General features: G+C 67.1%; 58 protein-coding genes, 1 tRNA gene and 1 pseudogene (2 of these 60 cut by a window edge). 21 read left to right on the top strand and 39 right to left on the bottom strand.

Annotated features, from left to right (window positions below; genetic code table 11):
- On the top strand, positions 1–932 hold the 3' portion of the coding sequence (locus tag FB547_RS02635; protein ID WP_145739399.1) for a tripartite tricarboxylate transporter substrate-binding protein. It extends 43 nt beyond the left edge of the window; 932 of the gene's 975 nt are visible here — the last part of the coding sequence; its start codon lies beyond the left edge, outside the window; its stop codon occupies positions 930–932.
- Positions 933–1,011: 79 nt separating this feature from the next.
- On the opposite strand, the gene FB547_RS02630 is transcribed toward FB547_RS02635, so the two are convergent.
- Positions 1,012–3,135 (bottom strand): carboxypeptidase-like regulatory domain-containing protein, encoded by a 2,124-nt coding sequence (locus FB547_RS02630; protein WP_145739397.1) that lies wholly within the window; start codon positions 3,133–3,135, stop codon positions 1,012–1,014.
- Positions 3,136–3,314: 179 nt separating this feature from the next.
- On the opposite strand from FB547_RS02630, the gene FB547_RS02625 reads away from it, so the two are divergent.
- Positions 3,315–4,295 (top strand): helix-turn-helix transcriptional regulator, encoded by a 981-nt coding sequence (locus FB547_RS02625; RefSeq protein ID WP_145739395.1) that lies wholly within the window; start codon positions 3,315–3,317, stop codon positions 4,293–4,295.
- A 17-nt stretch (positions 4,296–4,312) separates the two neighbouring features.
- Here the strand turns inward: FB547_RS02625 and FB547_RS02620 are convergent, their stop codons facing one another.
- Positions 4,313–6,406 (bottom strand): PQQ-dependent dehydrogenase, methanol/ethanol family, encoded by a 2,094-nt coding sequence (locus FB547_RS02620; protein ID WP_145739393.1) that lies wholly within the window; start codon positions 6,404–6,406, stop codon positions 4,313–4,315.
- Positions 6,407–6,561: 155 nt separating this feature from the next.
- Between FB547_RS02620 and FB547_RS02615 the strand changes: the two genes are divergently transcribed.
- On the top strand, positions 6,562–7,842 hold the full coding sequence (locus FB547_RS02615) for a helix-turn-helix domain-containing protein (RefSeq protein ID WP_145739391.1): 1,281 nt from the start codon (positions 6,562–6,564) through the stop codon (positions 7,840–7,842).
- Between the two features lie 4 nt (positions 7,843–7,846).
- On the opposite strand, the gene FB547_RS02610 is transcribed toward FB547_RS02615, so the two are convergent.
- From FB547_RS02610 to xylF, 5 genes are all read right to left on the bottom strand, one after another.
- On the bottom strand, positions 7,847–10,279 hold the full coding sequence (locus tag FB547_RS02610; protein WP_145739389.1) for a membrane-bound PQQ-dependent dehydrogenase, glucose/quinate/shikimate family: 2,433 nt from the start codon (positions 10,277–10,279) through the stop codon (positions 7,847–7,849).
- Positions 10,280–10,394: 115 nt separating this feature from the next.
- Positions 10,395–11,558 carry an ROK family transcriptional regulator gene (locus tag FB547_RS02605; protein WP_145739387.1) on the bottom strand — a complete coding sequence of 388 codons (1,164 nt, stop codon included), beginning with the start codon at positions 11,556–11,558 and terminating at the stop codon, positions 10,395–10,397.
- A gap of 19 nt (positions 11,559–11,577) precedes the next feature.
- Positions 11,578–12,354, bottom strand: a complete 777-nt coding sequence (locus FB547_RS02600) for an ATP-binding cassette domain-containing protein (protein ID WP_145739385.1) — start codon at positions 12,352–12,354, stop codon at positions 11,578–11,580.
- A gap of 1 nt (position 12,355) precedes the next feature.
- Complete coding sequence (locus FB547_RS02595; RefSeq protein WP_145739383.1) at positions 12,356–13,546, bottom strand: sugar ABC transporter permease; 1,191 nt, start codon at positions 13,544–13,546, stop codon at positions 12,356–12,358.
- Positions 13,547–13,666: 120 nt separating this feature from the next.
- Positions 13,667–14,689 carry a D-xylose ABC transporter substrate-binding protein gene (gene xylF, locus FB547_RS02590; RefSeq protein ID WP_145739381.1) on the bottom strand — a complete coding sequence of 341 codons (1,023 nt, stop codon included), beginning with the start codon at positions 14,687–14,689 and terminating at the stop codon, positions 13,667–13,669.
- Positions 14,690–14,941: 252 nt separating this feature from the next.
- Between xylF and FB547_RS02585 the strand changes: the two genes are divergently transcribed.
- The gene (locus FB547_RS02585; RefSeq protein ID WP_145739380.1) at positions 14,942–15,373 is read left to right on the top strand and encodes a VOC family protein; all 432 of its coding nucleotides are present in this window, start codon (positions 14,942–14,944) and stop codon (positions 15,371–15,373) included.
- 67 nt (positions 15,374–15,440) lie between these two features.
- On the top strand, positions 15,441–16,307 hold the full coding sequence (locus tag FB547_RS02580; protein ID WP_145739378.1) for a LysR family transcriptional regulator: 867 nt from the start codon (positions 15,441–15,443) through the stop codon (positions 16,305–16,307).
- Here FB547_RS02580 and FB547_RS02575 read toward each other — a convergent pair.
- Positions 16,301–18,859 (bottom strand): PepSY domain-containing protein, encoded by a 2,559-nt coding sequence (locus tag FB547_RS02575; RefSeq protein ID WP_145739376.1) that lies wholly within the window; start codon positions 18,857–18,859, stop codon positions 16,301–16,303. The genes FB547_RS02580 and FB547_RS02575 overlap by 7 nt on opposite strands.
- Before the next feature lie 53 nt (positions 18,860–18,912).
- Positions 18,913–21,027: a TonB-dependent siderophore receptor gene (locus tag FB547_RS02570; RefSeq protein ID WP_145739374.1), complete on the bottom strand. Its 2,115-nt coding sequence runs from the start codon at positions 21,025–21,027 to the stop codon at positions 18,913–18,915.
- A gap of 212 nt (positions 21,028–21,239) precedes the next feature.
- Between FB547_RS02570 and FB547_RS02565 the strand changes: the two genes are divergently transcribed.
- Genes FB547_RS02565 through FB547_RS02555 form a run of 3 tightly spaced genes read left to right on the top strand, consistent with a single transcriptional unit; the run spans position 21,240 to position 23,644 of the window.
- The gene (locus tag FB547_RS02565) at positions 21,240–22,253 is read left to right on the top strand and encodes a thiamine pyrophosphate-dependent dehydrogenase E1 component subunit alpha (protein ID WP_145739372.1); all 1,014 of its coding nucleotides are present in this window, start codon (positions 21,240–21,242) and stop codon (positions 22,251–22,253) included.
- Complete coding sequence (locus tag FB547_RS02560) at positions 22,244–23,209, top strand: alpha-ketoacid dehydrogenase subunit beta (RefSeq protein ID WP_145739370.1); 966 nt, start codon at positions 22,244–22,246, stop codon at positions 23,207–23,209. The genes FB547_RS02565 and FB547_RS02560 overlap by 10 nt, the downstream gene beginning before the upstream one ends.
- A gap of 12 nt (positions 23,210–23,221) precedes the next feature.
- Entirely contained in the window at positions 23,222–23,644 is a 423-nt protein-coding gene (locus FB547_RS02555; RefSeq protein WP_145739368.1) for a MarR family winged helix-turn-helix transcriptional regulator, read from the top strand.
- Between the two features lie 3 nt (positions 23,645–23,647).
- Here the strand turns inward: FB547_RS02555 and FB547_RS02550 are convergent, their stop codons facing one another.
- Positions 23,648–24,409, bottom strand: coding sequence for an SDR family oxidoreductase (locus FB547_RS02550; RefSeq protein ID WP_145739366.1), 762 nt, complete (start codon positions 24,407–24,409; stop codon positions 23,648–23,650).
- Positions 24,410–24,525: 116 nt separating this feature from the next.
- On the opposite strand from FB547_RS02550, the gene FB547_RS02545 reads away from it, so the two are divergent.
- Together FB547_RS02545 and FB547_RS02540 are read left to right on the top strand one after the other, a co-directional pair.
- Complete coding sequence (locus FB547_RS02545) at positions 24,526–25,452, top strand: LysR family transcriptional regulator (protein ID WP_145739364.1); 927 nt, start codon at positions 24,526–24,528, stop codon at positions 25,450–25,452.
- 63 nt (positions 25,453–25,515) lie between these two features.
- Positions 25,516–26,535: a Bug family tripartite tricarboxylate transporter substrate binding protein gene (locus tag FB547_RS02540; RefSeq protein ID WP_145739362.1), complete on the top strand. Its 1,020-nt coding sequence runs from the start codon at positions 25,516–25,518 to the stop codon at positions 26,533–26,535.
- Positions 26,536–26,558: 23 nt separating this feature from the next.
- On the opposite strand, the gene FB547_RS02535 is transcribed toward FB547_RS02540, so the two are convergent.
- Positions 26,559–26,882 carry a DUF1840 domain-containing protein gene (locus FB547_RS02535; protein WP_145739360.1) on the bottom strand — a complete coding sequence of 108 codons (324 nt, stop codon included), beginning with the start codon at positions 26,880–26,882 and terminating at the stop codon, positions 26,559–26,561.
- A gap of 12 nt (positions 26,883–26,894) precedes the next feature.
- On the bottom strand, positions 26,895–28,163 hold the full coding sequence (locus tag FB547_RS02530) for an SAM-dependent methyltransferase (RefSeq protein WP_145739358.1): 1,269 nt from the start codon (positions 28,161–28,163) through the stop codon (positions 26,895–26,897).
- A 155-nt stretch (positions 28,164–28,318) separates the two neighbouring features.
- Between FB547_RS02530 and FB547_RS02525 the strand changes: the two genes are divergently transcribed.
- From FB547_RS02525 to FB547_RS02495, 7 genes and pseudogenes are all read left to right on the top strand, one after another.
- Positions 28,319–30,655 carry a bifunctional salicylyl-CoA 5-hydroxylase/oxidoreductase gene (locus FB547_RS02525; RefSeq protein WP_410000792.1) on the top strand — a complete coding sequence of 779 codons (2,337 nt, stop codon included), beginning with the start codon at positions 28,319–28,321 and terminating at the stop codon, positions 30,653–30,655.
- An 86-nt stretch (positions 30,656–30,741) separates the two neighbouring features.
- Positions 30,742–31,218 carry a MarR family winged helix-turn-helix transcriptional regulator gene (locus FB547_RS02520; RefSeq protein WP_015867787.1) on the top strand — a complete coding sequence of 159 codons (477 nt, stop codon included), beginning with the start codon at positions 30,742–30,744 and terminating at the stop codon, positions 31,216–31,218.
- Positions 31,215–32,069 (top strand): enoyl-CoA hydratase family protein, encoded by an 855-nt coding sequence (locus FB547_RS02515; RefSeq protein WP_145739354.1) that lies wholly within the window; start codon positions 31,215–31,217, stop codon positions 32,067–32,069. The genes FB547_RS02520 and FB547_RS02515 overlap by 4 nt, the downstream gene beginning before the upstream one ends.
- 4 nt (positions 32,070–32,073) lie before the next feature.
- Positions 32,074–33,267: an acyl-CoA dehydrogenase family protein gene (locus tag FB547_RS02510; RefSeq protein WP_145739352.1), complete on the top strand. Its 1,194-nt coding sequence runs from the start codon at positions 32,074–32,076 to the stop codon at positions 33,265–33,267.
- A 5-nt stretch (positions 33,268–33,272) separates the two neighbouring features.
- Positions 33,273–34,901, top strand: a complete 1,629-nt coding sequence (locus FB547_RS02505) for an AMP-binding protein (RefSeq protein WP_145739350.1) — start codon at positions 33,273–33,275, stop codon at positions 34,899–34,901.
- Positions 34,898–35,296: a RidA family protein gene (locus FB547_RS02500; RefSeq protein ID WP_145739348.1), complete on the top strand. Its 399-nt coding sequence runs from the start codon at positions 34,898–34,900 to the stop codon at positions 35,294–35,296. The genes FB547_RS02505 and FB547_RS02500 overlap by 4 nt, the downstream gene beginning before the upstream one ends.
- Before the next feature lie 8 nt (positions 35,297–35,304).
- Positions 35,305–35,461 (top strand): annotated as a pseudogene (locus FB547_RS02495) (IS3 family transposase); the annotation flags it as partial.
- 121 nt (positions 35,462–35,582) lie between these two features.
- On the opposite strand, the gene FB547_RS02490 reads toward FB547_RS02495, so the two are convergent.
- Both FB547_RS02490 and FB547_RS02485 read right to left on the bottom strand, forming a co-directional pair.
- On the bottom strand, positions 35,583–35,867 hold the full coding sequence (locus FB547_RS02490; RefSeq protein WP_145739347.1) for a hypothetical protein: 285 nt from the start codon (positions 35,865–35,867) through the stop codon (positions 35,583–35,585).
- A 413-nt stretch (positions 35,868–36,280) separates the two neighbouring features.
- Positions 36,281–36,472, bottom strand: a complete 192-nt coding sequence (locus tag FB547_RS02485; RefSeq protein ID WP_309926384.1) for a helix-turn-helix transcriptional regulator — start codon at positions 36,470–36,472, stop codon at positions 36,281–36,283.
- 239 nt (positions 36,473–36,711) lie between these two features.
- On the opposite strand from FB547_RS02485, the gene FB547_RS02480 reads away from it, so the two are divergent.
- A complete protein-coding gene (locus FB547_RS02480) occupies positions 36,712–37,284 on the top strand; it encodes a helix-turn-helix domain-containing protein (protein WP_145739343.1) in 573 nt (190 codons plus the stop codon).
- 326 nt (positions 37,285–37,610) lie between these two features.
- Positions 37,611–37,838: a hypothetical protein gene (locus FB547_RS02475; protein ID WP_145739341.1), complete on the top strand. Its 228-nt coding sequence runs from the start codon at positions 37,611–37,613 to the stop codon at positions 37,836–37,838.
- A gap of 21 nt (positions 37,839–37,859) precedes the next feature.
- Here FB547_RS02475 and FB547_RS02470 read toward each other — a convergent pair.
- The 18 genes from FB547_RS02470 to rplN form a co-directional block, all read right to left on the bottom strand.
- Positions 37,860–37,936, bottom strand: a tRNA-Met gene (locus FB547_RS02470).
- An 18-nt stretch (positions 37,937–37,954) separates the two neighbouring features.
- Entirely contained in the window at positions 37,955–38,353 is a 399-nt protein-coding gene (gene rplQ / locus FB547_RS02465; protein WP_015867792.1) for a 50S ribosomal protein L17, read from the bottom strand.
- Positions 38,354–38,434: 81 nt separating this feature from the next.
- A complete protein-coding gene (locus FB547_RS02460) occupies positions 38,435–39,424 on the bottom strand; it encodes a DNA-directed RNA polymerase subunit alpha (protein WP_009124827.1) in 990 nt (329 codons plus the stop codon).
- 128 nt (positions 39,425–39,552) lie between these two features.
- The gene (rpsD, locus tag FB547_RS02455; protein WP_013544104.1) at positions 39,553–40,176 is read right to left on the bottom strand and encodes a 30S ribosomal protein S4; all 624 of its coding nucleotides are present in this window, start codon (positions 40,174–40,176) and stop codon (positions 39,553–39,555) included.
- Positions 40,177–40,306: 130 nt separating this feature from the next.
- The gene (rpsK, locus tag FB547_RS02450) at positions 40,307–40,711 is read right to left on the bottom strand and encodes a 30S ribosomal protein S11 (protein WP_009124825.1); all 405 of its coding nucleotides are present in this window, start codon (positions 40,709–40,711) and stop codon (positions 40,307–40,309) included.
- Positions 40,712–40,723: 12 nt separating this feature from the next.
- Positions 40,724–41,089 carry a 30S ribosomal protein S13 gene (gene rpsM / locus FB547_RS02445; RefSeq protein ID WP_013544105.1) on the bottom strand — a complete coding sequence of 122 codons (366 nt, stop codon included), beginning with the start codon at positions 41,087–41,089 and terminating at the stop codon, positions 40,724–40,726.
- 23 nt (positions 41,090–41,112) lie between these two features.
- The gene (gene rpmJ, locus FB547_RS02440) at positions 41,113–41,226 is read right to left on the bottom strand and encodes a 50S ribosomal protein L36 (protein ID WP_013544106.1); all 114 of its coding nucleotides are present in this window, start codon (positions 41,224–41,226) and stop codon (positions 41,113–41,115) included.
- A 64-nt stretch (positions 41,227–41,290) separates the two neighbouring features.
- On the bottom strand, positions 41,291–42,604 hold the full coding sequence (secY, locus tag FB547_RS02435; protein WP_145739339.1) for a preprotein translocase subunit SecY: 1,314 nt from the start codon (positions 42,602–42,604) through the stop codon (positions 41,291–41,293).
- Positions 42,605–42,630: 26 nt separating this feature from the next.
- Entirely contained in the window at positions 42,631–43,062 is a 432-nt protein-coding gene (gene rplO / locus FB547_RS02430) for a 50S ribosomal protein L15 (RefSeq protein ID WP_145739337.1), read from the bottom strand.
- Positions 43,063–43,073: 11 nt separating this feature from the next.
- Positions 43,074–43,259: a 50S ribosomal protein L30 gene (gene rpmD / locus FB547_RS02425; protein WP_009124818.1), complete on the bottom strand. Its 186-nt coding sequence runs from the start codon at positions 43,257–43,259 to the stop codon at positions 43,074–43,076.
- 35 nt (positions 43,260–43,294) lie between these two features.
- On the bottom strand, positions 43,295–43,813 hold the full coding sequence (gene rpsE, locus FB547_RS02420; protein ID WP_124959016.1) for a 30S ribosomal protein S5: 519 nt from the start codon (positions 43,811–43,813) through the stop codon (positions 43,295–43,297).
- 18 nt (positions 43,814–43,831) lie between these two features.
- Positions 43,832–44,197: a 50S ribosomal protein L18 gene (rplR, locus tag FB547_RS02415; protein WP_021012927.1), complete on the bottom strand. Its 366-nt coding sequence runs from the start codon at positions 44,195–44,197 to the stop codon at positions 43,832–43,834.
- Between the two features lie 14 nt (positions 44,198–44,211).
- Positions 44,212–44,745: a 50S ribosomal protein L6 gene (rplF, locus tag FB547_RS02410; protein ID WP_013544111.1), complete on the bottom strand. Its 534-nt coding sequence runs from the start codon at positions 44,743–44,745 to the stop codon at positions 44,212–44,214.
- Between the two features lie 24 nt (positions 44,746–44,769).
- A complete protein-coding gene (gene rpsH / locus FB547_RS02405; RefSeq protein WP_021012928.1) occupies positions 44,770–45,165 on the bottom strand; it encodes a 30S ribosomal protein S8 in 396 nt (131 codons plus the stop codon).
- A gap of 20 nt (positions 45,166–45,185) precedes the next feature.
- The gene (gene rpsN, locus FB547_RS02400) at positions 45,186–45,491 is read right to left on the bottom strand and encodes a 30S ribosomal protein S14 (protein WP_015867798.1); all 306 of its coding nucleotides are present in this window, start codon (positions 45,489–45,491) and stop codon (positions 45,186–45,188) included.
- An 8-nt stretch (positions 45,492–45,499) separates the two neighbouring features.
- Positions 45,500–46,039, bottom strand: coding sequence for a 50S ribosomal protein L5 (rplE, locus tag FB547_RS02395; protein WP_013544114.1), 540 nt, complete (start codon positions 46,037–46,039; stop codon positions 45,500–45,502).
- An 11-nt stretch (positions 46,040–46,050) separates the two neighbouring features.
- Positions 46,051–46,383 carry a 50S ribosomal protein L24 gene (rplX, locus tag FB547_RS02390; protein WP_015867799.1) on the bottom strand — a complete coding sequence of 111 codons (333 nt, stop codon included), beginning with the start codon at positions 46,381–46,383 and terminating at the stop codon, positions 46,051–46,053.
- Between the two features lie 13 nt (positions 46,384–46,396).
- Positions 46,397–46,765 carry a 50S ribosomal protein L14 gene (gene rplN / locus FB547_RS02385; RefSeq protein ID WP_009124801.1) on the bottom strand — a complete coding sequence of 123 codons (369 nt, stop codon included), beginning with the start codon at positions 46,763–46,765 and terminating at the stop codon, positions 46,397–46,399.
- Between the two features lie 248 nt (positions 46,766–47,013).
- Between rplN and FB547_RS02380 the strand changes: the two genes are divergently transcribed.
- Both FB547_RS02380 and proC read left to right on the top strand, forming a co-directional pair.
- The gene (locus FB547_RS02380) at positions 47,014–48,156 is read left to right on the top strand and encodes an esterase-like activity of phytase family protein (protein WP_145739335.1); all 1,143 of its coding nucleotides are present in this window, start codon (positions 47,014–47,016) and stop codon (positions 48,154–48,156) included.
- Positions 48,153–49,010: a pyrroline-5-carboxylate reductase gene (gene proC / locus FB547_RS02375; RefSeq protein WP_145739331.1), complete on the top strand. Its 858-nt coding sequence runs from the start codon at positions 48,153–48,155 to the stop codon at positions 49,008–49,010. The genes FB547_RS02380 and proC overlap by 4 nt, the downstream gene beginning before the upstream one ends.
- 6 nt (positions 49,011–49,016) lie before the next feature.
- Here the strand turns inward: proC and FB547_RS02370 are convergent, their stop codons facing one another.
- The 7 genes from FB547_RS02370 to FB547_RS02340 form a co-directional block, all read right to left on the bottom strand.
- Complete coding sequence (locus FB547_RS02370) at positions 49,017–49,484, bottom strand: MaoC/PaaZ C-terminal domain-containing protein (protein ID WP_145739329.1); 468 nt, start codon at positions 49,482–49,484, stop codon at positions 49,017–49,019.
- 17 nt (positions 49,485–49,501) lie between these two features.
- Positions 49,502–50,362: a 4-hydroxybenzoate octaprenyltransferase gene (gene ubiA / locus FB547_RS02365; RefSeq protein ID WP_145739328.1), complete on the bottom strand. Its 861-nt coding sequence runs from the start codon at positions 50,360–50,362 to the stop codon at positions 49,502–49,504.
- A gap of 58 nt (positions 50,363–50,420) precedes the next feature.
- A complete protein-coding gene (locus FB547_RS02360; RefSeq protein WP_145739326.1) occupies positions 50,421–50,987 on the bottom strand; it encodes a Dps family protein in 567 nt (188 codons plus the stop codon).
- A 137-nt stretch (positions 50,988–51,124) separates the two neighbouring features.
- Positions 51,125–52,090: a LysR substrate-binding domain-containing protein gene (locus FB547_RS02355; RefSeq protein ID WP_145739324.1), complete on the bottom strand. Its 966-nt coding sequence runs from the start codon at positions 52,088–52,090 to the stop codon at positions 51,125–51,127.
- Between the two features lie 74 nt (positions 52,091–52,164).
- Positions 52,165–52,665, bottom strand: a complete 501-nt coding sequence (locus tag FB547_RS02350) for a plastocyanin/azurin family copper-binding protein (RefSeq protein ID WP_145739322.1) — start codon at positions 52,663–52,665, stop codon at positions 52,165–52,167.
- Positions 52,666–52,746: 81 nt separating this feature from the next.
- On the bottom strand, positions 52,747–53,436 hold the full coding sequence (locus tag FB547_RS02345; protein WP_145739320.1) for an amino acid ABC transporter permease: 690 nt from the start codon (positions 53,434–53,436) through the stop codon (positions 52,747–52,749).
- Positions 53,436–54,157, bottom strand: the 3' portion of a protein-coding gene (locus FB547_RS02340) for an amino acid ABC transporter permease (RefSeq protein WP_145739318.1). The gene runs 16 nt beyond the window's last position; the window shows 722 of its 738 coding nt (coding positions 17–738); its start codon lies off the right edge, out of view — the gene reads right to left on this strand; it ends in the stop codon at positions 53,436–53,438. The genes FB547_RS02345 and FB547_RS02340 overlap by 1 nt, the downstream gene beginning before the upstream one ends.

Here is a 54,157-nt window from a genome sequence, read left to right as displayed (position 1 = left end):
CCGGCGCCTGGGCCCAGGATTTCCCCGCAGGCAAGACCGTCACGCTGGTGGTGCCCTTCTCCGCCGGCGGCCCGACCGACCGCGTGGCCCGCGACCTGGCCGAAGCCCTGCAAAAGACCCTGGGCACGACGATCGTGGTGGACAACACCGCGGGTGCCGGCAGCTCCATCGGCACCGCCAAGGTGGCCCGCGCCGCGCCGGACGGCTACACGCTGCTGCTCAACCACATCGGCATGTCGACGATGCCGGCGCTCTACCGCAAGCTGCCGTTCAACGTCGAGAACGACTTCGAATACCTCGGCATGGTCAATGAAGTGCCGATGACGCTCATTGGCAAGCCGACGCTGCCGGCCAACAACTACAAGGAGCTGACGGCCTGGATCGCGGCCAACAAGGGCAAGATCAACCTCGGCAACGCCGGCCTGGGCGCCGCCTCGCACCTGTGCGGCCTGCTGTTCCAGAGCGCGCTCAAGGTCGAGATGACGCCGGTTCCCTACAAGGGCACCGCACCGGCCATCGCCGACCTGCTGGGCGGCCAGATCGACCTGCTGTGCGACCAGACCACCAACACCACCTCGCAGATCGAGGCCAAGAAGGTCAAGGCCTACGCCGTGACCACGAGCAAGCGCCTGACCACGCCGGCCCTGAAGGACCTGCCGACGCTCGCCGAATCGGGCCTGAAGGACTTCGAGGTCTCGATCTGGCACGGCGTGTACGCGCCCAAGGGCACGCCGGCACCGGTGCTGAAGAAGCTCAACGAAGCCATCAAGGCCGCCATGAAGGACCCGGGCTTCATCAAGCGCGAGGAAGCGCTGGGTGCGGTGATCACCACCGACAAGCGCACCGAGCCGGCCGAGCACAAGAAGTTCGTCGCAGCCGAGATCGCCAAGTGGGGCCCGATCATCAAGGCCGCCGGCGTGTACGCCGACTGATTTCCCCCGCGCTCAAGAAAAAAGAGCCGCCGGCCCTCGGGACCGGCGGCTTTTTTCATGGCGGTGACAGCAGGAAGAATCAGGGCAGCGTGACCGTCCACACCTCGAAGTTCTTGCGCACGTCGACCTGGCGCGCGGTGCGGGCCGTGAAGCTGAAGGTGCTCAGCGAGGAGCCCTGTGCGTACTGCCAGCTGTTGTTGCCGGCCGGCACGCAGTGCGTATCGCTGGGGCTGACCGGCTGGCAATAGACCATCGCCTTGCGCGCCGTGCTGCGCACGGTGACGGTTTCGCCGAAGCGGGCGCCGCCGGGGCCGGGCGCCCTGCCGAAAACACCGAACGAGGTGGGTGCGAGCGCACCGGCCGGAACGGTCCAGGCATCGAGGCCGCCGTCGGCGCTGAAGTCGACGTTGTTGGGCTCCGACGGCGTCGGTGCCGCAAAGACGATGCCCCGCGCGGAGCCCAGGCTTTCCGCGAGCATTTCAGCGCGCAGGGCCGGCGTGAGTTCCACCATCGGCGTCTGCACGGCTTCCGCGATGGTGGGCACGCGCGAGAAGGTGCGCACGTACTGCACCACGTTCGGGGTGGCGCCGTCGGCGCGGAAGAACTCCAGCTTCCATACCGACTGGTCGGCGATCTTGCCGAGTTCCTCGTCGGTATACGCCGGCGTGGCGAAGAGATTGGCGCTGTCGAAATCGCTCGGGCTGCCGGGCTGGGCCGGGTCCAGGTAGCGCGCCGACATGCGCCACAGCGCCGAATTCAGGGCGGAGCCGGCCGTGCCGTCCGGCGTGAGCACCAGCGTGTTCAGGCCGGCCTTGGGCACCAGCACCAGCTCCTTGCCCGGCAGTGAAGCGGTCGTTGCCACCACCTTCGAAAGGATCGGATCGCCGTTGCCGTCGCGCACGTTGTCGATGGAGACGGCGTAGCCGACCGAATGGAAGACCAGGTTCTGGTGCTTCAGGTAGTCCTTCTTCTCGAGCTGCGGGCGAACGGACGCGCGGTAGGTGTGGCTGTTGCCGGTGAGCTTCAGCGCGCCATCCACGATCTTGGCGTTGAAGACGTCGTTGTCGGTGTTGCCCAGAACGTCGGTCCAGCGGTAGGTGAGCGCGACGTCGCCGTTCTTGTGGAAGTATTCGAAGTTGCCGCGGTCGTGCTTCAGGTTGGTGGGGCCAAAGCGGAACAGGCTTTCGAACGAGCGGCGCGCACCGCCGCTCACGCGGCCGATGGGCGCGCCGGCCGCCACGAAGCTGGCCGGATCGTCGTTCACGAACAGCGTGCGGCAGGCTGGCGCCACCACGTTGGCGGCGCTGCCGTAGGCATTGCCGTCGGGCTCGATGGGGCTGTCGACGCGCTGTGCGAGCGGCAGCGCATAGCAGGCGTTGATGCGGTCGAGCAGCGCCTGCACCATGGCCGGCGTGGGCGGCTGCACCAGCGTTGCGGCGTCGATGGCGGGCAGCGTCGCAATGGTGGCGTCGCCGCTGCGAAAGACGATGGACACCGGCGGGCTGTCCTCGCCGGCGGGCAGCGCCTTCACCGTGATCTCGATGTTGGCCGCCGTGCCGTCGGGGCGCACCGACACGTTGAGCGCGTCGAGCACGCGATCCTGGCCGGTGCCGTTGGCCTGGAACTCGCCGCTCATCGGGTCGATGCTCGCGTCGAGCGCGGTCAGCAGCGGCTGCAGCGCGGCGACCAGCTTGGCCACCTGGTCGCCGATCGACCCCGCCGTGACGGCGCCGGCGTCGGCCTGGATCGCCGCGGCCAGCTGCGAGGGGTCGCCGTTGGGCGACAGCTGCGCCACGATGATGGTGGTCAGCGGCGTCACGTTGGTGGTGCCGGTCGCGGTGCTGGCGGTGGTGCTGTAGAGGGTCAGGTCGTCGCGCACGGCCTGGATCACCAGCGGCGCCTTGGTGCCGGCGGGCAGCGAGCAGCTGTAGCTGCCTTCGGGCGTGGTGGTCACTTCGCAGACCTTGGCGCCGGTCTGGTCGAACACCGTGAGCACCGCACCGGCGAGCGCCGCGCCGGTGGCGACGGTGCCGCTGAGGGTGGTGGCCGCTGCTGCGGGGGGCTCGCCGCCGTTCGACGCCGCCGGAATGAAGCCGAACCCGCCGCCGCCTCCTCCTCCTCCGCCTCCCCCGCCGCATGCGCCGAGAAGCGCGAGGGTGACAACGGACAGGGCATGCGGGATCTTCCGGGTGAGAGAGGGCATCGGTGGGCTCTTCGAATAGGTTGAAAGCCCCGGACCATCCGGGGTCCGCAAACAATAGCTTTCACTTTTTCAAAGAAAATGATGCAAATGCATCATTCTTGAAAACCGCCGGCGGGCCGCGGTGGCAATCACCGGAACATGGGATGCCCGCTGCGCGGGCGCGATGGAAAACTGCGCCGATGACCAGGCCCGCCGCCCTTCATGACTTCAGCGAGTTGCTGCTGCAGCTCTACCGGCTCTCGCACGAGCTGCCCATCCACGCCTTCCAGGATGCCGCGCTCGACCTCATCAAGCCGGTCCTGGCCTTCGATTCCTCGATGTGGGGCACCGCCACCCGAACCGACAACGGCATCGACATCCACACCATCCACCTGCACAACCAGCCGGTGGAAATGCTCGCGGCCTACGAAGAGGTGAAGCACCTCGACACCGCGGCGATGGAAGTGGGCAAGCAGCCGAAGTCGACGCTCTCGTTCAATGCCAATGCCTGGTTCCACCGCAAGGACCAGGCGCAGCTGCGCGACTACGGCGAGCGCTTCGAACAGGCCAACTTCTTCATCAGCTCGGACGTGCACCCGCAGACGAACTTCGTGCACTGGCTCAGCCTGTTCCGCTCGGACCCGGAGGCGCACGGCACCGAAGACGAACGGCAGCTGCTCGCGAGCCTGGCGCCGCACGTGATGCAGGCACTGGCGCTCAACCGCATCGTGCACCTCGACCGGCTCGAGACCGGCGGCCAGGCACCCGGCGGCTCCGCCATCGGCGACCTGCGCGGCGTGCTCTATCACGCCGACGGCCCTTTCGAAGCGACGCTGAAGGCCGAGTGGCCGTCGTGGCACGGGCGCACGCTGCCCGACGCGCTGCTGAAGCATTTCCTCGGCGGCCATGCGCGCTACAGCGGGCGGGCGGTCGTGGTCACGCACCATGTGGAGCAGCGCCTGCTGTTCCTCAAGAGCCGCAGGCGCTGCCTGGCCGACAGCCTCACGCCGCGCGAGCACACCATTGCCGAGCTGCTGGCCCGCGGCGACACGCACAAGGACATCGCGGCCATGCTGAACCGCTCGCCGGCCACCGTGCGCAACCACATCCAGTCGATCTACGACAAGCTGCAGGTGGGCAACGTGGCAGGCCTGATCCAGGAGCTGCGGCTCGCGGGCTGACCGGCCCGCGCGCAGCCTCACTTCGGCCGGATCGCGTCGGCCGTGCCCTGGATGAAGGCCTTGATGCTCTCGATGTCCTCGCCCGAGAGCTTGCCGGTGAAGTCGGGCATGCCGCGCGCCATGGCCGGGCCCTTGAGGATGAACTTGTCGAGGTTCTCGATGTAGGCCGCGTCCATGTAGCCGAGGTTCGGGATGTTGCCGCCGCGGTCCACGCCCGGCACGCCATGGCAGAACACGCAGTTGCTCACATAGAGCATGGTGCCGGTCTGGACCTTGGCGGGGTCGTACTTCACGCCCTGCACCAGCTTGTCCATGCGGTACTGCACGAAGTCGGGCATCTTCGCGCTGCCGCCCACGGCAAAGGTGTAGACCGTGCCCGGGCCCTGCCGCTCGGTGGCGCGCTGCGCGAGGCCGTAGACGCCGCCCCAGCCCACGGCCACCGACACATACTGCTTGCCATCGACCATGTAGGTGGCGGGCGCGGCCACCACGCCGGTGCCGGTGGCCGTTTCCCAGAGCTTCTCGCCGGTCTTCGCGTTGTAGGCCACCAGCCGGCCGTCGGCCGTGCCCTGGAACACCAGGTTGCCGGCGGTGGTGAGCGTGCCGCCGTTCCAGGGCGAGACATAGTCCACGCCCCAGGCCTCCTTCTGCGCCACCGGGTCCCAGGCGACGAGGCGGCCGAAGGGCTTGCTCTTGGGCGGCTCGGCGTTGGCGAACATCGCGGTGTTCCAGCCCAGCGCGGCATGCGGGCGGCCCGGTGCGTTCTGGTCGAACTTCCAGTCCTTGTCGTCCATCAGGTTGATCGGAATGTTCTGCGCCGGCAGGTAGGCCAGGCCCGTCTGCGGGTTGAACGACATCGGATGCCAGTTGTGCGCGCCGAAGGGGCCGGGAATGCTGTCGCCGGGCTTGTCGTTCTGGCGCGCGGCCGCGATCTCGATGGGACGGCCGTTCTTGTCGTAGCCCGTGGCCCAGTTCACGTCGACGAAATTCTTCGCCGAGATGAACTTGCCGTTGGTGCGGTCGATGACGAAGAAGAAGCCGTTCTTCGGCGCATGCAGCAGCACCTTGCGCGCCTTGCCGCCGAGCGTGACGTTGGCCAGGATCATCGACTGGGTGGAGGTGTAGTCCCAGTTGTCGCCCGGCGTCTCCTGGTAGTGCCACACGTACTTGCCGGTGTCGGGGTTCAGGGCCACCACCGAGCCGAGGTAGAGGTTGTCGCCGCCCTTGGGGCTGCGCTTCCTGTGCGCCCAGGGCGAGCCGTTGCCGGTGCCCACGTACATCAGGTTGAGCTCGGGGTCGAAGGCGAAGCTGTCCCATGCGGTGCCGCCGCCGCCGGCTTCCCAGTACTTGCCGCTCGGGTCCCAGGTCTTGGCGGCGCGCGCCATCGATTCGTCCTCGAAGGGCTTGGCCGGGTCGCCCGGCACCACGAACCAGCGCCACTTCTGTTCGCCGGTGTTCGCGTCGTAGGCCGTGACGTAGCCCCGCACGCCGTACTCGGCGCCGCCGTTGCCGATGATGACCTTGCCCTTGAAGACGCGCGGCGCGCCGGTGATGGTGTAGGAGCCCTTCTGCCCCTCGATGGTGTTCTTCTCCCAGACCTTCTGCCCTGTGGCGGCGTCGAGCGCGATCAGGCGGCCGTCGTAGGCGCCGACGTAGACCTTGCCCTCGTGCAGCGCGACGCCGCGGTTCACCACGTCGCAGCAGCCCCTGAAGCCCTTGGACTTGTCGACCTGCGGATCGAAGCTCCAGAGCTTCTGCCCGGTGCGCGTGTCGATGGCATGCACCACGCTCCACGACGCGGTGACGTACATGACGCCGTCCACCACCAGCGGCGTGGCCTCGACGCCGCGCGTGGACTCGAGGTTGTAGGACCAGGCGAGGCCCAGCTGCTTCACGTTGCCGGCGTTCACCTGGTCGAGCTTGCTGAAGCGCGACTCGGCGTAGTCCAGGCCGTAGCTCGGCCAGTCGGGGGTCTTCTTCTGGGCCGCATTGGCGCGAATGAAGTCGCCGTTCACCTGCCTGGCGGCCGAGGCCTGCGCCGCGGCGGGCGAGCTGCCCAGGCACAGCAATGCACCGGCGAGCACAAGCAACCCGGAGTGGATCTTTTTCATCGTGAGTCTCCTTTGTGCCGCAAGGATCGTTTTTGCCGCACTCGCGTTCACCCTCGGGATTTCCCCAGTCCGGCGCTGTTCCATTGCGGAACACATTCGAGAGGGGCAGCGATCTCCCTTTCCTGGTTCCCCCATTTCGAGGAGCGGCGAACAGCATGGCTTTCGAACGGCTGGGCACGGCAACCACGCCGCGCCAACTCTTTTCCAGCACGCCGGCGCAGCGCGTGGCGCTCGCGCGGCGGCAGTTCTTCGAGGAAGGCGTGCGGCCTTCGGGCCTGGTCGGCGAGGCGGTGATCCAGTCGTGGCTGCGCTGCACCCGCAACCACAGCGACCGCCAGCGCATCGTGCCTTTCGATGCGGTCACGCCAAGCCGCCTGCACGCCACGCTGGCGCGCAACCGCGAGCTGCTCGAGGTGGCGCGGCAGGAACTCGCAAGCATGGAAAGCGCGCTCGCAGGCACCGACTGCCGCGTGATCCTGACCGACGGCGAAGGCGTGGTGGTGCATGTCACGCAGCAGCCGGCCGCCGCGCACCAGCCGGTGCTGCGCAAGACCGCGCGCGTGGGCGTGAACATTTCCGAGCGCATCGTCGGCACCACGGCGCCCGGCATCGTGGCGACCACCGGTCAGGCCTGCACCGTCGACGGCGCGGAGCACTACTTCGACGTGCTGTCGCAGATGCAGTGCGCCGCGGCCCCCATCCGCGACGTGGCAGGCCGGCTCGCAGGCGTGCTCGACATCACGATGGAAGCGCGGCGCTTCGGCTTCGACGCGGCCTCGATGGTGGGGCTCTATGCCACGACCATCGAGAACCGACTGCTGCAGGCGCAGTCGCGCGACCACCTGATCCTGCGCTTCCAGGCCAGCCCCACCCTGCTGGGCACGCCCATGGAAGCGCTGGCCGGTGTGGCGCCCGATGGCACCATCGCCTGGCTCAACGGCGCCGGCGCGCGGCTGATCGGACGCCTGCCCGAAGAGGCCGGCGAACGCGATGTCGAATCGATGCTGGGCCACGACCTCGCAAGCCTGCTGCGGCTCGAAAGGCGCGAAGCCGCGCAGCCGCTGCGCCTGGCCAGCGGCCTGGGCGTGTGGGTGCAGGCGCGCTTGAAGGCTGCGGACGGCGTGGACTTCAGGCATGCCGTGGCGGTGCCCGGCGAAAGCAGTGCCATGCTGTCCGTCGAGCCCGCAACGGCAACCGAGCCGCTGGCGGCGCACGAGCACACGCAAGCAATCGCCTCGCACCACGCACCGGCGCAACCGCTGCCGGGCGAAACCCTGCGCGAGCACAGCCGCAAGCTGATCGAGGAAGCGCTGGCGGCGCAGGGCGGCAATGTGTCGCAGGCGGCGCGGCAGCTGGGCGTGTCGCGCGGCACGCTGTACCGGCGGCTGCGCGACTGGCGCGAAGAGGACAAGGGCACGCTGCGCGCGCCGGGCTGAACGCTCAGCGCCTGGGCAGCGCGTAGGCGATCACGTGGTCGCCCGTGCGCGTGCCCAGCGAGCCGTGGCCGCCCGCTGCCACCACCACGTACTGGCGTCCGTCGCTGCCGCGGTAGCTCATCGGCGTGGCCTGCCCGCCCGCGGGCAGGCGGCTGCGCCAGAGCTCCTTGCCGTTGGCCACGTCGTAGGCGCGCAGGTAGTAGTCGAGCGTGCCCGAGAGAAAGGCCACGCCGCCGGCCGTCATGACCGGCCCGCCGAGGCTGGGCACGCCCATCGCAAAGGGCAGCGGCAGCGGCGAGCTGTCGCGCACCGTGCCGTTCCTGTGCTTCCACACCACGCGGCCGGTGCGCAGGTCGGTCCCGGCCACATGGCCCCAGGGCGGCGCCTGGCACGGCAGGCCGAACACCGAGGTGAAGGCGCGCAGCTGCACCGCGAACGGTGCACCGAAGTTCTCGTTGAGCGCGGGCAGGCTGTCGTTGGGCCGGTTCTTGCCCTGCACGTAGAGCGAGGTGTCGTCGGCGCGCGGAATGAGCTTCGACACGAAGGCCAGCGAGGCCGGCGTGGTGAAGGCCATCTGCCGCACCGGGTCGACCGCCACGCCGCCCCAGTTGAAGACGCCGAAGTTGCCGGGGTAGATCAGCGAGCCCTCGGTCGACGGCGGCGTGTAGCGGCCTTCGTAGCGCAGCCGGTGAAAGGCGATGCGGCAGGCCAGCTGGTCGAACACGGTGCCGCCCCACATGTCGGCCGGCGTGAGCGCGGGCGGATCGAAAGACAGCTCGGACACGGGCTGCGTGAGCGAGGTGTGGTCGCCCGCGGCCGGCCCCTGCGGCGCGGGCCGTTCATGGACCTTGGTCACGGGCTTGCCATCGCGCCGGTCGAGCACGAACAGCTCGCCCTGCTTGGTCGGCTGCACGAGCGCGGGCACCGTCTCGCTGCCGATGCGCAGGTCGACGAGGCTGGGCTGCGAGGGCACGTCGTAGTCCCAGAGGTCGTGGTGCACGGTCTGGAAGCTCCAGCGCACGCGGCCGGTGGCCAGGTCCAGCGCCACCACCGAGGACGAGTAGCGCTCCGCCCCTTCGCTGCGCTTGCCGCCCCACTGGTCGGGCGGCTGGTTGCCGGTGGGCACGTAGACCAGCCCGAGCGCCTCGTCCACGCTGGAGATCGACCAGCTGTTCGGCGAGTTGGCCGTATACGTGCGGTCGGCCGCGATGGGCGCGGTGTCGTCCGGGTTGCCCGAATCCCAGTTCCACACCAGCGCGCCGGTGTCGATGTCGAAGGCCCGGATCACGCCCGAGGTCTCCTTGGTCGAGACGTTGTCCAGCACCGTGCCGCCCACGATGACGAGCGAGCGCGTCACCACCACGGGAGAGGTCGAGTAGTAGGAACCTGGCTTCGCGTTGGGCATGTTCTTCCACAGGTCGATCTGGCCCGTGCCGCCGCCGAAGCGCGTGCAGGGCTTGCCGCTTTCGGGATTGAGCGCGATGACGCGGCCATCGGCCGTGGGCATGAAGAGCTTGGCGTCGCAGTCGGCGCTGGCAGCCGGGGCTGGTGAAGGCGAAGCAGGCGCGGGCCGCACCGCGCTGCCCGGGTCGTAGGACAGGCCACGGCAGGTCAGGTGCTGCAGGGCCAGCGGGCGCCGGATCTCGGGCGTGTAGCGCCAGAGCTGCTGGCCGGTGGTCGCGTTCAGTGCCACCACCGACTGGTGCGGCGTGCAAAGAAAAAGCCGCTCGCCGATCTTCAGCGGCGTGACCTCGAAGGTTGTCTCCTCGGGGTCGCCGCTCTGGCCGCGCACGTCGCCGGTGCGGAAGTGCCACGCTTCCTGCAGCTCGCCCACATTGGCCGGCGTGATCTGGTCGAGTGCCGAGTAGCGCTGGCCCATGCCGTTGCCGCCGTAGGCCGTCCAGTCGTCCTTCGGCGGGGCCGGTGCGGCGTTCGCCGGCGCCGCGGCGGCTGCCGTCGGCGCCGGCATGGCGCCCTCCACGCGCGTCGCATCGCGCGTCCACGAGAACACCGCGGCGGCCAGGAAGGCCAGCAGCACCACGCCGAGAAAGCCCCGTGCAGGCGCCACGCCCGCGGCGCTGCGGCGCCCGAGTGCACGCGCGACCCAGGGCGTGAGCAGGAACACGCCGAGCACGAAGAACACGTCGCCGCGCGCCGCCAGCGGCCACCAGTCGAACCCCACTTCCCACAGGGCCCAGACCAGCGTGAACGCCACCACGGCCGCATAGGCCCAGAGGCCGGCGCCGCTGCCGCGCGGCAGCAGCACCGCCGCGACGATCAGCCCGAACCCCGCCACGAGGTAGTACCACGAGCCGCCGAGCACGGCGAGCCAGGCGCCTGCCGCTCCCAGCCCCAGGCCCGCGAGGCCGATGGCAACGGCGGTGATGTTGAGCAGCGCGGAAGAAGGCGCACGAACGCGCGCGGCGGCATCGGGCATGGCACGGACTCCAGGTTTTTTCTCGAACCTAGGCCAAGGCCGTGGCGATGGGCGTAGGCGGTTTGCGCATGTCGCCGTGCATCACCGGACGCGCGGCCGCTTGCCGCCGATCTTCTTAAACAGAAGGTATTCGGTATTCGTTGCGCGCGGCGCGGGCCCGGCGCGTGCGCGCATCGGGCTGCAGCGGCCGGAGGTATTCGTGCAGCGCCAGTGCGGCGGCGCCCACGGCGGGTGCAAGCGCGCGATAGCGCGCGATGCGCAGATCGGGCGCGGGCATGCCGGCCGCATCGGCATGGCGCCCGACCCACTCGAAGGCCGCCTGCGCCAGGCCGAGATGGCCGGTGCAGGACTTGCCGCCGAGCACGATGGCGCGCGGATCGAAGGTGACCCACAGGTTCTGCAGCAGCACGCCGAAGAAGGCTGCCGCATGCGCGATGCCGGGCGCTTCGCGCTCGAGCGCGCGCGAGCCGAAGAAGGCCTCGGCGCAGCCGCGGCGCCCGCACGAGCACAGCGGCCCATCGAGCTGCAGGATGGTGTGGCCGATCTCGCCCGCCATGCCTTGCGCGCCCGTGAAGAGCCGGTCGTTCAGCACCACGCCGGCGCCCACGCCCACGTCGCAGCTCACGAAGATCAGCGGGTCCGCGCTCTCGCCGCCGGAGAACTCGTATTCGCCCAGCGCGGCGGCATCGGCATCGTTCTGCAGCTGCACCGTGACGCCCGGCAGCCCGGCCGCGGCAAAGGCTTCTTCCAGCGCGGGCAGCAGGCTCACGTTGCGCCAGCCGAGGTTGGGCGCGAAGCGGACCACGCCGGTGCAGTCGTCCACCGCGCCGGGCACGCAGACGCCGATGCTCGACAGGCGCAGCCCCAGTGCGTCGAGCTGCCCGTACGCGGCCGCGGCCATGCGCGCGACCTGCGCGCAGGCGCCGGCCGGTGCGCTGTCGGCCAGCGCCTGCGTGTCGGCATGCAGCACCTCGCCCTGCAGCGAGACGCACACCAGGCGCACCGTTTCGACCGCGATCTCGACACCCATCAGCGCACGCACGCCGACGTTGATCCGCAGCGGCGTCGAAGGCCGTCCCAGCCCATCGGCGACGGTGGTGCCCGCCTCGCTGAGCCAGCCCTCGTCGAGCAGCTCGCGCACCAGCAGGCTCACGGTCGACTTGGTGAGGCCGCTCTCGCTCGCGAGCCGTGCACGCGACAGGCCCGGCCGCGCGCGCAGGAGGCGCAGCAGCACGCTGCGGTTCATGCGCTTGAGCAGCTGCTGGTCGCCGATGGTCACGGGGCTCCCCTGCCTTCGCTCACCTGTGGGCCTGCTCTTTTCCTTCGGGGCGCTTGCCGGCGATGATCATGCCGAGCACTTCGTCCTCCGTGACGTCCGCGGTGCGGTAGGTGCCCACGAGCTTGCCGTTCTTCATGACCGCGACGCGGTCGCTCAGCGAGAACACGTCGGGCATGTCGTGCGTGATCAGGAAGATGCCGACGCCGTCGGCCTTGAGCTGCTTCACGAGTCCGCCGACCATCGCGGTTTCTTCGGGTCCGAGCGCGGCGCAGGGCTCGTCCATGATCAGGATGCGCGCGTTGAAGTACAGCGCGCGCGAGATCGCCACCACCTGCCGCTGCCCGCCCGAGAGCCTGCGCACCGGAATTCGGATGTTGGTGAAGTTCTTGTTCAGGCGCTGGAACACCTTGCGCGCCTGCACTTCCATGAAGTGGTCGTCGAGCGTGTTCCAGCGCGTCATCTTCTCGCGGCCGAGAAAGAGGTTCGACACGGAGTCGAGGTTGTCGGCCAGCGCGAGGGTCTGGTAGATGGTCTCGATGCCGAGCGCCTGCGCTTCGGCGGGCGTGCGGATGTGGACCTTCTCGCCCGCGATCAGGGTGTCGCCCGAATCGACCGGATAGGCGCCCGCGAGCATCTTCATGAGCGTGGACTTGCCCGCGCCGTTGTGGCCGAGCACGGCGACCACTTCGCCGGGATGGAGGTTGATGCTCACGCCGTCCACGGCCTTCACGCCGCCGAAGGCCTTGCGGATGTCGCGCAATTCGACCAGGGCTTGGGATGTGCCGATATCGCTCATCTCAGTTCTCCCCAAAGCGCTTGCGATAGAGAACATCGAACACCACCGCCACGATCAGCACCTGCCCGATGATCACCATGCGCTTGCCGATCGGCACGTCGAGCAGCAGCATGCCGCTGTCGAGCGACTGCATGATCAGCGCGCCCAGCACCGAGCCGAAGATCGAGCCGGTGCCGCCCGCGAGCGCCGTGCCGCCGATCACGGCGGCCGCGATCACGTACAGCTCCATGCCCGTGCCGAGCGAGTTGGTGCCCGCATTGAGCCGCGCGATCGACACGATGGCCGCCACCGTCACCAGCACCGCGAGCAGCGCGAACAGCATCAGCGTGACGCGCTTGACCGGAATGCCCACCAGCGCCGCCGCATCGGGGTTGCCGCCCATCGCGAACACATAGCGGCCGAAGCGCGTGCGGTGCACGATGAACGACAGCACGATCGCCACCACGGCCCAGATCAGCACCGGGATCGGCAGGCCCTGCGGCGCGTCCTTCGAGGCGATCTGGTAGTTGTTCATGACCGCCGCGAAGACGAACACCACGGCCGCCGGCACCGCGGTCAGCAGCACTTCCAGCCACAGCGGCTCGTTGGGCATCCCGTGGTGCGCGCGTGCGCGGCGCTTCTGCAGCATGCGCGCGAACAGCACCACCGCCACGAAGGCCGCGAGCAGCCAGGTCATGGTGGTGCCGATGCCGCCGTCGTAGCCGCCGCCCAGGCGCTGGAAGAACTCGTCGTTCACGGGCTGCGTCTTGCCGTCGGCCACCAGGAAGGCGGCGCCGCGGAACGACATCAGCCCGCCGAGCGTGACCACGAACGAGGGCACGCCCAGCATCGCCGTGAGCCAGCCCTGGTAGATCGACACCAGCAGCGCCACCGCCAGGCCCGCGAGGCAGGCCGTGGGCCACGACCAGCCCGAGGTGTATTGCAGATAGGCGATCAGCACGCCCACGAAGCCCATGACCGAGCCGACCGACAGGTCGATGTGGCGCGCCACGATGACCAGCACCATCACCGTCGACACGATGCCCACCACCGCCGTCTGCTGCGCCACGTTGTAGAGGTTCTCGGGCGACAGGAACACGCCGCCCGACATCACGTTGAAGACCACCCCCATGGCGATCAGCAGCACGCTCATCAGCAAGAGCCGCAGGTCGACGCCCGTGCGCCGCCACCAGCCTGGCGTTGGATTGCTCATTTTTCAGATCCTCTCGAAGGAACAACAGGTGCACGGCAGCGGCCGGGCGGGCCCATGGGCCGGCCGGACACGGCAGTGCTGCGCGGGTTGCGGCGCTTCTTCGCGCGCGCGCTCTTCTTGCTACTTGCAGGCCGCGGGCGCGCTGGCCGCCTGGACGCCCTTGCAGAGCTCGTCCTTCTTGATCCAGCCGGCCTTCACGACCACGTCGAGGTTGTCGCGCGTGATCGGCACCGGCGTGAGCAGGCGCGACGACAGCGAGATCTTCTTCGGCCCGGAATTCCAGGGCGCGGCCTTCTCGACCGGCTTGCCCTGCGACAGCGCAATGGCGGCGCTGGCGGCTTCGCGGCCGAGTTCGCGCGAGTCCTTGAAGATGGTGGCGGTCTGCGTGCCCAGCGCAATGCGGTTGAGCGCCGCGAAGTCGGCGTCCTGGCCCGACACCGGAATGCCGCGCAGGCCCTTGGCCGTGAGCGCGGCCACCGCGCCGCCGGCCGTGCCGTCGTTGGCCGCCACCACCGCGTCGACCTTGTTGGCGTTCTTGGTGAGGATCTGCTCCATGTTCTTCTGCGCCACCTCGGGCTTCCAGCCCTCGGTGTATTCGTCGCCGACGATCTTGATGTCGCCCTTCTTGATGGCGGCGTCCAGCACCTCCTGCTGGCCCGCGCGCAGGAAGTCGGCGTTGGGATCGCTCGGCGAGCCCTTGATGATCACGTAGTTGCCCTTGGGCTTGACCTTGAAGACCTCGCGCGCCTCCATGCGGCCGACCTCGACGTTGTCGAAGGTGATGTAGAAGACGCCGGGCGCCTCGATCAGCCGGTCGTACGCGACCACGGGCACCTTCTGGCGCGTGGCCTTGGTGACGGCCGGAAGGATCGCATCCTTGTCCATTGCCAGCACGATCAGCGCCTTGGCGCCCTTCGACATCAGCCCCTCGATGTCGCCCAGCTGCTTCTCGGGCGAGCCGCCCGCATCGGCGCTGATGTACTTGGCGCCGAGCTTCTCGAGCTGCGCCTTGATCGCGGCCTCGTCGGTCTTCCAGCGCTCTTCCTGGAAGTTGGACCAGCTCACGCCGACCACGGTCTGGGCCACTGCGCCCACGGCAGAAAGGCCGAAGGCCATGGCGGCCAGGGTGTGCTTGAGTTGCATGGATGTCTCTCCTTGGAAGGTGTGCCCGGCGAAAAGGCCGTGTAAGAAATTAGTTAGTTTGAAGGGCGAACTAACTATCCCATCGCGGCCGTGCGCTGGGCACCCGGGAATTCCCGGGGGAATGCACACGCCGGCGCGCCGGCTCGAGCATCGAAAAAATCGATGCTCAGCGAAAAAATATATCGCTTTCGGTTGTGAGGCGTGCTGCTTAAAGTCCGGGCCATCCTGAACTCAAGAGATGCGATCGCCGCCATGAATGCACCCGCCACGAGAATCCCTTTCCACCTCGCCTTTCCCGTCCGCGACATTGCCGAAGCCCGCGCCTTCTACGGCGGCCTGCTCGGCTGCCCCGAGGGCCGCAGCGCGCCCGAATGGGTCGACTTCGACTTCTACGGCCACCAGATCGTGGCGCACCTCGCGCCCGATGAATGCGGCCACAAGGCCAGCAGCGCGGTCGACGGCCACGACGTGCCGGTGCGCCACTTCGGCGCCATCCTCCCGATGGACCAGTGGCAGGCGCTGGCCGACAAGCTCGTGGCGCGGCAGACCCGCTTCGTGATCGAGCCCTACATCCGCTTCAAGGGCGAGCCGGGCGAACAGGCGACGATGTTCTTTCTCGATCCGTCGGGCAATGCCATCGAGATGAAGTCGTTCGCGAATCTCGATTCGCTGTTCGCCGTCTGAAGGCCCCAACCACAGCCCATCGTGATGAAACATTGAACCATGCATCGATTCTTGAGATGCTCGGTTCATGATCAACGAGCTCAGAACCTTCATCGCCGTCTGCCGCCACGGCACCTTTGCCGCCGCGGGAGAGCGGATCGGCCTGACGCAGTCGGCGGTCAGCAGCCAGGTCAAGCGGCTCGAGGAAGCCCTGGGGTTCGCGCTGTTCGAACGGACCGGGCGCTCCGCCACCTTGAATGCGGCCGGCCAGACGACGCTGGCGCGCGCGGAGGAGATCTGCGCGCTCTACGCCAGGCTCGGCGAGCTTCCCGATGACGCCGCGAGCGGCGGGCTGCTGCGCATCGGCGCCATTGCCTCGGCGCAGTCGACGCTCGTCGCGCGGGCGCTTGCAAGGCTGCGCAAGCAGCAGCCGCTGCTGCGCGTCCATGTGTCGCCCGGCGTGTCGATGCGGCTGATGGACGAGCTCGACGCGGGCACGATCGATGCGGCGGTGATCATCCGGCCGCCGTTCGGCCTTCTTCCGGAACTGGCGTGGCAGCCGCTGGTGCAGGAGCCGTACGTGCTCATCGCGCCCAGGAAACTGCCGGGCAAGGACTGGCGCGCGCTGCTCCAGGAGCAGCCCTTCCTGCGCTACGACCGCGCGTCGTTCGGTGGCCGCATGGTGGAAAGATTCCTCCGGCGCGAAGGCATCGCAGTCAACGATTCGATCGAACTGGACGAGATCGCCGGGCTCATCCACATGACGTCCAAGGGGCTGGGAGTTGCGCTCGTTCCGCTGGTCGAGGCGCACCTTCCGCTGCCCGCGGGCGTTCGCATGCTCCCGCTCGGCGAATTCACGTTCCACCGCGAGGTGGGCCTCCTGCAGCGCAAGCCGCGCGCCAGCCCGCCTGCCGCCGCGCAGTTTGCGCAGTGCCTGCGGGAAGCCGCTCAGTAGACATCGCGCCGGTAGCGGCCCTCTGCCACCAGGTCTTCGTAGGCCGCCGAACCCAGCACCTCGCGCAACGCGAGGTCGACGCCCGGCGCCATGCCTTCGAGGCTGCCGCAGACGTAGACCACCGCACCCTCGGCCACCCATTGGCGCAGCAGGCCGGCCGCCTCGCGCAGCCGGTGCTGCACATACCGGCGCTCGGCCTGGTCGCGCGAGAACACCAGGTCGACGCGCTCGAGCGCCGCGGCCGCCTGCCACTGCGCTATTTCCTCGGCGCAGAAGGCGTCGTGCGCCGCATTCCGCTCGCCGAACACCAGCCAGTTGCGGCCGTGGCCCCTCCGCACGCGCTCGCGAAGATGCGCGCGCAGGCCGGCAAAGCCGGAGCCATTGCCGATGAAGACGCAGGGCGCCTCATCGTCGACGAGCGCGAAAGCGGGATTGGGCAGCAGGCGAAGCTCGACCTGTGCATCCAGCGGCGCCCCCTCGGTCAGCCAGCCCGAGGCCACGCCCATGCCGTCCGCGTGGCGGACCTGGCGCACCAGCAGCTGCACGCAGCCATCGGCCGTGGTCGAGGCCACCGAATAGCGCCGCGGCGCCAGCGGCACCAGCATGTCGGCCAATGCCTGCGCGCTGGCCGCCGGTGCGGCGGGAAGCATGCTGCGAGACAGCGCGTCTTCGAGCGTGCGCTCGCGGCCATCGCAGTGCACGCGCGCTCGTCCGTCGAGGCCGGTGCGGCGCAGGAATTGCCCGACGGCGTGGCCGGGCTGGCGCGGCAGCAGTTCGACAAGCGCGCCCGGCGCCCAGGCGGCTGCGCCGGCATGCGCGAGCTCGATCTCGAAGAGCGGATCGCCCTGGCTGCCGGCATTGAGCAGGGTGCGCCGCACGAGGCGCCAGGGCGCGAAGGGCACCGCCTTCGCTTCGTGCGCCCTCCATTCGGCGGGCTGCAGCACGCCGAAGGCTTCGGCCAGCGCGTGCTGCCAGCGGGCCAGCGCACCGGCATCGCCGTTGTGCACTTCGATCATCGGGAACAGCGCCTGCGCGCCGTGGCCGCGCAGGTCGTGGTCGAGCGACCGGCCGAAGCCGCAGAAGTTGGCGTAGTGCCGGTCCCCCAGCGCGAGCAGGCCGTAGTGCACATGCTGCAGGCCGGAGCCGGTCTGCAGCGCGAACTGGCGCGCAAACGCGCGCAGGCTGTCCGGCGGATCGCCGTCGCCGAAGGTGCTGGCCACCAGCAGCACCTTGCGGTAGCGCCGCAGCGCATCCACGCTCAGGCGCACCAGCGGCTGCAGCACCACCGCGACGCCGGCCGATTGCAGCACCGCGGCCGTCTGCAGCGCGATGCGCTCCGCCTGGCCGGTCTGGCTCGCAAAGGTGAGCAGCACGGGCTCGGCGCCGGGCCCGTCGGACCGCAGCGCAGGACCGAGCCGCGTGCGCTCCTCGCGTACGGCCCGCTTGGTGCGCCGGCGTCCGAGGTAGAGCATCCACCCCGTGATCGCGAACAGCGCCAGGCCCAGGCTGCTGAGCAGCATCACGATGCGGCCCGGCAATCCCCAGTAGGCGCCCATGTGCATCGGATAGATGCTGTTGACCAGCCGGCCGGCCAGCGGCTTGTCGGCATAGCGCTGGTGCCGGGTGGGCTCGCCGGTGGCGGCGTCAAGGTAGAGGCGGTTGCGTGCGCGTTCGTGTTCGGGGTGGGCGCGCAGGTAGGTCACTTCGAGCTGCGATGCATTGCGCGCCGGCAGGCGCAGCGTGGCCAGGCTCCAGTCGCCGCCGGTTTCGTCGAGGAAGGATTGCCACACGCGCTGCAGGTCGGGCGCCGCCTGCGCCTTGGCGGGCGCGCTGCCGGCCTGCATGCCCTGCGCACGGACCACGCGCCCTTCGCCGGCGGCGTTGTCGACCATCGCGCGCACGGCGTCGAAGCCCCAGTAGATGCCCGTGAGGCTCGAGACCAGGTACACCAGCAGCGCGAGGGTGCCGGCCACCGCATGCAGGTTCCAGAGAAAGGCGCGGCCGGTCAGCGCGAAGTCCAGCTTCAGCCAGGCCCGCCACGCGAGCGGCCGGCGCGGCCAGCGCAGGTAGAGGCCCGACAGCGCAAGCACCAGCAGCCCCGCGGCCAGCGTGCCGGTGACGGGCTTGCCCGCATCGCGCGGCAGCAGCAGCCAGCGATGCAGGTGCTCGGCGAACTCGAAGAAGGCCTCGCCCTTGGGCACGGGCAGCAGCGCGCCGGTCCAGGGATCCACCAGCCGGACCTCGCCCTGGCGCTGGCCTTCGGGCGGCGCGAAGTTGATGCGCGCCGGCCGCCCGGCTTCGGCAAACACCGTGAGCGCCGCGATGCGCAGTGCCGGCTCGGCCGCCTGCACCTGCGCCGCGAGCGCCGCGGGCCGCAACGCCGGCGCACCAGCCAGGTTGGGAATGTGGCGCAATTCGGGATTGAGCGCGTCGACGATCTCCGCGCGAAAGGAAAGCACCGCGCCGCTCAGCCCGATCACGACGAGCACGCTGCCGGCGGTGATGCCGATGAACCAGTGGATCTGGAACCAGATCCGTCTCAGGAGAGCCATGGAAGAAACGCCGAAGGATGTGAAGGGCCGCTGCCGTCTTGTTGCGGATTCGTTCAAAGGTCGACCTTGAGCGTCGCCTTGATGCTGCGCGGCGCGCCCACGGCCAGCCGCGTGCCGGCCGCCGCCCAGTAGCGCTTGTCGGCCACGTTGTCGACGTTGACCTGCCACAGCGTGCGCTTGCCGAACAGCTGCGTCACGTAGCGCGCGCCCAGCCCGAAAATGGTGTTGCCGCCGATGAAGGCCTGGTTCAGGTCATCCACCGGCCGGCGCCCCGTGTAGTAGGCGCCCGCGTTGACCGACAGGCCCGGCACTGCGGCAATGTCGTACGAGAGGAAGGCGCTGGCCGTTTGTTTGGCGGTGTTCTCGGGCATCTTCCCGTTGTATTGCGCGTTGATGCCGCGGAACTCGGCATCCAGCGACTGGGCCGACAGCTGCCAGGCGAGCGCGCGCGTCAGGCGGCCCTGCGCCGAGACGTCGAGGCCGCGGTAGCGCTGGCGGCCGTCGGCCACGAAGGTGTTGGCGCTGTTGGTGTAGGCGCCGGGGCGTTCGATGTCGAACAGCGCGCCCGACAGCAGCATGCCGCCGTCGCTGAGCCAGCGCAGGCCGATTTCCTTCTGCTTGCTCACGCCGGGCGGCATGTGGGCGTTCTGGTTGGCAGTGCCGGCGGGCGCGATCTCGCCTTCCTCCACGCCCTCCGCATAGGAGACGTAGCCCACCAGCGCGGGCGTGAACTTGTAGCTCAGCGCGGCCAGCGGCGTGGTCTTGCGCACGTCGTAGGCGATCGGCGGGATCGTGGCGCTCGCGCCCTGCGTGCTCTCGTAGTGGGTGCGGCGCAGGCCGGCCACCAGCTGCCACTGCGGCGAGAAGCTGATGCGGTCGAGCGCATAGAGCCCGAGCTCCTCGCTTTCCTGGGCGCCGGTGGTGGGCCGGGCCGGCCGCGCCGTCAGCGGCAAATAGCCGATGGGCACCGGGTTGTACAGGTTCTGCACGGTGCTGGCGCCGCCGTAGTTGCGCTGGAAGATCGGGTCCTGCGTCTTCTTGCTGCGCGCGGCGCCGAGCGTGAGTTCGTGCTGCACGCTGCCGGTCGAGAAGGTGCCGAACAGCTCGGTGCGCAGCAGGTCCGACGTCTGCTTGAGGCTCTGGTCGTTGCCGGTGATGCGGCCGGCGCCGGTCAGCACGTTGTAGTTGCTGAAGCTTGCAAGCCGGCGGTCGCGCTCGGCTTCGGAGTGGCCGGCTTCCACGGTCAGCGCCCAGTTGTCGCCGAGCGAATAGTCGGCGCGCAATTGCGTGTTGGTGACTTCGGCATCAAACACGGCCCACGCCGGCCCGAGCAGCTTGTCGGGGTTGGGCACGGCGGGCAGGGCAATCACGCCGTTGACGGCCGCCAGCCGGGTGATGCCGGCCTGCTCGGTGATGCGCTTGCGGTAGTTCTCGACGTCGGCCTTGAGCGTGAGCCGGCTGTTGATGCGCCAGTCGAACGCGGCCGACACGAACCTGCGGTTGCCGTCCACGCCGTCGATGTTCGAGCCGATGCGCCCGCCGGCGGCGTTGATGCGCAGCCCGTACTGGTTCTGGTCGCCGAACTGGCGCCCGAGGTCGGCCAGTGCCTGTGCCGAGCCGCGGTCGTCGAGCGTGAGGCCCACGGTGCTCACGGGCGTGCTGCCGGCGCGCTTGGTCACGAGGTTGACGATGCCCGCCGGCGTGGTGAAGCCGTAGTAGAGCGCCGAGGCGCCCTTCAGCACCTCGACGCGCTCCTTGTTCTCCATGGGAATCTCGGAGACGTTGGGAATCGCGAGCGAGCCGTTGAGCCGGTAGTTCGTCCGGTTCTCCACCGCGATGCCGCGGATCACGAGCTGGTCGAAGGTGTCGCCGCCGTTCTGCTGGCGCGTCACGCCGGCCGTGTTGCGCAGCGCCTCGTAGATGCTGGCCGCGCCCTGCAGCTCCAGCACCTCGCGCGTGACGGTGTTGACCGTGGCGGGCACGTCCATGATGCCGGCGCCGCGGAAGGTGCCGGCCTCCACCGTGTTGGCGACGAAGCCGGTGGTCGCACTGGATTCCACCGTGACGGTGCCGAGCTGCCCGCGCGCCTCGGCGGCCGGCTCGGTGATTTGGGCATGGGAAAAGGCCCCCGCGAGCGCGAGAGGCGTGGCCAGAAAAAACTTGTGCATGGGAAAGGCAGGGGCCGGCGCTGCTTCGATCGACGCGGGCAGCGGCCGCAAAGGAATCGTGCGGACGGGGGCGCCATTCTACCGATGCATTTGAGAATCATTCTCAGACTTCCACTGCGGGAACACGGCAGGGGGTAAGCCCTGTGAGGCCATGTCGTCACGCTTGATACGATTTTTGCCGGAACGCCCCCGTCAAGGGCGCTGGAGACAAGATGGACCCGAGCAATTCAGGCACGGCGCTGTACCGCGCCATGGTGCGCATCCGCGCCTTCGAAAACGCCGCCGAAGCCGCGAGCCAGGGCGGCGTGAGCGCCTATGGCCAGCAGGCCGCCGGTGCCGCCAAGGTGCGCGGGCCGCTGCACCTTTCGACCGGGCAGGAGGCGGTGCCCGCGGGCGTCTGCGCGCATCTGCGCACGAGCGACTACCTCACCTCCACGCACCGCGGCCACGGCCACACGCTGGCCAAGGGCGCCGACCTCGCCCGCATGATGTGCGAGCTGTTCGGCAAGGCCACCGGCTTCAACGGCGGCAAGGGCGGCTCGATGCACATCGCGGACTTCTCGGTCGGCATGCTGGGCGCGAACGGTGTGGTGGCTGCGGGCCTGCCGATTGCGGTCGGCGCGGCGCATGCGCAGAAGCTGCTCGGAAAAAATGGCGACATCACGGTCTGCTTCTTCGGCGACGGCGCCATCAACCGCGGGCCTTTCCTCGAGGCGCTGAACTGGGCGCGCGTGTACGGCCTGCCGGTGCTCTTCGTCTGCGAGGACAACCGCTGGAGCGCCACCACCGCGAGCGGCCCGATGACGGCGGGCGAAGGCGCATCGGCGCGCGCCGCCTCGATGGACATCGCGGCCACGCAGGTCGACGGCAACGACGTGTTCGCGGTGCACGAAACCGCCGCGCGGCTGGTCGCCGAAGTGCGCGGTGGCGCCGGACCGCGGCTTTTGCATGCGCTGACCTACCGTGTGAAGGGGCATGTGTCGGTCGACCTCGCGGCCTACCGCGATCCGGCCGAACTGGCAGCCGCGCTCGAAACCGATCCGATCGCGCGGGCACGCGGGCACCTTCTGGACATGGGCGTGGCCGCCGCGACGCTGGATGCCATCGAGAATGCCGCGCGCGACGAGGTGGACACCGCCCTCGCCGTGGCCGACGCCGCGCCCTGGCCCGAGCCCGGCGCTGCCTTCACCGACGTGCAGACCACGGGAGCAGGCCAATGGCTGTGACAACCACGCTGAGTTATTCCGAAGCCGCCGTGCTCGCAATCCAGCGCGAAATGGAAGCCGATGCGCGCGTGGTCGTGCTCGGCGAGGACGTGGGCCGCGGCGGCATCTTCGGCCAGTACAAGGGCCTGCAGCAGGCCTTCGGCGCCGAGCGCGTGATCGACACGCCGATCAGCGAGGCCGCGATCATGGGCGCCGGCGTGGGCATGGCGCTCGCGGGCCTCCGGCCCGTGGTCGAGATGCGGGTAGTCGACTTCGCGCTCTGCGGCATGGACGAACTGGTCAACCAGGCCGCCAAGAACCGCTTCATGTTCGGCGGCCAGGGCCGCGTGCCGCTGGTGGCACGCATGCCCGGCGGCATCTGGGACGCCTCGGCCGCGCAGCATTCGCAGTCGCTGGAGGCCTGGTTCGCGCACCTGCCGGGCGTGGTGGTGGTGAGCCCGTCGACGCCGCAGGACAACTACGGCCTGTTGCGCGCCGCGCTCGCGTGCGGCGACCCCGTGGTCTACATCGAGCACAAGACGCTGTGGGGCCTGCGCGGCGAGGTCGACGAAGACATCGCCGTGCCGCTCGGCAAGGCGCGGCGCGTGCGCGAAGGCAATGCGCTCACGCTCGTGAGCTGGAGCCGGCAGATGCAGGCCTGCGCGGCGGCCTGCGATGCGCTGGCGGCCGAAGGCATCGCGGTCGACCTGATCGACCTGCGCACGCTCTGGCCCTGGGACCGCGAGACGGTGCTCGCGTCGTGTGCGCGCACCGGGCGGCTGCTGGTGGCGCACGAGGCGGTGCAGGCGGCGGGCTTCGGCGCCGAGATTGCCGCCAGCGCCGCCGAGGCCACGGGCTGCCGCGTGGCGCGGCTTGGCGCGCCGCGCATCCCGGTCGGCTATGCGCCGGTGCTGGAGGCGCAATCGCGCGTCGGCGCCGAGGCCATCGCGGCCGCCGCGAGAAAACTGCTGGGCTGAACCAGCCGCGCCATGGACCCGCTCTTCTTCAAGCTGGTGCGGGTGGTCAATCTCACGGCGCGGCCCTTTCACGAGAAGGTGGGCCGCGAACACCACCTCACGCTCAACGAATGGCGGGCCATGGCGGTGCTCGGCGCGCAGCCGGGGCTCAATGCCACGCAGATCGCCGATCTCACCGGCCTCGACAAGATGGCGGTGAGCCGCGCCCTGGCCGGCCTGAAGCGCCACAAGCGCGTGCAGCCCGTGGGCGACCCCACCGACCGGCGCCGCAGCCGGCTCTACCTGACGGCGGCCGGCAAGGCGCTGCACGAAACCGTCGGCGTGCTGGGCCGGCAGCGCGAGGCCGCGCTGTTCGAGGGCATCGCGGCCAACGAGCTCGCCCGCCTCGATGCCACCCTGGACAAGCTCATTGCCGCCGTCCAGCGCGCCGGATAGCCTTCAGGCCGCGAATCCGCCGTCGATGTTGAGGCTGGCGCCGGTAACGAACGCGGCTTCGGGACTCGCGAGGTACGCCACCATGCCGGCGATTTCCTCGGGGCGCGCGTGGCGGGCCAGCGCCATCAGGCCGTGCATCGCGGCGGCGTTCGGGCCGTCCACCGGGTTCATGTCGGTGTTGACCGGGCCGGGCTGCACGTTGTTGACCGTGATGCCGCGCGGACCGAGGTCGCGCGCGAGGCCCTGCACCAGGCCCTTGAGCGCCGACTTGCTCATGGCATAGGCGCTGCCGCCGGGCCAGGGCATGCGCTCGGCGTTGGTGCTGCCGATGTTGATGATGCGCCCGCCCTCGCCCATGTGGCGCACGGCGGCCTTGGCCGCCACGAACACGGCGCGCACGTTGATGTCCAGCGTGCGGTCGAAATCCTCGAGCGAGAAATCATCGAGGGTGCCGGGCAGGAAAACGCCGGCGTTGTTGACCAGCACGTCGATGCGGCCGAGCTTGCGCGCGGCTTCGTCGATGCCGGCGGTGAGCGCGGCGGCATCGGCGCTGTCGATCTTCAGCGCCAGCGCACGGCCGCCTTCGGCCTCGATGCTGCGCACGAGTTCGTCGGCCGGCGCGCCGGAGCTGGCATAGCTGAAGGCGACGGCGGCGCCGTCCTCGGCCAGGCGGCGCACGATCGCGGCGCCGATGCCGCGCGAACCGCCGGTGACGAAAGCGACCTTGCCCGTGAGCACGGGGGAAGTGGATTTGCTGAGTGCCATGGTGATGGTTTCCTATCGGTTGTGAGGTGGAAGACCTTCAGTGTCGGGATTCCATTACCGTTCCGGTAGCCATCAATCGTTCCAATCAGATTCAACCATTGGTTGAAAATAGGCCCATGGAACCGCTCAATCACCTCCAGTCCTTCGTGCAGAGCGCCGAAAGCGGCAGCTTCTCGGCCGCTGCCCGCCGGCTCGGGCTCACGCCGGCCGCGGTCAGCAAGAACGTCGCGCGGCTCGAAGCCCGGCTGGGCGTGCGGCTGTTCCAGCGCAGCACCCGCCGCCTCACGCTGACGGAGGGCGGCGAGCGTTTCCTGGGCCAGATCGGCGGGGCGCTGGCCACGCTGCAGGACGCCGTGGCCGGCCTGTCGCAGGACGACGGCCAGCCCGCCGGCACACTCAAGGTGAGCATGGGCCAGGCCTTCGGCCGCGAGCATGTGCTGCCGATGATGGGCGACTTCCTCGCGCGATACCCGTCCATCCTGCCCGACTGGCACTTCGACAACCAGCAGGTGGACCTGGTGGGCGAAGGCTTCGACGCGGCCATCGGCGGCGGCATCGAGCTGTCGCCCGGCGTGGTGGCACGCGAACTGGCGCGCATCCATGTGGTGGCGGTGGCCGCACCGGGCTACCTGGCAGGGCGCACGCTGCCGGCACAGCCCGCGGAACTGGCGCAGCTCGACGCCCTGCTGCGGCGCTCCTCGCCCACCGGCCGGCTTCGCAGCTGGACGCTGCAGCATGCGAGCGGCGACCAGGCCACGGTGGAGCTGCCCCGGCCGCGCGCGATCTTCAACGACCCCGAAGCGATTGCGCACGCCGCGCTGATGGGCCTGGGCGTGGCGATGCTGCCGATGCCCTTCGTCGAACGCGGGCTGCGCAGCGGCGAGCTGGTGCGCCTGCTGCCCGAGTGGCACTTCGACGCGGGCGCGGTCTGGCTCTACTACCCGAGCAAGAAGCTGCTGCCCGCGAAGACGCGCGTGTTCATCGACTTCGTGCTGGAGCGTTTTCGCAGCGAGCGGTTTGCACAGCGGATGCAGGTGGCATAGCCGGCGTTCCCACGGGGTTTTTACCCGCCACGCGCGCGGCGGTTCCCCTGTACAAACGCCCGCATGACCTCTTCTTCAAACTTCAAGACGAACCGCCGCGCCGCACTGGCCGCTTCCGCCTGCGCCATCGCCCTCGCGGCTGCCCCTTCCTGGGCCCAGAACACCTGGCCGAACAAGCCGGTGCGCATCGTCGTGCCCTTCGCGGCCGGCGGCACCACCGACATCCTGGCGCGCGCCGTCGCGCCCGAACTGTCGAAGGCCTTCGGCCAGCAGTTCATCGTCGACAACCGCGCGGGCGCGGGCGGCAACGTGGGCGCCGAGATCGTGGCGCGCGCGCCGAACGACGGCTATACGCTCCTGATGGGCACGGTCGGCACGCACGGCATCAACCGCGCGCTCTATCCCAAGCTGCCGTTCGACCCGATCAAGGACTTCGCGCCGATCACGCTGGTGGCGGCCGTGCCGAACGTCATGGAGATGAACGCCGACAAGGCCAAGGCGCTGAACATCCACAACGTGCAGGACTTCATCAAGTACGCCAAGGCCAACCCGGGCAAGCTCAACATGGCCTCCAGCGGCAGCGGCACCTCGATCCACCTGGCAGGCGAGCTCTTCAAGAGCATGACCGGCACCTTCATGGCCCACATCCCGTACAAGGGCTCGGGCCCGGCGCTGCTGGACATGGTGGGCGGCAACGCCGACGTGATGTTCGACAACCTGCCTTCGTCGATGGCGCAAATCAAGGGCGGCAAGCTCACGGCCCTGGCCGTGACCAGTGCCAGGCGCTCGCCGGCGCTGCCCGACGTCCCGACGGTCGAGGAAGCGGGCGGCCCGACGCTCAAGGGCTTCGAGGCGAGCTCATGGTTCGGCCTGCTGGCGCCGGCCGGCACCTCGCCCGAGATCGTGAACCGGATCCAGCAGGAAGTGGCCAAGTCGCTGGGCACGCCCGCCATCAAGGAAAAGATGCTCGCCCAGGGCGCCATCCCGAGCGGCAATTCGCCGGCCGACTTCGCCAAGCTGATTGCCAGCGAGCACGTGAAGTGGGCGAAGGTGGTGAAGGACTCCGGCGCGAAAGTGGACTAACCCCCAGGCTTCGCGACAGGCGCTCAGGTCTTCCAGGTCACGTCTTTTTTATCGGCCAGGGAATCCCTGAGCATGTGCAGCAGCGGGGCTGCGCGCTGGTGCAGGCCCACGTGCTGCTTTTCGGCCTCGTTGGCGTGGCCTTCGACGGCGTAGTCGTCATGGTTGTGCGGATTGCTGGCCTCGCGCGCCAGCGCGGATTCGAGCGCCGCAATGGCGCCCGGGATCTGCTCGAGGGTGATGATGCCCTGCGGCGCAGGCGCCTTGCCGACGATGTCGAACAGCTGGCGTGCATGCACCTCCAGCATCACGAAGTCAGGGGAGGCCCGGGACTGGAATCGGTACAGCATGGTTGTTCTCACTCACTTGTAGATGTAGTCACGGGCAAAAGGGTACACCGATTGCGCGCCGCGCAGAACACCGTGCTCGACCCGCCCGTCGGGCTTGGTCGAAAGCATCTGGTGCAGTGAGATCCAGCCCTGCTCGAAGCTCATGGCCGAGCCCGCCAGGTAGAGGCGGTAGGCGCGCAGGATGCGCTCGGCATTCTCGCCCTGCCGCCCGCCCGCGCGCGCGAGCACTTCGCGCGCCGTGTCGAGCTGCGACTCCAGCGCGTCGGACCAGGCCCACAGCGTGCGCGCATAGTGCGGGCGCAGGCTTTCGGTATCGACCATCTCCAGACCCGCGGCCGCCGTCTCGCGCAGCACGTGCGTCACATGCAGCAGCTCGCCGCCCGGGAAGATGTACTTCTCGATGAAGTCGCCCATGCCCGCGCCCAGCTGGCGGTAGTCGAGCTGGCCCGAGGTGATGCCGTGGTTCAGCACCAGCCCGCCGGGCTTGAGCAGCGAATGGATCTTGCGGAAATAGGTGGGCATGTTGGCCGCGCCCACATGCTCGAACATGCCGACCGACGAGATCTTGTCGAAGGGCGCATCGGCCGAAAGCTCGCGGTAGTCGCGCAGCTCCACCCGCACGCGGCCCTGCAGGCCCTTTTCCTCGATCAGGCGCTGCACGTGCGCATGCTGGTTCTTCGACAGCGTGATGCCGGTGGCGTCGACGCCATAGTGCTCCGCCGCCCACAGCAGCAGCCCGCCCCAGCCGGAGCCGATGTCGAGAAAACGCTCGCCGGGCTGCAGCAGCAGCTTGCGGCAGATGTGGTCCAGCTTGGCCTCCTGGGCTTGCGCCAGCGTCAGCCCCGGCGTGCGGAAATAGGCGCACGAATACACCCGGCGCGGATCGAGCCACAGCGCGTAGAAGTCGTCGGAGACGTCGTAATGGAACTGGATCTGCTCGGCGTCCTTGTGCAGCGAATGCGAGTTGTGGGACTTGGCCAGCCGCAGCAGCCGGGTCCACCAGGTGGTGTTGGTCTCCGCGGGGTTGCCGGGCAGCATGCCGACCGTGGCGTCGATCAGGTCGCGCATTGCGCCTTCGATCTGCACCCGGCCCTCCACATAGGCCTCTCCGATGGCCCCCACCTGATGCGCCGCCAGCTTGGCCAGCGCCGACCACTCGCTGAACGCCAGGGTGACGCGCGACCCCGGCTTGGCAACTCTTCGACCATCGGGCAGTTCCAGCGCGATGGGCACGGGCAGCGACGCAAGCTGCGACTCGATCTTGGGTATCAAGCTTTGCATGGTGAAGCGATGGTATTGATTTTTTCGATTTTTTGCATGACACCCACGGCGCCCCGGGTACCCCGCCGGGGAAGGCCCCGTTGACACCGGATTGTTTATGCTTAAACTATTCAACCATGAACAGCCTAACCGCCGGCACCTCTGCCGCACCCGCCATGGACCTTCAACGCATCCTGTGCATCGGCGGCGGCCCCGCGGGCCTGTACTTCGCGCTGCTGATGAAGGCGCGCAACCCCGCGCTCGAGATCACCGTGGTGGAGCGCAACCGCCCCTTCGACACCTTCGGCTGGGGCGTGGTGCTCAGCGACCAGACGCTCGCCAACCTGCGCGCGGCCGATGCCGAGACCGCGGCGCTGATCGGCAGCGAGTTCCACCACTGGGACGACATCCAGGTTTTCTTCAAGGGCCGGCAGGTGCGCTCGGGCGGCCACGGCTTCTGCGGCATCGGCCGCAAGCGTCTGCTGAACATCCTGCAGGAGCGCTGCCTCGCGCTCGGCGTGAAGCTGGTCTTCGAGACCGACGCCACCGACGACCAGGCGATCGCCGCCCAGTACAACGCCGACCTGGTGATTGCAAGCGACGGCCTCAACAGCCGCATCCGCCAGCGCTATGCCGACGTGTTCAAGCCCGACATCGACCTGCGCAACTGCCGCTTCGTGTGGCTGGGCACGCACCAGACCTTCGACGCCTTCACCTTCGCCTTCGAACAGACCGAGCACGGCTGGTTCCAGGCCCATGCCTACCAGTTCGATGACAAGACCTCGACCTTCATCGTCGAGACGCCCGAAGCAGTCTGGAAGGCCCACGGCCTCGACCAGATGGAGCAGCCCGAGGCCATCGCCTTCTGCGAGAAGCTGTTCGCCAAGTACCTGGGCGGCCATTCGCTCATCAGCAATGCCACGCACCTGCGCGGCTCGGCCAACTGGATCCGTTTTCCGCGCGTGGTGTGCGAGCGCTGGACGCATCGCATCGACGTGCAGGGCCGCTCGGTGCCCGTGGTGCTCATGGGCGACGCGGCGCACACGGCGCACTTCTCGATCGGCTCGGGCACCAAGCTCGCGCTGGAAGACGCAATCGACCTGGCCAACGAATTCGCGCAGGGCGGCACCGTCGACCACGTGCTCGAGGGCTACGAGGCGCGCCGCAGCGTCGAGGTGCTCAAGATCCAGAACGCCGCACGCAACTCCACCGAATGGTTCGAGAACGTGCCGCGCTACACCGGCATGCAGATCGAGCAGTTCGCCTACTCGCTGCTCACGCGCTCGCAGCGCATCAGCCACGAGAACCTGCGCGTGCGCGACACGCAATGGCTCGGCGGCTACGAGCAATGGCTGGCCGGCGGCAAGCCCATTGCGCCCATGCTGATGCCGCTGCAGGTGCGCGGCCTCAGGCTCAAGAACCGCATCCTGGTGTCGCCGATGGCCACCTACAGCGCGGTCGACGGCGTGCCGCAGGACTTCCTGCTGGTGCACCTGGGCGCGCGCGCGCTCGGCGGCGCCGCCATGGTGTTCGTCGAAATGACCAGCCCGACGCCCGAAGGCCGTATCACCCCCGGCTGCACGGGCCTGTACAACGACGCGCAGCAGGCCGCGTTCAAGCGCATCGTCGATTTCGTGCACACGCAGTCGAGCGCCAAGATCGCCATGCAGCTCGGCCACAGCGGCCCCAAGGGTTCGACGCGCGTGGGCTGGGAAGGCACCGACGAGCCGCTAGCAAGCGGCAACTGGCCGCTGCTGGCCGCCAGCGCGGTGGCCTACGGCGAACAGAACCAGCTGCCGGCCGCGATGACGCGCGAACAGATGGACTTCATGCGCGACCAGTTCGTGGCGTCCACGCGCCGCGCCGCCGAATGCGGCTTCGACTGGCTCGAGCTGCACTGCGCGCACGGCTACCTGCTGTCGGCCTTCATCAGCCCGCTGACCAACCTGCGCACCGACGAATACGGCGGCGGCATCGAAGCGCGCTGCCGCTACCCGCTCGAGGTGTTCCGCGCCATGCGCGCCGTGTGGCCGCAAGACAAGCCGATGAGCGTGCGCATCTCGGCGCACGACTGGGCGCCCGGCGGCAACACCGACGCCGATGCCGTCGTGGTGGCGCGCCTCTTCAAGGAAGCCGGTGCGGACTTCATCGACGTGTCTTCCGGCCAGACCACGCGCGCCGCCAAGCCGGTGTACGGCCGCATGTACCAGACGCCGTTCTCGGACCGCATCCGCAACGAGGTCGGCATCTCGACCATCGCGGTGGGCGCCATCACCGACGCCGACCAGGCCAACAGCATCATCGCGGCCGGCCGCGCCGACCTCTGCGCCATCGCGCGCCCGCACCTTGCCGACCCTGCGTGGACCTTGCACGAGGCCGCCAAGCTGCAAAGCCGCGACGTCGACTGGCCCAAGCAATACCTGAGCGGACGCGACCAGATGTACCGCGAGATCGCCAAGCAGCAGCAGATCTCCGCCGCCGCGTTGGCTCAGAACAGCGAGGAGACGCACTGAAATGAACCCCCCCCGCTCATCGCTTCGCGTATCGCTGCCCCCCGAGGGGGCGCGTCAGTGCCTTCGGGCGGCCGGGCGCCACTGACATGGACCTCGAAGCACGCGCCCACAGCGAGCACCCCGAGGCCCTGCGCCTCTGGCTGCGGCTGCTCACCTGCACCCAGCTGATCGAGAAGCAGGTGCGCAACGAACTGCGCTCTCAGTTCGCCACCACGCTGCCGCGCTTCGACCTGATGTCGCAGCTCGAGCGCTCGCCCGACGGCCTGAAGATGAACGAGCTCTCGCGCCGCATGATGGTGACGGGCGGCAACGTTACCGGCATCACCGACCAGCTCGTGACCGAAGGGCTGGTGGAACGCATCAACGTCGAGGGCGACCGCCGCGCCTGGCGCGTGCGGCTCACGGCGCGCGGGCGCAAGCTCTTCAACGAGATGGCGCAGCAGCACGAAGACTGGATCGTCGATGCCTTCGCGGCCCTCAGCGCCAAGGAGATCGCGCAGCTGCACAAGCTGCTCGGCAAGGTCAAGCAACACTCACACAGCCAGATGGCGGAGGCCGAATGAAGCACTACATCGGCGCGGGCAATCCCATGCACGCGCAATTCGAGGCCAAGGCGCCTTACGCGGCGAAGCACTTCGCATGGCACTACGAAGCGGGCGTCGGCACCATCACGCTGAATCGCCCCGAGCGCAAGAACCCGCTCACCTTCGACTCGTACGCCGAGCTGCGCGACCTGTTCCGCGCCTTGGCTTATGCGACCGACGTGAGGGCCATCGTGGTCACCGGCGCCGGCGGCAACTTCTGCTCGGGCGGCGACGTGCACGAGATCATCGGCCCGCTCACCGGCATGCGCATGCCGGAGCTGCTCGAGTTCACGCGCATGACCGGCGACCTGGTGAAGGCCATCCGCCATTGCCCGCAACCCATCGTCGGCGCCATCGACGGCGTGTGCGCCGGTGCCGGCGCGATGATCGCGCTGGCCTGCGACCTGCGCTACGGCTCGCCCGCCACGCGCACCGCCTTCCTGTTCACGCGCGTCGGCCTGGCCGGCGCCGACATGGGCGCCTGCGCCTTGCTGCCGCGCGTGATCGGCCAGGGCCGCGCTTCCGAGCTGCTGTTCACCGGCCGCGCGATGACGGCCCAGGAAGGCCATGCCTGGGGCTTCTTCAATGCGCTGCATGAAAGCAACGCCCTGCTCGAAGCGGCCACCAAGGTGGCGCGCGAACTGGCCGACGGCCCGAGCTTCGCGCACGGCATGACCAAGACCATGCTCTCGCAGGAGTGGTCGATGACCATCGACCAGGCCATCGAGGCCGAAGCGCAGGCGCAGGCCATCTGCATGCAGACCGAGGATTTCAGGCGCGCCTACGAAGCGTTTGCGGCCAAGCGCAAGCCCGTGTTCGGCGGAGACTGAAGTCATGATGACCAAGATCCCCGCACCACCGTCGACAACGCACCTCGCGCTGCCGTTCTTCGACGACGCGCATCGCGCGCTCGCGAGCGAGCTGCTGCCCTGGTGCGCCGCGCAGGAGGTCGACGAGCGCGACGACCGCGCGGCCTGCCGCGACTGGGTGCGCCGCCTCGGCGACGGCGGCTGGCTGCGCTATGCCGTGCCCGGCAGCGCAGGCGGCGCGCTGGAGCGCCTCGATTCGCGCGCGCTCGTGCTGCTGCGCGAAACGCTCGGCTACCACTCGCCGCTGGCCGACTTCGCGTTTGCGATGCAGGGGCTGGGCAGCGGCGCGATCACGCTCGCGGGCACGCCCGGGCAGCAATCGCAGTACCTCACGGCCGTGGGCAGGGGCGAGAAGATCGCGGCCTTTGCCCTCAGCGAACCCGACGCGGGCTCCGACGTGGCGGCCATGGCCATGCGCGCCGAAGCCACGCCCGACGGCTGGTGCCTCAACGGCGAGAAGACCTGGATCAGCAACGGCGGCATCGCCGACTTCTACTGCCTGTTCGCCAAGACCGATCCCGCGGGCGGCACGCGCGGCATCACGGCGTTCATCGTCGATGCAACGGCAGCCGGCCTCGACACTTCCGAGCACATCGACGTGATGGCGCCGCATCCGCTGGCCACGCTGCGCTTTCAGGACTGCATCGTGCCGCGCACGGCGCAACTCGGCGAACTCAACGGCGGCTTCAAGCTCGCGATGCGCACGCTCGACATCTTCCGTGCATCCGTCGCAGCGGCGGCATTGGGCATGGGTCGCCGCGCACTCGCCGAAGCCATCGCGCATGCGAAAGGCCGGCGCATGTTCGGACAGACGCTCGCCGACTTCCAGCTCACGCAGGCCAAGCTCGGCGAGATGGCCGCGCTGATCGATAGCGCCGCACTGCTCACCTACCGCGCCGCATGGATGCGCGACGACGCCGAACGGCGCGGCGCACCCGCGGTGGGCGACGTGTCCGCCGCCGCGGCCATGGCCAAGATGTGCGCCACCGAGAACGCGAGCCGCGTGATCGACATGGCGCTGCAGATGCACGGCGGCCTCGGCGTGAAGGTTGGCACGAAGATTGAGAGCCTCTACCGCGACATCCGCTCGCTGCGCATCTACGAAGGCGCAACGGAAGTCCAGCAACTGATCATCGGCAAATCCGTTTTGCGGGGATAAACACCGTGTCTGCCCAAGTCGACCGCTTCGTTCACGACCGCCTGCCGCCCGCCGAGCAGCTGCCGGTCTTCCGCTACGACCTCCCGGAGTTGCAGTTGCCCGATCAGCTGAACCTCGTGGAGGAGCTCCTGGACAAGGCGCCCGCCAAGGGCTTCGGCGACAAGCCGATGCTGCGTTCGCCCGCCGGCACGCTGACCTATTCGCAGGCCGCCGTCGAAGTCAACCGCATCGCGCAGGTGCTGACCGAAGACCTCGGCCTCGTGCCCGGCAACCGCGTACTGCTGCGCGGCGGCAACTCGGTGGCCATGGCGCTGTCGTGGCTCGCGGTGGTCAAGGCCGGGTTGATCGCCGTCGCCACCATGCCGCTGCTGCGCGCCAAGGAGCTCGGCGAGATCATCGAGAAGGCGCGTCCCGTGGCGGCGCTGTGCGACGGACGCCTGCTCGACGAACTCGTGCTGGCGCAGCGGGAGCATCCCGTGCTCGCATCGGTGATCGCGTTCAACCAGCCCGATGCGCCCGATTCGCTGTCGGCGCGCGCGGCCGGCAAGAGCGGCGTGTTCACCGCCTGCCCCACGGCGTCGGACGACATCGCCCTGCTCGCCTTCACCTCCGGCACCACGGGCAAGCCCAAGGCACCGGTCACCACGCACCGCGACGTGCTCGCAATGTGCAACACCTGGCCCCGGCATGTGCTGCAGGCGCGCAGCGACGACATCGTGATCGGCTCGCCGCCGCTGGCTTTCACTTTCGGGCTCGGCGGGCTGCTGGTGTTCCCGATGTGGGCGGGTGCCTCGGTGTACTTTGCCGATGCGCCGTTCACGCCCGAAGGCCTGGTGAAGCTCATCGACGAGGTCGGCGCGACCATCTGCTACACCGCGCCCACCTTCTATCGCCAGATGGCCCCGTTCGTGCGCAGGCTCGGCGCGCCGAGCCTGCGCATCTGCGTGAGCGCGGGCGAGGCGCTGCCCGACGCCACGCGCCAGCTGTGGAAGGAAGCCTCCGGCATCGAGATGCTCGACGGCATCGGCGGCACCGAGGTGTTCCACATCTACATCTCGGCCGCCGGCGACCAGGTGCGCCGCGGCGCAGTCGGCAAGGTGGTGCCCGGCTTCACCGCCAAGGTGATGGACGACCAGGGCAACGAAGTGCCGCGCGGCACCATCGGCAAGCTGGCGCTGCAGGGGCCCGTGGGCTGCCGCTACCTCGACGATCCGCGCCAGGCCGACTACGTGAAGAACGGCTGGAACTATCCCGGCGATTCGTTCGTGCAGGACGACGACGGCTACTTCTTCTACCAGGCACGCGCCGACGACATGATCATCACCGCCGGCTACAACGTCGGCGGACCCGAGGTCGAGGATGCACTGCTCAAGCACCCGGCCGTGGCCGAGTGCGGCGTGATCGGCAAGCCCGATGCCGATCGCGGCATGATCGTGAAGGCCTTCTGCGTGCTGAAGCCCGGCCATGAAGGCGATGCGGCGCTCGTCAAGGTACTGCAGGACCATGTGAAGGCCACCATCGCACCGTTCAAATACCCGCGGGAGATCGAGTTCGTGACGGTGCTGCCGCGCACCGAGACCGGCAAGCTCCAGCGATTCAAACTGAGACAACTCAACGACGACACCACATCATGATGAACAAACTCTTGCAGCCTCCAGGCTGGTTGCCCCCCAAGGGCTATGCGAATGGCGTGGCCGCGCGCGGCACCATGGTGTTCGTCGGCGGCCAGATCGGCTGGAATGCGCAGCAGCAGTTCGAGTCGGACGACTTCATCGAACAGTGCGGCCTGGCGCTGCGAAACATCGCCGCAGTGCTGCGTGAAGCCGGCGCCGGCCCCGAGCACATGGTACGCATGACCTGGTACGTGACCGACCGCGACGAATACAGCCGCCGCCTCGGCGAACTCGGCCCGGTGTATCGCGACGCGATGGGGCGCAATTTCCCTGCCATGACCTGCGTGCAGGTGGCGGCGCTGGTCGAGCACCGCGCCAAGGTCGAGATCGAGGTCACGGCGGTCATTCCGGACTGACGGAACACCGCCAGATCTACCCGACCCGCGATCAAGCTAGAGCCGACGTCTTCAACTACATCGAGATGTTCTACGACCCAAAGCGGCGCCACAACACTGCCTGCCGGCGACCTATCACCTGTAGAGTCAGAACGACGCCATTTCCAACGGCTCAAAAGTGCCTAGGGAATCCGGGCAATTCACACCTCGCTCAAACGGGTTGGCAGATTTTATTTTGAGTGAGACGATCGACGAAGCGTTTTCACACAGCCTCGGCCGAAGGCGGCGCTACGACGTCCTGCCGCCATCAAGCACAGACGTCGTGAACTTCGCGTCCGAGGGCGAGGCTCATTCTCGCGCACAGCACCGTGAGCCATCCAATCCAGACGGGCGTTTCTACTTCGCCGCAGAACTGGATACCGCTGGGTTCGACTGAGGCCCACATGTAGCGGGCGTCGCCCTCCTGCCCGTACCAAGCCGGCCCATTCTTATTCCCCAACCAACCATCCATCGACTCGTAGACGGTCGAAACCTTTGCCCGCTCTTGCTCGGACAGGTCGTACGGGATATTCAGGGTTATGTCTTGTCGCAAGTGCCGTCCTCCATGCTGTTTGCGTAAGCGTTCTGCCCGTTGCCGCGTCTTTGGAATTCGAAATCGGGGCCGCTGTCGAAGGTCCGGAACTGACCGAACTCGGAAGTCTAGCTTCGCCAAACGACAGTCCGTTTCTGCTGTGCTGCTTAGCTGTCTCTGACTTGCAGGGCTACCGTGCGGCGAACAGTTGGCGACCGGGTTTGCATTCGCTCGGGAACAGCGACGACACCGCGGTGGGAGCGAACCGCGTGGCCTCGATGGCCGAGTGCGGTCACAGAGGCGCGTCGGCGCCTCTTTTCACCTATTCGTACTTGGAGTGAGCGGTGCTTGAGATTCTCCGTGGGCGTAGTGAGCCTTGGTGCGCGCTTCACGTAGGGCGAATTTCGATGATCGCCTCGCAAAAGCGACGGCTTTTATTCTTCGAGAAGTTGATACGGCCTGAGCTCCAATGCCAAAGCGAGACGCTCAAGATTGTCGAGTGAAATGTTGCGAGCTTGACGTTCAACGTGAGCGACAAAGGTCCGATGCAGCCCTGCCTCGAACGCCAGTGCCTCTTGCGACCATCCCCTTAATCCGCGCTGCCGGATCAAATTCAACGCAAGCACTTCCCTTGCCGAGGCTTCGGGTTGCTTCGAAGAATTCCTAGAACTTTTCACAGGGGAAGTCTTCGAGAAAGCTGCTTTTGCGTCAGCCGTGTTTGAGTCACAATCGGCAGACCTACGGCTTCTGCTAGGGGTCTCTGTTCATGCGAAATGTCCGGCTTCCGTCTCCGTTTCCTACCGGGCGCTCGCCGAAGCTGCCGGCATCGATCACGCGCACTCGGTCGAGGCAACCCGCACCTGTCGTGCGCAGCCTGTCCGCGGTGCGTATCGGCGCACAGGTGAGGGCGCTGCGCATGGCGGCGGAGATGTCGGGTGGGGTGCTGGCGAAGGCCTCGGGGATTTCTGCCTCGATGCTTTCTCGCATCGAGCGCGGTCTGGTCTCGCCTTCGGTGGAGACCCTGGAGCGTCTCGCGAATGGTCTGGGTGTGCCGGCGTCGCGCTTCTTCAGTGATCAGGCGCGGCGCACGGACTTTTGCCACGTGCGCGCTGGGCAGGGTGTTGTGGTTGATCGCGTCGGCGCGGTTTCAGACTACCGCTACGAACTGCTGGGTCACCTCCTGTCGGGCAACCTGTTCGTCGAGCCCTATCTGGTCACGTTGCTGCCCGGCGCCGATCCCTATGTGACCTTCCAGCACCCGGGCCTCAAGTTCCTGTACTTCCTGTCCGGGGAGGTCAGCTACCGCTATGGCGGCAGGACTGCGGAGGTGAGGGCAGGGGACTCGCTGCTGTTCGATGCGACCGCACTCCATGGGATCGAGGCCATCCGGACCCAGCCGGTCTCTTACCTGTCGGTGGTGTTCACGTTGCGCGAGTAGGCTGTTCTTGGCGGCCCTGCCGCGCTGCGCGGGTGACGCGGATGCCCATCCGATGGCTCGCCCCGAATTCGCTACGTGCCGAATTCACCTCTCCGTCCGTAGCTTTCTCTCGGTGTTCGGCATGCCGAACACCGAGAAAGCCTCGAACGGGTATCGACAGCGGAGATCTTCCGCTTGATGGGAGCCGTGAGGAAATTTATGCGGCGGTCGTGTGGGCTCGCTCTGCGATCGGGAGGAATTTTTCGGTTTCGGTAGCCTGGACGCGGCGGTCGCAGGACGACATCGAAACTTCGAGGGCAAAGTCTTTGTGCGGTCGATCACTGTCCGTGATCTCCGACGACATCGACACGCTGGACCCGCAGGAGCTTCGCGAGAGGCTGCGCAAGGCCGACGCGCAGTTGGCGTTCCAGAAGTCGATCATTGCTTACGGAATACCTGCGATAAGCCGCCGCCGGCCACAAACAAGAATGCCCTCATTGCGAGGGCATTTTTCATGGAGGCAGGGATCTGCCGATCCGAAGATCCTCATCGGCCAAAGAAAAAAGGCCCTTTGAATTTCAAAGGGCCTTTTAAATTGGTTGCGCGAGCAAGATTTGAACTTGCGACCTTTGGGTTATGAGCCCAACGAGCTACCAGGCTGCTCCATCGCGCGGCAAGATGGAATTATACCTTATTCAGCAGCGCCTTGCTCGGCGGCTTCTTCTTTAATTTCAGGACGGTCGACCAGTTCGACCAGCGCCATGGGTGCATTGTCGCCAACGCGGAAACCCATCTTCAGGATGCGGGTGTAGCCGCCCGGACGCGCTGCGAAGCGCGGGCCGAGTTCACCGAAGAGCTTCACGACGCTGTCGCGGTCGCGCAGGCGGTCGAAAGCCAGGCGCTTGTTGGCAACCGTGGGCTTCTTGGCGAGCGTGATCATCGGTTCGATGACGCGGCGCAGTTCCTTGGCCTTGGGGACCGTGGTCTTGATGACTTCGTGCTCGATGAGCGAATTCATCATGTTCTGCAGCATCGCAAGGCGGTGCGAGCTGGTGCGGTTGAGTTTGCGGAGTCCGTGTCCGTGACGCATGGTGCTTTCCTTTACTTTATTAAACAGGCAGCCGTATCAGGTACTGCCCGGGCACGAGCCCTCATGGGCTCAATTCAAAAATCAACGCTTGTCGAGGCCGGCCGGCGGCCAGCTTTCAAGCTTCATACCCAAGGTCAGGCCGCGCGAGGCAAGCACTTCCTTGATTTCGTTGAGCGACTTGCGACCCAGGTTCGGGGTCTTGAGCAGCTCGTTCTCGGTACGCTGGATCAGGTCGCCGATGTAGTAGATGTTTTCGGCCTTCAGGCAGTTGGCCGAACGCACGGTGAGCTCGAGCTCGTCGACAGGGCGCAGCAGGATCGGATCGAATTGCTGTGCGCTGCGCGGTGCCGGTGCATCGAATGCAGCCAGTTCGCCGCCTTCGAGCTGCGCGAACACGGCCAGCTGTTCAACCAGGATTTTAGCCGAGGCGCGCACGGCGTCTTCGGCGGTGATCGCACCGTTGGTCTCGATTTCGACCAGCAGCTTGTCGAGGTCGGTACGCTGTTCGACACGGGCGCTTTCGACCGTGTAGCTCACGCGCTTCACGGGCGAGAACGAGGCGTCCAGGACGATGCGGCCGATCGACTTGGTCGGCTCGTCGGCGTAGCGGCGCATCGTGCCGGGCACGTAGCCGCGGCCCTTTTCGACCTTGATCTGCATGTCGAGCTTGCCGCCTTGCGACAGGTGCGCGATCACGTGGTCGGGGTTGATGATCTCGACGTCGTGCGGGGTCTGGATGTCCGATGCCAGCACCGGGCCTTCGCCGTCCTTGCGCAGGCTCAGCGTGACTTCGTCGCGGTTGTGGAGCTTGAACACCACGCCCTTGAGATTCAGCAGGATGTTGACGACATCTTCCTGCACGCCGTCGATCGACGAGTACTCGTGCAGGACGCCGGCGATCGTGACTTCAGTGGCCGAATAACCGACCATCGACGACAGCAGAACGCGGCGCAGCGCGTTGCCGAGCGTGTGGCCGTAGCCGCGCTCGAAAGGCTCGAGCGTGACCTTGGCCTTGTTGGCGGCAAGTTGCTCGACCTGGATGGTCTTGGGTTTCAGCAGGGTGGTTTGCATGCAGACTTCCTCTCAATACCCCCGGCTCGTTACACCGGTAAGGCTGGTGAAGCACCCGTCGGGAGTGCCTCCCGATGGGAACAAAAAAATCAAAATCGGGCCGCGAAGCGCGGCCCGTTGTCGTCTGTTTAGCGCGAGTACAGTTCGACGATCAGCGATTCGTTGATGTCGGCTGCGAATTCGTCGCGATCGGGCACCTTCTTGAAGGTACCTTCGGCCTTGTCGGCGTTCACTTCGACCCAGGCCGGAATACCGACTTGCTGGGCCAGCTGGAGCGCTTCGGCAATGCGGGTCTGCTTCTTCGACTTGTCGCGAACGGCGATCACGTCGCCGGTCTTGACCAGGTACGACGGGATGTTGACCGACTGGCCATTCACCGTGATCGCCTTGTGCGACACGAGCTGGCGTGCCTCGGCGCGCGTCGAGCCAAAGCCCATGCGGTAGACCACGTTGTCCAGGCGCGATTCGAGGATGAACAGCAGGTTGGCGCCGGTGTTGCCACGGCGGCGGTCGGCTTCCTCGAAGTAGCGGCGGAACTGCTTCTCGAGCACGCCGTACATGCGCTTGACCTTCTGCTTTTCGCGCAGCTGCAGGCCGTAGTCCGACGTGCGCTGACCCGAAGTGCGGCCATGCTGGCCGGGCTTGGAATCGAACTTGGCCTTGTCCTGGATGGAGCGGCGGGCGCTCTTGAGGAACAGATCGGTGCCTTCACGGCGGGAAAGTTTGGCCTTGGGGCCGAGGTAGCGTGCCACGATTTTTCCTTTGTGTCATCTGCCGCAGTTGCCTGCGGGAGCCATCGGCGAGGACGCGGATGGCGGTGGGCTTAGTAAAAAAACAAATGCGCAGCCGCTCAAAAGCCGGCTGCGCCTTGCGGACTGACGATCAGATGCGGCGACGCTTCTGGGGACGGCAGCCGTTGTGCGGAACGGGCGTCACGTCGGCAATGGAATTGATCCGGATGCCGAGCGCAGCCAGTGCGCGCACCGACGATTCGCGACCGGGGCCGGGGCCCTTGATCTCGACGTCGAGGTTCTTGATGCCTTGTTCGACAGCAGCACGGCCGGCCACTTCGGAAGCCACCTGCGCAGCGAACGGCGTCGACTTGCGCGAGCCCTTGAAGCCCTGGCCACCCGACGAAGCCCACGACAGGGCGTTGCCCTGGCGATCGGTGATCGTGATGATGGTGTTGTTGAACGAGGCATGCACGTGGGCGATGCCGTCCGCAACGTTCTTGCGAACCTTCTTGCGAACGCGCTGTGCGGCGTTGTTTGCAGGTGCTTTAGCCATGCTGGTCTATCCTTATTTCTTCAGGGACTGCGCAGCCTTGCGCGGACCCTTGCGGGTGCGGGCGTTGGTGCGCGTGCGCTGGCCGCGCATCGGCAGGCCGCGACGGTGACGGAAGCCGCGATAGCAGCCGATGTCCATCAAACGCTTGATGTTCATCGTCGTCTCGCGACGCAGATCGCCTTCGATGGTGAACAAGGCGATCTGGTCGCGGATCTTTTCGAGATCGGCGTCGGTCAGGTCCTTGATCTTCTTCGAATATTCGATGCCGCTCGCTTCGCAGATTTGACGGGCGCGGGTGCGACCGATGCCGAAGATGGCGGTCAGGCCGATTTCAGCGTGCTTGTGCGGCGGAATGTTGATGCCAGCAATACGTGCCATGTGCGTCCTCTAATACTCTTCAATCAACCCTGGCGCTGCTTGTGGCGCGGGTCGGTGCAAATCACACGCACCACACCTTTACGGCGGATGACCTTGCAATTACGGCAGATGGTTTTGACCGAAGCCGAAACTCTCATTTCATTCTCCTAAAACTGTTTAACGTGGCGGTCTACCGCCCGAACTCAATACTGCAACACAGCCCTACGATGTCTTGAAGTTGGCCTTCTTCAGCAGCGATTCGTACTGCTGGGACATCATGTAGTTTTGCACCTGGGCCATGAAGTCCATCGTGACGACCACGATGATCAGCAGGGAGGTACCACCGAAGTAGAACGGCACGTTGTACTTCAGGATCAGGAACTCGGGCAGCAGGCAGACGAAGGTGATGTACACCGCGCCGGCCAACGTCAGGCGAACCAGAATTTTGTCGATATAGCGAGCGGTCTGGTCACCCGGACGAATGCCCGGAATGAATGCGCCGCTCTTCTTCAGGTTGTCGGCCGTTTCCTTGCTGTTGAACACGAGCGCCGTGTAGAAGAAGCAGAAGAAAACGATCGCGGCAGCGTACAGCAGCACGTAGATCGGCTCGCCCGGACGCAGTGCGCCGGCAATGTCCTTGATCCAGCCGAAACCACCTTCGCCGGTGCTGAACCAGCCGACCACCGTTGCCGGCAGCAGGATGATCGAAGAGGCGAAGATCGGCGGAATCACACCGGCCATGTTCAGCTTCAGGGGCAGGTGCGACGACTGGCCGCCATAGACCTTGTTGCCGACCTGGCGCCGCGCATAGTTCACGAGGATCTTGCGCTGGCCGCGTTCGACGAACACCACGAAGTAGGTGACCAGCACCACGATCGCGATGATGAACAGCGCAATGATCGGGTTCATCGCACCGGTCGTCACCAGCGAAGCGAGGCCGCCGATGGCATTGGGCAGGCCGGCCGCGATACCTGCAAAGATCAGGATCGAGATGCCGTTGCCCAGGCCGCGTTCGGTGATCTGCTCGCCGAGCCACATCAGGAACATCGAACCTGCCGTGAGGCTCACCATGGCGGTCAGGCGGAAGCCGAAACCGGGCGAGATGACCAGGCCGGCCGAGGACTCGAGCGCCACTGCAATGCTGAACGACTGGAACAGGGCCAGGCCGAGCGCGCCATAGCGCGTGTACTGCGTGATCTTGCGGCGGCCGGCCTCGCCTTCCTTCTTCAATTGCTCGAAGGTCGGAAGCACGTAGGTCATCAGCTGCATGATGATCGACGCCGAGATGTACGGCATGATCCCCAACGCGAACACGGTGAAGCGCGACAGCGCCCCGCCCGAGAACATGTTGAACAGGCTCAGGATGCCGCCCTGCTGGCCCTGGAACAACGCCGCCAGCTGGTCCGGGTTGATGCCCGGCACAGGAATGTGCGCGCCGATCCGATAGACCACGAGCGCGAGCAGCAAGAAGACGAGCCGGCGACGCAGGTCGCCGAACTTGCCTGTCTTTGCGATCGTTGCCGCGTTAGTTGCCACGAAGAACTTCTTTCAGTCCAGTGTGATCAGGCGACGCTGCCGCCGGCTGCTTCGATCGCAGCCTTGGCACCAGCGGTTGCACCCACGCCCGTCAGCTTGACGGCCTTGGTGAGTTCACCGGTCTTGACGACCTTGACGACCTTGGCGAGCTGGCCCACGAGGCCGGCTTGCTTGAGTGCCAGGACGTCCACTTCGGCCAGGCCGAGCTGCTCGAGGGCAGTCAGCGTGACTTCGGCGTTGAACTTCAGCAGGTGCGACTTGAAGCCACGCTTGGGCAGGCGGCGCTGCAGCGGCATTTGACCGCCTTCGAAGCCGACCTTGTGGAAACCGCCTGCACGCGACTTCTGACCCTTGTGACCGCGGCCCGCGGTCTTGCCGATGCCGGAGCCGATACCGCGGCCGACACGGCGCTTGGCGTGCTTGGCGCCAGCTGCCGGCTTGATGCCATTGAGTTCCATATCAGTCTCTCTTACAGAACTTTGACCAGATAACTGATCTTGTTGATCATGCCGCGCACCGCCGGGGTGTCCTGCAGCTCGCTCACGCTGTTGAGCTTGCGCAGGCCGAGGCCACGCACGGTCGCGCGATGCGATTCCTTGGTGCCAATCGGGCTCTTGACCAATTGCACCTTGAGGGTTTGTTGTTGCGTCGTCATTTGAATGCTTCCTTCAGCCTTGCGAGAGCTTGCGCTCAGGCGAAGATTTCTTCGACGGTCAGGCCGCGCTTGGCAGCCACTTCGGACGCGGTCGTCGAGTTCTTCAACCCGTCGAGCGTGGCGCGAACCATGTTGTAGGGGTTCGACGAACCGTGGCTCTTGGCCACGATGTCGGTGATGCCCATGACTTCGAACACGGCGCGCATCGGGCCGCCGGCGATGATGCCGGTACCCTTCGGGGCGGGGATCATGACGACCGAAGCGGCGCCATGGTGACCCGTCACGCGGTGATGCAGCGTACCGTTCTTGATCGAGATCTTGGCCAGGTTGCGACGGGCTTCTTCCATCGCCTTCTGCACTGCAGCGGGCACTTCCTTGGACTTGCCCTTGCCCATGCCGACGCGGCCATCGCCGTCGCCCACGACGGTGAGTGCTGCGAAACCGAGGATACGACCACCCTTCACCACCTTGGTGACGCGGTTGATCGCGATCATCTTCTCGCGCAAACCGTCTTCAGGGCCTTCGTTCTGCGTTCTTGCTTGAATCTTTGCCATTTTGAATCTCGTGTCCGTTTAGAACTGCAGGCCGGCTTCGCGGGCAGCGTCGGCCAGCGCCTTCACGCGGCCGTGGTACGCGAAACCAGCGCGGTCGAAGGCGACCTTCTCGACGCCGGCAGCCTTCGCCTTTTCAGCGATGCGCTTGCCGATGGCCGTTGCAGCGGCAGCATTGCCGCCCTTGCCCGAACCGCCGAGCGCAGCGCGCACTTCGGCTTCGGCCGTCGATGCGGTGGCGATCACCTTGGTGCCGTCGTCGGAGATGACGGTGGCATAGATGTGCAGGTTGGTGCGGTTCACCGTCAGACGGGCCACACCCTGCGTCGCGATGCGGATGCGGGTCTGGCGCGAGCGGCGAAGACGCTGTGCTTTTTTGGTCAACATCATTTTGCTGCCCCTTACTTCTTCTTGGTCTCTTTGATCACGATCTTCTCGTCCGAATAACGGATGCCCTTGCCCTTGTAGGGCTCAGGCGGACGAACAGCGCGGATCTCAGCGGCGATTTGACCAACGCGCTGACGGTCAGCACCCTTGATCACGATTTCGGTCGGGGTCGCAGTGGCCACCGTGATGCCTTGCGGCATGTCGATGTTGACCGGGTGCGAATAGCCGACTTGCAGGTTCAACTTGTTGTTGGACGCTGCAGCCTTGTAGCCGACGCCGACCAGGTTGAGCTTCTTCTCGAAGCCCTTGGTCACGCCAACCACCATGTTGTTCACCAGCTGACGGATCGTGCCGCTCATCGCGTTCGCTTCACGCGACTCGTTGGCGGGCTCGAAATTCAGCTTGCCGTCGTTGCTGACGACCTTGACCAGGGGATTGCGCGCAAGGTTGAGCGTGCCGCCCGTGCCCTTGACGCTGATCTGGTCTTCCTTGATCGACACATCCACGCCTGCGGGGATGGTGATCGGCATTTTTCCTACTCGGGACATTTCAGTTACTCCTCGATGTCTCGGTTAGGCGACGTAGCACAGCACTTCGCCACCGACACCGGTAGCGCGCGCTTTGCGGTCGGTCATCACGCCCTTGGGGGTCGTGACGATCGCGACGCCGAGGCCGTTCTGGACTTGCGGAATGGAAGCACTGGCCTTGTAGACGCGCAGGCCGGGGCGGCTCACGCGCTCGATGCGCTCGATGACCGGGCGGCCAGCGTAGTACTTCAGGGTAATGACGAGTTCGGACTTGCCGTCTTCGGTCTTGACCTGGAAACCGTCGATATAGCCCTCGTCCTTCAGGACCTGCGAGATCGCGATCTTCACCTTGGAAGACGGGACCGACACAGTGGGCTTCGCCACCATCTGCGCGTTACGGATACGCGTCAGCAGGTCGGCAATGGGATCACTCATGCTCATGTTGTTTGCTCCTGCCTGGCTTACCAGCTGGCCTTGGTGACACCGGGGATGTCGCCATTGAAGGCCAGTTCGCGGATCTTGGCGCGGGCCAGACCGAATTGACGGAAGGTGCCGCGGGGGCGACCGGTGATTTCGCAACGGTTGCGCTGGCGCGTGGGGTTCGCGTTGCGCGGCAGCTTCTGCAGGCCCAGGCGGGCGGCAGCGCGCTCTTCGTCGCTCTTCTTCAGGTCGTTGGAAATTGCCTTCAGTTCCGCGTGCTTCGCAGCGTACTTGGCGACCAGCTTGTCGCGCTTGAGTTCGCGTTGGATCAGGGATTGTTTAGCCACGGTGCGCCTCAGTTCTTGAACGGGAAACGGAAACCAGCGAGAAGCGCCTTGGCTTCTTCGTCGGTCTTGGCCGTCGTCGTGATGCTGATGTTGAGACCGCGCAGGGCATCGACCTTGTCGTATTCGATCTCGGGGAAAATGATCTGTTCCTTGACGCCGATGTTGTAGTTGCCACGGCCGTCGAACGCACGGCCGGAAATGCCGCGGAAGTCGCGAACACGCGGCAGCGCGATGGTCACGAAACGGTCCAGGAACTCATACATCTGCACGCCACGCAGCGTGACCATGCAGCCGATCGGCTGGTTTTCGCGGATCTTGAAACCGGCGATGGCCTTCTTCGACTTGGTGACCACGGGCTTCTGGCCGGCGATCTTGGTCAGGTCGGCAACTGCGTTGTCGAGGACCTTCTTGTCGGCGACAGCTTCACCCACGCCCATGTTGAGCGTGATCTTGGTGAGGCGGGGGACCTGCATCGGCGACTTGTAGCCGAACTTTTCCGTCAGGTCTTTCGCGATCTTTTCGCGATAGTGTTGTTGGAGACGTGCCATGTGAGTACCTCTTAGGCGAACTTGATTTCGTCGCCGCTGGACTTGAAGACGCGAACAGCCACGCGCTTGCCGTCAGCACCCTGGGTGATCTTGATGCCCACGCGATCGGCCTTGCCGGTCGCGGCATTGAAGATCGCCACGTTGGATTGGTGGATGGGCATGGTCTTCTCGACGATGCCGCCGGTCGTACCCTTGAGGGGGTTCGGCTTGGCGTGCTTCTTGACGATGTTCACGCCCTCGACGACGAGGTGCGAATCATCCTTGCGCAGCGAGACGGTGCCGCGCTTGCCTTTGTCGCGCCCGGCCAACACGATGACCTGGTCGCCTTTGCGAATCTTGTTCATGGCGTTGTTGTCCTTAGAGAACTTCGGGGGCCAGCGACACGATCTTCATGAACTTTTCGGTGCGCAGCTCGCGCGTCACCGGTCCGAAGATGCGGGTGCCGATCGGCTCCAGCTTGGCGTTGAGCAACACGGCTGCGTTGCCATCGAATTTGACGAGCGAACCGTCGGCGCGACGGATGCCCTTGGCGGTGCGGACCACCACTGCGCTGTAGATCTCGCCCTTTTTGACGCGACCACGCGGAGCGGCTTCCTTGATGCTCACCTTGATGACGTCGCCCACGCTGGCATAACGCCGCTTGGAGCCACCGAGCACCTTGATACACAGGACGGACTTCGCGCCTGTGTTGTCGGCCACTTCGAGCCGGGATTCAGTTTGGATCATTGCTAGTAGTTCCCAACTTGTACCGATGCGCCTCCGGGAGGGAAACGCTGCGGTCAGTCTTGGGCCCGTCGTCCGCACCTCGAACCACTCGAGGCACTTCCGCTTTGGGCTGAAAGCTTCGCCTTTTTGAAGCGAAGCCTGCGATTGTTGCACGCAGGCCAAGGCATGTCAACTGCCTTCTGAGATCGAAATGGACTGGAACTAGACTTGGCGGTGTGCGCACCTTCGATCCAGGCCCCACATCGCCCATGCGCCGCCGGCTGCTGGCGGGCGCGGGCGCCATGGCGGCGGGGCTCGCAGGGCTGGGATTGGGCGGCTGCCGCAGTCCGGCCCTTCCGCCGGCGGGGCCGCAGCGGCTGCGCCGCCTGGCCGAGGCGCACTGGCCGCACCGGCTGAATATACAGGGCACGACCGCCGGCGGCCTCTCGGGCATCGATTACGACGTCGAAAGAAGTGAGTACCTGCTGCTCAGTGATGATCGGTCAGACCTGAATCCCGCGCGCTTCTATATGGTGCAGTGGGCGCCTCCGTGGGTCCAGCCGCCCGAACCCCGGAGTGTCGTGCAGCTGCAACGCCCGGGCGGCGGCCCCTGGCCCGCGCGGCGCCGCGCCGAGCCCGGCACCCCGGTGCCGGACCCCGAAGCGTTGCGCCTGCGGCCCGGCGCCGGCACCCTGCTCTGGACGAGCGAAGGCGATGTCGGGCGGGGGTTCGGCCCGGCCCTGTACGAGTCGGCGCGCGATGGCCGCCTGCTGCGCGAGTTCGCGCTGCCGGCCATGTTCAACCCCGATCCGGCGCAGCGCCGCGGCCCGCGCGACAACCTGGGCTTCGAGGGCCTGGCGCTGACACCCGACGGCCGGCACGCCTGGCTCGCGATGGAGAACGCGCTGATCCAGGACGGCCCGGTGCCCACCACGCGCGCGGCGGGCGGCCCCTGCCGGCTGACCCGGATCGAGCTGGAGACCGGCCGGGCCACGCGCCAGATTGCCTATGTTCCCGATGCGATCCCGCTGCGGCCGCTCGTTCCCGGCAGCCATGCCGACAACGGCATCAGCGAGATCCTGATGCTCGATGCCGACCGCATGCTGGTGCTGGAGCGCGCCTATGCCACCGGCGCCGGCAACTCGCTGCGCCTCTACGAGATCGACACCCGCGACGCCTCCGACGTGCTGGACGTGGACACGCTCGCCCCGGGCAACCAACGCGCGGCCGCCAAGGACCTGGTCGCCGACTTCGCCACGCTCGGCCTTTCGCGCCTCGACAACACCGAGGGCATGTGCTGGGGACCGCCACTGCCGGACGGCAGGCGCACGCTGGTGGTGGTGAGCGACGACAATTTCAACCCGCTGCAGACAACCCAGTTCGCGGCATTCGAATACACCGACCGACCATGACCATCGCCGTCACCTTCCTGCCCCGCACCGCACCGCCGCCGCTGCCTCCGATCGCCTTCGTCGGCGGCGGCAACATGGCCAGCGCCATCATCGGCGGCCTCATCAAGCAGGGCACGCCCGCCGGCACCTTCGAGGTGGTCGAGCCCTTCGAGGAGGCGCGCACCAAGCTTGCGCAAGCCTTCGGCATTGCCGCCCACGCCGAGGCCGGCGATGCCCTTTCGCGCTGCTCGGTGGTTGTGTGGGCGGTCAAGCCGCAGACTTTCGCACAAGCCGCCCAACCAGTGCGCGCGTTCGCAGAAAACGCACTGCACCTGAGCGTGGCGGCCGGCATTCCGTCGGGCAGCATTGCGCGCTGGCTCGGCAGCGAGCGCGTGGTGCGCGCCATGCCCAACACGCCGGCGCTGGTGGGCCAGGGCATGACCGGCCTCTTTGCCCGGGCGGCGGTGGATGCCGCCGACCGCGCGCTGGTCGGACAGCTGCTGGCACCGACCGGCGAGCTGCTCTGGGTCGACGACGAAGCCGCGCTCGATGCGGTGACAGCCATGTCCGGCTCCGGCCCGGCCTACGTGTTCTATTTCATCGAGGCCATGACCGAAGCTGGCATCGAGATGGGCCTGCCGCTCGAGCAGGCCCAGCGGCTGGCCATCGGCACCTTCACCGGCGCCTCGGCGCTCGCGCACAGCGCCACCGAGCCGCCCTCGGTGCTGCGCGAACGCGTGACCTCCAAGGGTGGCACCACCCATGCGGCGATCACGTCGCTCGAGGGTGCCGACGTCAAGGCGAAGTTCAAGGCCGCCATCCGCGCGGCGCAGAAACGCGCCGCCGAGCTGGGCGAGGAATTCGGCCGCGCCTGAAGCGCGTCAGGCCGGCAACGCGCGCGGCCCGAGGAAGACCAGCCACTCGGCCGCCAGCGTGACGGTGCCGTCCTCGAGCTCGAGCAGCACCGCCTCCTTGAGCAGGAAGCTGCCGCCGGGCTTGGACGCCACCTCGAGAACGCGCACACGCGCCCGGAAGCGCGCACCGACCGGCATCGGCCGGACGAAGCGCAAGCGGTCGAATCCGTAGTTCAACGCGTGATTCGCATCGAAGGGCAGCAGCGTCCGCATGGCCTCGCCGGTCAGCTTTATCAGGTGCGACACCTGGAAGAAGCCCGGCACGATCGTTCCGCCGTAGTTCGCCTCGCGTGCGGCGCGCTCCGGATCGAGGTGGATCCATTCGCCCTCGCCGTCGCCCGACAGCGCCGCGTAGCGGTCGACCATCTCCTGCGTGATGAGGTGCCATCCGGACAGGCCTTCCTGGCCGATCTTCTGTGTCAGGCGATCGAGCATGTGCGTGTCCTCTCTGTCTACCGGATGGCATAGCCGGCCACGATGCCGGCGAACACCGCGAAGCCGAGCCAGTGGTTCAGCCGGAAGGCCTTGAAGCAGCCGTCGCGCGTGCGCCCGCGGATCAGCCGCCAGTGCCAGGCCGCCTGTCCCGCGGCCGCGGCGATTCCCGCGAAGAACGGGGCACCCAGCGAGCGGCTCGCGCCGGCCCAGGTCCAGACCGCCAGGAAGATCGCGTAGCTCAGCATCACCGCCGCCACGTCGAAGCGGCCGAAGGTGATGGCCGAGGTCTTCATGCCGATCTTCAGGTCGTCGTCGCGGTCGACCATTGCGTACTCGGTGTCGTAGGCCAGCACCCAGAACAGGTTGCCGGCCAGCAGCCAGGCAGCGAACACCGGCACGGCGGCTTGCACCGCCGCAAAAGCCATCGGGATGCCGAAGCTGAAGGCAACGCCGAGCACCGCCTGCGGAACCGACACGAAGCGCTTGGCGAAGGGATAGGCCAGCGTGATGGCCAGCGCCGCGAACGACCACAGGATGGTGAGCCGGTTGGTCGTGAGCACCAGCCCGAAGGCCAAGAGCGCCAGCACGGCGCCCAGCACGAGTGCCTCCCTGACCGACACCGCGCCGCTGGTCACCGGCCGCTGGGCGGTCCGCTTCACATGGCGGTCGAAGTCGCGGTCGGCCACGTCGTTGACGCAGCAGCCCGCGCTGCGCATCAGGATGGTGCCCAGCACGAAGACGGCCAGCAGCTGCCAGCCCGGCCAGCCTTCGGCCGCAAACCAGAGCGCGCCCAGCGTGGGCCACAGCAGCAGCAGCCAGCCGGCGGGACGGTTCCAGCGGATCAGGTCGAGATAGAGCGCAAAACGGCGGGCGAGCATGCGGCAGGCAAAAAAAGAGCGGCCATTGTGCCGCTCCTGGGTTCCCGGGCCCGGGCGATCAGTCCTCGAGCAGCGAGCGCAGCATCCAGGCCGTCTGGTCGTGCACGGTGCAGCGCGCAGTCAGCATGTCGGCCGTCGGGTCGTCGCCGGCTTCCTCGGCCACGGGGATGAATTCGCGCGCGATGCGCGACACGGTTTCGTGGCCCTTGACCAGGATGCGCACCATTTCCATCGCCTTGGGCGGGGTCTGGGGCACGTCGGGCACGGTGGCGATCTTGCTGAACTCGGCATAGGAGCCCGGCGCATAGTGGCCCAGCGCGCGGATGCGTTCCGCGAGCACGTCGGTGGCGCCCCAGAGTTCGGTGTACTGGCCCATGAACATCGCATGCAGCGAGTTGAAGTGCGGCCCCGTCACGTTCCAGTGGAAGTTGTGGGTCGTGAGGTAGAGCGTGTAGGTGTCGGCCAGCACGCGGCTCAGGCCCTCGGCAATGGCGGCGCGGTCCTGGCGCTCGATGCCGATGTTGATGAGGGGCGCATTGCGGCTGCCGGATTCCTGCGCCACCACGGTGCCGCCCTTCTTGGGCACCTTGCCGGACGACGATGCTTTCTTCGATGCTTTGGCCATGGCTGGAAACTCTTTCTTCAGGTTTTGCTGAACACACCGTTATTCTGAAAGCCGACCCGCGGCTTCGCAACAGCGCCACTCTATCCCGGTGATGAATGAATTCGAACGGCTGCCGCGTAGGCCAAGTTCGCGTATTTCTACGACAGCCGTTTGACACCCGGCAGTTCGCACGCATAGATCGCGTTGCGCAAGGCCGCGATCGCCTCGTAGCGGGTGAAGGTGCGGCGCCAGGCCAGCACCACGCGCCGCGTCGGCGGATCGCGGTCGTGCGCGTCGCGCACCGGCAGGTAGCGCACCATCTGCTCGGGCTCCTTGCGCCCTTTGACCTTGGGCTTGAGCGCTTCGGCCGGCACCGACAGGCGCGGCACCAGCGTCACGCCCATGCCCGAGGCCACCATGTGCTTGATGGTCTCGAGCGACGAGCCCTCGAAGCTCTTGCGGATGCCCTCGGCATTGCTCGAGAAGCGCGCGAATTCGGGACAGACCTCGAGCACGTGGTCGCGAAAGCAATGGCCGGTGCCCAGCAGCAGCATGGTTTCGTTCTGCAGCTCTTCCGAAGTGACCGATTCGCGGTCGGCCAGCTTGTGCTTCGTGGGCAGCGCGGCCATGAAGGGCTCGTCGTAGAGCGGCGCCATGGCCAGGCCGGTGTCGGGGAAGGGCTCGGCCATGATCGCGCAGTCGATCTCGCCGGCACGCAGCATCTCGAGCAGCTTGGCGGTGAAGTTCTCCTGCAGCACCAGCGGCATCTGCGGCGTGCGCGCAATCACCTGGCGCACCAGGTCGGGCAGCAGGTACGGGCCGATGGTGTAGATCACGCCGAGGTTCAGCGGGCCGGCCAGCGGGTCTTTTCCGCGCTTGGCGATTTCCTTGATGCTGGCGGCCTGGTCGAGCACGCTCTGCGCCTGCTGCACGATCTGCTCGCCGAGGGGCGTGACGGTGACTTCGCCCGCGCTGCGCTCGAAGAGCTTGACCTCGAGTTCGTCCTCGAGCTTCTTGATGGCCACCGACAGAGTGGGTTGGGAGACGTAGCAGGCCTCGGCCGCCTTGCCGAAGTGCCGTTCGCGGGCTACTGCGACGATGTATTTGAGTTCGGTGAGAGTCATAGCTTGCGTCAATTATGCGCAAGCGTCCGTGACCGGACATTGTCTGGGGCTTAGCTGCCAGCAGGGGCGGGACGTCAGGACCCCGAAGCGGTGACGACCTTGACCTTGCCCGCCATGCCGGCCTGGTAGTGGCCCGCGATGAGGCAGGCGAAATCGAAGTCCCCGGCCCGGTTGAAGGTCCAGACGATTTCCCCGGTCTTGCCGGGCGGGACGTGCGCCATGTAGGGCTCGGAATGCTCCATGCCAGGGAACTTCATCATCAGCGCCGCGTGCTCGTCGAGTTCCTTCTTCGTGCCGAGCACGAACTCGTGCATGACCTGCCCGTCGTTCCGGATCGAAAGCCTCACCGTCTCGCCCTGCTTCACCTGGATGCGGTCAGGGGCGAAGCGCATGCTGTCGGCCATCCTGAACTCGAGCTTCCGGGTTGCGCTGCCCGCATCGCCCGCAATGCCCCAATCTTTCTGTTCCTTGCGAACCGGCCCGCTCGGCGCGCCGTGATCCTCGTCGCCATGTGCGAAGCCGGGGTTCGAGAACGCCAAGGTGCTGGCGAGCATCAATGTCCTGATGGATGTCATGGGAGTTCCTGCGTGGTTGGCGTGGAAGTGGCGCACGGGCGACGCCGGTCTTGGTTTTCGTGCGTTCGCCGGTTCATTCATTCAGGCTGCCGATGCGGCCCTGCGCCGCTGCAGCCAGGTGACCGACCACGCCCCTGCCGTGCACAGCACCAGGTAGACGGCGGCGACCAGGAGGTAGACCTCCACCACGCGCCCATCGCGCTGGCCCACCTTGCTTGCCGCTCCGAGAAAGTCATTCAGGCTGATCACGTAGACCAGCGAGGTGTCCTTGAGCAGGGCAATGGTCTGGTTGATCAGAGACGGCGTCATGTTGCGGAACGCCTGCGGCAGGATCACGTGCCGCAAGGCCTGCCCCGGCGTCATGCCAAGCGATTGCGCCGCCTGCATCTGTCCCGCGCGGACACTGCCGATGCCGGCGCGGATGATCTCGCAATAGTAGGCCGACTCCGCGAGCACGAAGGCCACGAGCGCCGCGTAGATGGGGCCGACCGACAGGTTCGGATCCCCGGTGGCGGTCCGCAGCACCACGGGCATCAGAAAGTAGATCCAGAGAATCGTGAGGATCAGCGGAATCGAACGGAACAGGTTCACGTAGCCGGCCACGAGGGCCGCAACGGGACGCGGCGCAAAGATCCGCGTGATCGCCAGCAAGGTGCCCACTCCGACGCCCGCCGCCATGGCGGCCACCACGAGGAAGGCCGTCATCTGCAGGCCCTGCGCCAAGTAGGGCCAGGCGCGCTGCAGGGAGACCCAGTCGAAGTCGTATCCCATCAGGCGGCCCCCAGCAGGCCCGGCACGCGCGCGCGCCGCTCGATGTGGCGCATCAGCACGATCACGCCGTAGGTGATCGCCATGTAGACGAAGGTCGCGGCAATGAAGGCCTCGAACGGATGCGCACTGAATTCACTGAGCTGGCGGGTCTGCCCCGTCAATTCCATGAGCCCGATGGTGAGCGCCACCGCCGAGTTCTTGAACACGTTCAGGAAGTCCGAAGTCAGCGGCGGAATGACGATGCGCAGGGCCTGCGGCAGGATCACGTACCGATAGGCCGCCGCGGTCCCCAGGCCGAGCGCCATGGCCGCCTGCTTCTGGCTGCGCGGCACCGACTCGATGCCCGCCCTCACCTGTTCGGCCGCCTTCGCGGCCGTGTACAGCGTGAGTCCCACCAGCACGGTGAGAAACTGGTTCGTCGTCGGGTTCATCTGCTTCAGTGCATTGCCCCAATCGACAGGCAACAATTCGGGCACCACGAAGTACCAGAGAAACAGCTGGACCAGCAGCGGCGTGTTCCGAAAGCAGTGGATGTACACCGTGGACAGGTAGCGCGCGGGACGGTTCGGCAGCGTCCTTGCGACACCGGCCACCAGGCCGAGGCCCAGCGCCAGCGTCCAGGCCAGCAACGACAGGAGCACCGTCCACCACAACCCGCGCAGAAGCATCAGGCCGTACAGGCCCTCGCCCGTGACTGAAGGCTTGAAAAAGATCAACCAAT

It is taken from the genome of Variovorax beijingensis (assembly GCF_007828835.1).
GTDB classification, from domain to species: domain Bacteria; phylum Pseudomonadota; class Gammaproteobacteria; order Burkholderiales; family Burkholderiaceae_C; genus Variovorax; species Variovorax beijingensis_A.
Note: the sequence above shows the minus strand (reverse complement) of the source record. Positions and strands in the feature narration are given on the sequence as shown.

What these genes read in the sequence shown, in the direction of transcription:
- FB547_RS02380 (WP_145739335.1), top strand. Translation starts at nt 47,014, where the DNA reads ATGCGCCGCCGGCTGCTGGCGGGCGCGGGCGCCATGGCGGCGGGGCTC.
- FB547_RS02530 (WP_145739358.1), bottom strand. Translation starts at nt 28,163, where the DNA reads ATGCAAAGCTTGATACCCAAGATCGAGTCGCAGCTTGCGTCGCTGCCC.
- FB547_RS02625 (WP_145739395.1), top strand. Translation starts at nt 3,315, where the DNA reads ATGACCAGGCCCGCCGCCCTTCATGACTTCAGCGAGTTGCTGCTGCAG.
- FB547_RS02345 (WP_145739320.1), bottom strand. Translation starts at nt 53,436, where the DNA reads ATGGGATACGACTTCGACTGGGTCTCCCTGCAGCGCGCCTGGCCCTAC.
- proC (WP_145739331.1), top strand. Translation starts at nt 48,153, where the DNA reads ATGACCATCGCCGTCACCTTCCTGCCCCGCACCGCACCGCCGCCGCTG.
- FB547_RS02570 (WP_145739374.1), bottom strand. Translation starts at nt 21,027, where the DNA reads ATGCACAAGTTTTTTCTGGCCACGCCTCTCGCGCTCGCGGGGGCCTTT.
- ubiA (WP_145739328.1), bottom strand. Translation starts at nt 50,362, where the DNA reads ATGCTCGCCCGCCGTTTTGCGCTCTATCTCGACCTGATCCGCTGGAAC.
- rplO (WP_145739337.1), bottom strand. Translation starts at nt 43,062, where the DNA reads ATGGAACTCAATGGCATCAAGCCGGCAGCTGGCGCCAAGCACGCCAAG.
- rplX (WP_015867799.1), bottom strand. Translation starts at nt 46,383, where the DNA reads ATGAACAAGATTCGCAAAGGCGACCAGGTCATCGTGTTGGCCGGGCGC.
- FB547_RS02550 (WP_145739366.1), bottom strand. Translation starts at nt 24,409, where the DNA reads ATGGCACTCAGCAAATCCACTTCCCCCGTGCTCACGGGCAAGGTCGCT.
- FB547_RS02620 (WP_145739393.1), bottom strand. Translation starts at nt 6,406, where the DNA reads ATGAAAAAGATCCACTCCGGGTTGCTTGTGCTCGCCGGTGCATTGCTG.
- rpmJ (WP_013544106.1), bottom strand. Translation starts at nt 41,226, where the DNA reads ATGAGAGTTTCGGCTTCGGTCAAAACCATCTGCCGTAATTGCAAGGTC.
- FB547_RS02610 (WP_145739389.1), bottom strand. Translation starts at nt 10,279, where the DNA reads ATGCCCGATGCCGCCGCGCGCGTTCGTGCGCCTTCTTCCGCGCTGCTC.
- rpsM (WP_013544105.1), bottom strand. Translation starts at nt 41,089, where the DNA reads ATGGCACGTATTGCTGGCATCAACATTCCGCCGCACAAGCACGCTGAA.
- FB547_RS02370 (WP_145739329.1), bottom strand. Translation starts at nt 49,484, where the DNA reads ATGCTCGATCGCCTGACACAGAAGATCGGCCAGGAAGGCCTGTCCGGA.
- FB547_RS02575 (WP_145739376.1), bottom strand. Translation starts at nt 18,859, where the DNA reads ATGGCTCTCCTGAGACGGATCTGGTTCCAGATCCACTGGTTCATCGGC.
- FB547_RS02360 (WP_145739326.1), bottom strand. Translation starts at nt 50,987, where the DNA reads ATGGCCAAAGCATCGAAGAAAGCATCGTCGTCCGGCAAGGTGCCCAAG.
- rplN (WP_009124801.1), bottom strand. Translation starts at nt 46,765, where the DNA reads ATGATCCAAACTGAATCCCGGCTCGAAGTGGCCGACAACACAGGCGCG.
- rplR (WP_021012927.1), bottom strand. Translation starts at nt 44,197, where the DNA reads ATGTTGACCAAAAAAGCACAGCGTCTTCGCCGCTCGCGCCAGACCCGC.
- FB547_RS02350 (WP_145739322.1), bottom strand. Translation starts at nt 52,665, where the DNA reads ATGACATCCATCAGGACATTGATGCTCGCCAGCACCTTGGCGTTCTCG.
- FB547_RS02545 (WP_145739364.1), top strand. Translation starts at nt 24,526, where the DNA reads ATGGAACCGCTCAATCACCTCCAGTCCTTCGTGCAGAGCGCCGAAAGC.
- FB547_RS02560 (WP_145739370.1), top strand. Translation starts at nt 22,244, where the DNA reads ATGGCTGTGACAACCACGCTGAGTTATTCCGAAGCCGCCGTGCTCGCA.
- rplF (WP_013544111.1), bottom strand. Translation starts at nt 44,745, where the DNA reads ATGTCCCGAGTAGGAAAAATGCCGATCACCATCCCCGCAGGCGTGGAT.
- FB547_RS02520 (WP_015867787.1), top strand. Translation starts at nt 30,742, where the DNA reads ATGGACCTCGAAGCACGCGCCCACAGCGAGCACCCCGAGGCCCTGCGC.
- rpsE (WP_124959016.1), bottom strand. Translation starts at nt 43,813, where the DNA reads ATGGCAAAGATTCAAGCAAGAACGCAGAACGAAGGCCCTGAAGACGGT.
- FB547_RS02615 (WP_145739391.1), top strand. Translation starts at nt 6,562, where the DNA reads ATGGCTTTCGAACGGCTGGGCACGGCAACCACGCCGCGCCAACTCTTT.
- FB547_RS02580 (WP_145739378.1), top strand. Translation starts at nt 15,441, where the DNA reads ATGATCAACGAGCTCAGAACCTTCATCGCCGTCTGCCGCCACGGCACC.
- xylF (WP_145739381.1), bottom strand. Translation starts at nt 14,689, where the DNA reads ATGCAACTCAAGCACACCCTGGCCGCCATGGCCTTCGGCCTTTCTGCC.
- FB547_RS02460 (WP_009124827.1), bottom strand. Translation starts at nt 39,424, where the DNA reads ATGCAAACCACCCTGCTGAAACCCAAGACCATCCAGGTCGAGCAACTT.
- rpmD (WP_009124818.1), bottom strand. Translation starts at nt 43,259, where the DNA reads ATGACGACGCAACAACAAACCCTCAAGGTGCAATTGGTCAAGAGCCCG.
- FB547_RS02540 (WP_145739362.1), top strand. Translation starts at nt 25,516, where the DNA reads ATGACCTCTTCTTCAAACTTCAAGACGAACCGCCGCGCCGCACTGGCC.
- FB547_RS02510 (WP_145739352.1), top strand. Translation starts at nt 32,074, where the DNA reads ATGATGACCAAGATCCCCGCACCACCGTCGACAACGCACCTCGCGCTG.
- FB547_RS02555 (WP_145739368.1), top strand. Translation starts at nt 23,222, where the DNA reads ATGGACCCGCTCTTCTTCAAGCTGGTGCGGGTGGTCAATCTCACGGCG.
- rplQ (WP_015867792.1), bottom strand. Translation starts at nt 38,353, where the DNA reads ATGCGTCACGGACACGGACTCCGCAAACTCAACCGCACCAGCTCGCAC.
- FB547_RS02585 (WP_145739380.1), top strand. Translation starts at nt 14,942, where the DNA reads ATGAATGCACCCGCCACGAGAATCCCTTTCCACCTCGCCTTTCCCGTC.
- FB547_RS02595 (WP_145739383.1), bottom strand. Translation starts at nt 13,546, where the DNA reads ATGAGCAATCCAACGCCAGGCTGGTGGCGGCGCACGGGCGTCGACCTG.
- FB547_RS02500 (WP_145739348.1), top strand. Translation starts at nt 34,898, where the DNA reads ATGATGAACAAACTCTTGCAGCCTCCAGGCTGGTTGCCCCCCAAGGGC.
- rplE (WP_013544114.1), bottom strand. Translation starts at nt 46,039, where the DNA reads ATGGCACGTCTCCAACAACACTATCGCGAAAAGATCGCGAAAGACCTG.
- FB547_RS02355 (WP_145739324.1), bottom strand. Translation starts at nt 52,090, where the DNA reads ATGACTCTCACCGAACTCAAATACATCGTCGCAGTAGCCCGCGAACGG.
- FB547_RS02630 (WP_145739397.1), bottom strand. Translation starts at nt 3,135, where the DNA reads ATGCCCTCTCTCACCCGGAAGATCCCGCATGCCCTGTCCGTTGTCACC.
- FB547_RS02565 (WP_145739372.1), top strand. Translation starts at nt 21,240, where the DNA reads ATGGACCCGAGCAATTCAGGCACGGCGCTGTACCGCGCCATGGTGCGC.
- FB547_RS02525 (WP_410000792.1), top strand. Translation starts at nt 28,319, where the DNA reads ATGGACCTTCAACGCATCCTGTGCATCGGCGGCGGCCCCGCGGGCCTG.
- rpsH (WP_021012928.1), bottom strand. Translation starts at nt 45,165, where the DNA reads ATGAGCATGAGTGATCCCATTGCCGACCTGCTGACGCGTATCCGTAAC.
- FB547_RS02600 (WP_145739385.1), bottom strand. Translation starts at nt 12,354, where the DNA reads ATGAGCGATATCGGCACATCCCAAGCCCTGGTCGAATTGCGCGACATC.
- FB547_RS02535 (WP_145739360.1), bottom strand. Translation starts at nt 26,882, where the DNA reads ATGCTGTACCGATTCCAGTCCCGGGCCTCCCCTGACTTCGTGATGCTG.
- rpsK (WP_009124825.1), bottom strand. Translation starts at nt 40,711, where the DNA reads ATGGCTAAAGCACCTGCAAACAACGCCGCACAGCGCGTTCGCAAGAAG.
- FB547_RS02515 (WP_145739354.1), top strand. Translation starts at nt 31,215, where the DNA reads ATGAAGCACTACATCGGCGCGGGCAATCCCATGCACGCGCAATTCGAG.